At 49.1% G+C, this 57671-nt stretch carries 53 protein-coding genes and 5 pseudogenes (2 of these 58 cut by a window edge); 43 read left to right on the forward strand and 15 right to left on the reverse strand.

From position 1 onward, the window contains the following. A protein-coding gene (locus tag HMPREF3139_RS07260; RefSeq protein ID WP_070461510.1) for a TonB-dependent siderophore receptor crosses the window boundary here: on the forward strand, positions 1-1822 show its 3' portion. 1223 nt of this gene lie to the left of the window's left edge; the window shows 1822 of its 3045 coding nt (coding positions 1224-3045); its start codon lies beyond the left edge, outside the window; the stop codon is at positions 1820-1822. Between the two features lie 249 nt (positions 1823-2071). Further along, a complete protein-coding gene (recG, locus tag HMPREF3139_RS07265) occupies positions 2072-4111 on the forward strand; it encodes an ATP-dependent DNA helicase RecG (protein WP_070461511.1) in 2040 nt (679 codons plus the stop codon). Between the two features lie 68 nt (positions 4112-4179). Here recG and gdhA read toward each other — a convergent pair whose 3' ends face one another. Further along, positions 4180-5514 (reverse strand): NADP-specific glutamate dehydrogenase, encoded by a 1335-nt coding sequence (gdhA, locus tag HMPREF3139_RS07270; protein WP_003745850.1) that lies wholly within the window; start codon positions 5512-5514, stop codon positions 4180-4182. Positions 5515-5928: 414 nt separating this feature from the next. Here gdhA and HMPREF3139_RS07275 point away from each other — a divergent pair, with 414 nt between their 5' ends. Next, positions 5929-6723: a thymidylate synthase gene (locus tag HMPREF3139_RS07275; RefSeq protein ID WP_070461400.1), complete on the forward strand. Its 795-nt coding sequence runs from the start codon at positions 5929-5931 to the stop codon at positions 6721-6723. A 59-nt stretch (positions 6724-6782) separates the two neighbouring features. Here the strand turns inward: HMPREF3139_RS07275 and HMPREF3139_RS07280 are convergent, their stop codons facing one another. Beyond that, complete coding sequence (locus HMPREF3139_RS07280; protein ID WP_070461401.1) at positions 6783-8222, reverse strand: transferrin-binding protein-like solute binding protein; 1440 nt, start codon at positions 8220-8222, stop codon at positions 6783-6785. Positions 8223-8583: 361 nt separating this feature from the next. Between HMPREF3139_RS07280 and smc the strand changes: the two genes are divergently transcribed. After that, complete coding sequence (gene smc / locus HMPREF3139_RS07285; RefSeq protein WP_070461402.1) at positions 8584-12069, forward strand: chromosome segregation protein SMC; 3486 nt, start codon at positions 8584-8586, stop codon at positions 12067-12069. 93 nt (positions 12070-12162) lie between these two features. Here smc and HMPREF3139_RS07290 read toward each other — a convergent pair whose 3' ends face one another. The 3 genes from HMPREF3139_RS07290 to pmbA all read right to left on the reverse strand — a co-directional run bounded on the left by HMPREF3139_RS07290 (position 12163) and on the right by pmbA (position 15414). After that, complete coding sequence (locus HMPREF3139_RS07290; RefSeq protein ID WP_070461403.1) at positions 12163-12672, reverse strand: cold-shock protein; 510 nt, start codon at positions 12670-12672, stop codon at positions 12163-12165. 153 nt (positions 12673-12825) lie between these two features. Next, positions 12826-13995, reverse strand: a complete 1170-nt coding sequence (locus tag HMPREF3139_RS07295; RefSeq protein WP_070461404.1) for a glycosyltransferase — start codon at positions 13993-13995, stop codon at positions 12826-12828. A gap of 87 nt (positions 13996-14082) precedes the next feature. Next, a complete protein-coding gene (pmbA, locus tag HMPREF3139_RS07300) occupies positions 14083-15414 on the reverse strand; it encodes a metalloprotease PmbA (RefSeq protein WP_070461405.1) in 1332 nt (443 codons plus the stop codon). Between the two features lie 124 nt (positions 15415-15538). On the opposite strand from pmbA, the gene yjgA reads away from it, so the two are divergent. The 4 genes and pseudogenes from yjgA to HMPREF3139_RS07320 all read left to right on the forward strand — a co-directional run bounded on the left by yjgA (position 15539) and on the right by HMPREF3139_RS07320 (position 19612). Then, on the forward strand, positions 15539-16072 hold the full coding sequence (gene yjgA / locus HMPREF3139_RS07305; protein ID WP_070461406.1) for a ribosome biogenesis factor YjgA: 534 nt from the start codon (positions 15539-15541) through the stop codon (positions 16070-16072). A 71-nt stretch (positions 16073-16143) separates the two neighbouring features. Beyond that, positions 16144-16855: pseudogene (locus tag HMPREF3139_RS07310) on the forward strand (hypothetical protein). Positions 16856-16957: 102 nt separating this feature from the next. After that, positions 16958-18658, forward strand: coding sequence for a single-stranded-DNA-specific exonuclease RecJ (gene recJ, locus HMPREF3139_RS07315; RefSeq protein ID WP_070461407.1), 1701 nt, complete (start codon positions 16958-16960; stop codon positions 18656-18658). A gap of 18 nt (positions 18659-18676) precedes the next feature. Then, positions 18677-19612, forward strand: a complete 936-nt coding sequence (locus HMPREF3139_RS07320) for a DMT family transporter (protein ID WP_070461408.1) — start codon at positions 18677-18679, stop codon at positions 19610-19612. Positions 19613-19706: 94 nt separating this feature from the next. Here HMPREF3139_RS07320 and HMPREF3139_RS07325 read toward each other — a convergent pair whose 3' ends face one another. Continuing rightward, positions 19707-21188, reverse strand: a complete 1482-nt coding sequence (locus tag HMPREF3139_RS07325) for an aldehyde dehydrogenase family protein (protein ID WP_070461409.1) — start codon at positions 21186-21188, stop codon at positions 19707-19709. Between the two features lie 340 nt (positions 21189-21528). Here HMPREF3139_RS07325 and adhP point away from each other — a divergent pair, with 340 nt between their 5' ends. Then, positions 21529-22572: an alcohol dehydrogenase AdhP gene (adhP, locus tag HMPREF3139_RS07330; protein WP_083290061.1), complete on the forward strand. Its 1044-nt coding sequence runs from the start codon at positions 21529-21531 to the stop codon at positions 22570-22572. 69 nt (positions 22573-22641) lie between these two features. On the opposite strand, the gene HMPREF3139_RS07335 is transcribed toward adhP, so the two are convergent. Beyond that, positions 22642-23565: an RluA family pseudouridine synthase gene (locus HMPREF3139_RS07335; protein WP_070461410.1), complete on the reverse strand. Its 924-nt coding sequence runs from the start codon at positions 23563-23565 to the stop codon at positions 22642-22644. A gap of 211 nt (positions 23566-23776) precedes the next feature. On the opposite strand from HMPREF3139_RS07335, the gene HMPREF3139_RS07340 reads away from it, so the two are divergent. Next, positions 23777-24079, forward strand: coding sequence for a hypothetical protein (locus tag HMPREF3139_RS07340; protein ID WP_070461411.1), 303 nt, complete (start codon positions 23777-23779; stop codon positions 24077-24079). 55 nt (positions 24080-24134) lie between these two features. Here HMPREF3139_RS07340 and HMPREF3139_RS11260 read toward each other — a convergent pair whose 3' ends face one another. Next, positions 24135-24389 (reverse strand): hypothetical protein, encoded by a 255-nt coding sequence (locus HMPREF3139_RS11260; protein ID WP_283127014.1) that lies wholly within the window; start codon positions 24387-24389, stop codon positions 24135-24137. A gap of 195 nt (positions 24390-24584) precedes the next feature. On the opposite strand from HMPREF3139_RS11260, the pseudogene HMPREF3139_RS07350 reads away from it, so the two are divergent. From HMPREF3139_RS07350 to HMPREF3139_RS07480, 28 genes and pseudogenes are all read left to right on the forward strand, one after another. Beyond that, positions 24585-24893: pseudogene (locus HMPREF3139_RS07350) on the forward strand (meta-pathway of phenol degradation family protein); the annotation flags it as partial. Between the two features lie 15 nt (positions 24894-24908). Next, positions 24909-25127, forward strand: a pseudogene (locus HMPREF3139_RS07355) (hypothetical protein); the annotation flags it as partial. Between the two features lie 291 nt (positions 25128-25418). Continuing rightward, positions 25419-25706, forward strand: a complete 288-nt coding sequence (locus tag HMPREF3139_RS07360; protein WP_070461413.1) for a hypothetical protein — start codon at positions 25419-25421, stop codon at positions 25704-25706. A 293-nt stretch (positions 25707-25999) separates the two neighbouring features. Continuing rightward, a complete protein-coding gene (locus HMPREF3139_RS07365) occupies positions 26000-26227 on the forward strand; it encodes a hypothetical protein (RefSeq protein ID WP_070461414.1) in 228 nt (75 codons plus the stop codon). Positions 26228-26340: 113 nt separating this feature from the next. Beyond that, entirely contained in the window at positions 26341-26619 is a 279-nt protein-coding gene (locus HMPREF3139_RS07370; RefSeq protein ID WP_070461415.1) for a hypothetical protein, read from the forward strand. A 580-nt stretch (positions 26620-27199) separates the two neighbouring features. Further along, positions 27200-27468: pseudogene (locus tag HMPREF3139_RS11265) on the forward strand (hypothetical protein). A 138-nt stretch (positions 27469-27606) separates the two neighbouring features. Further along, positions 27607-28263, forward strand: a complete 657-nt coding sequence (locus tag HMPREF3139_RS07375) for a C39 family peptidase (RefSeq protein ID WP_070461513.1) — start codon at positions 27607-27609, stop codon at positions 28261-28263. 117 nt (positions 28264-28380) lie between these two features. Next, on the forward strand, positions 28381-29676 hold the full coding sequence (gene hisS, locus HMPREF3139_RS07380; protein ID WP_070461514.1) for a histidine--tRNA ligase: 1296 nt from the start codon (positions 28381-28383) through the stop codon (positions 29674-29676). Beyond that, positions 29677-30306, forward strand: coding sequence for a YfgM family protein (locus tag HMPREF3139_RS07385; protein WP_070461416.1), 630 nt, complete (start codon positions 29677-29679; stop codon positions 30304-30306). 141 nt (positions 30307-30447) lie between these two features. Next, complete coding sequence (der, locus tag HMPREF3139_RS07390; RefSeq protein ID WP_070461417.1) at positions 30448-31905, forward strand: ribosome biogenesis GTPase Der; 1458 nt, start codon at positions 30448-30450, stop codon at positions 31903-31905. A gap of 297 nt (positions 31906-32202) precedes the next feature. After that, complete coding sequence (gene hfq, locus HMPREF3139_RS07395; RefSeq protein WP_036493792.1) at positions 32203-32499, forward strand: RNA chaperone Hfq; 297 nt, start codon at positions 32203-32205, stop codon at positions 32497-32499. Between the two features lie 78 nt (positions 32500-32577). After that, the gene (locus tag HMPREF3139_RS07400) at positions 32578-33147 is read left to right on the forward strand and encodes a tRNA 5-(aminomethyl)-2-thiouridylate-methyltransferase MnmM (RefSeq protein ID WP_070461418.1); all 570 of its coding nucleotides are present in this window, start codon (positions 32578-32580) and stop codon (positions 33145-33147) included. A 55-nt stretch (positions 33148-33202) separates the two neighbouring features. Continuing rightward, positions 33203-33577, forward strand: a complete 375-nt coding sequence (locus HMPREF3139_RS07405) for a SirB2 family protein (RefSeq protein ID WP_003681989.1) — start codon at positions 33203-33205, stop codon at positions 33575-33577. Between the two features lie 15 nt (positions 33578-33592). Beyond that, on the forward strand, positions 33593-34081 hold the full coding sequence (folK, locus tag HMPREF3139_RS07410; RefSeq protein WP_070461419.1) for a 2-amino-4-hydroxy-6-hydroxymethyldihydropteridine diphosphokinase: 489 nt from the start codon (positions 33593-33595) through the stop codon (positions 34079-34081). Positions 34082-34178: 97 nt separating this feature from the next. Next, positions 34179-34815, forward strand: a pseudogene (locus tag HMPREF3139_RS07415) (deoxynucleoside kinase). Positions 34816-34851: 36 nt separating this feature from the next. Continuing rightward, the gene (locus tag HMPREF3139_RS07420) at positions 34852-35295 is read left to right on the forward strand and encodes a peroxiredoxin (protein ID WP_049335498.1); all 444 of its coding nucleotides are present in this window, start codon (positions 34852-34854) and stop codon (positions 35293-35295) included. Positions 35296-35376: 81 nt separating this feature from the next. Next, entirely contained in the window at positions 35377-36249 is an 873-nt protein-coding gene (gene xerD, locus HMPREF3139_RS07425) for a site-specific tyrosine recombinase XerD (protein ID WP_049335500.1), read from the forward strand. A 227-nt stretch (positions 36250-36476) separates the two neighbouring features. Then, entirely contained in the window at positions 36477-36677 is a 201-nt protein-coding gene (locus HMPREF3139_RS07430) for a (2Fe-2S)-binding protein (RefSeq protein ID WP_003681978.1), read from the forward strand. Positions 36678-36808: 131 nt separating this feature from the next. Beyond that, positions 36809-37042: a glutaredoxin family protein gene (locus tag HMPREF3139_RS07435; RefSeq protein WP_070461515.1), complete on the forward strand. Its 234-nt coding sequence runs from the start codon at positions 36809-36811 to the stop codon at positions 37040-37042. Positions 37043-37111: 69 nt separating this feature from the next. Then, positions 37112-37720 (forward strand): SMC-Scp complex subunit ScpB, encoded by a 609-nt coding sequence (locus HMPREF3139_RS07440; RefSeq protein ID WP_004519443.1) that lies wholly within the window; start codon positions 37112-37114, stop codon positions 37718-37720. 288 nt (positions 37721-38008) lie between these two features. After that, the gene (recN, locus tag HMPREF3139_RS07445) at positions 38009-39670 is read left to right on the forward strand and encodes a DNA repair protein RecN (protein ID WP_070461420.1); all 1662 of its coding nucleotides are present in this window, start codon (positions 38009-38011) and stop codon (positions 39668-39670) included. Between the two features lie 115 nt (positions 39671-39785). Then, complete coding sequence (gshB, locus tag HMPREF3139_RS07450; RefSeq protein ID WP_070461421.1) at positions 39786-40742, forward strand: glutathione synthase; 957 nt, start codon at positions 39786-39788, stop codon at positions 40740-40742. Between the two features lie 69 nt (positions 40743-40811). Beyond that, positions 40812-41195 (forward strand): diacylglycerol kinase, encoded by a 384-nt coding sequence (locus HMPREF3139_RS07455; protein WP_070461422.1) that lies wholly within the window; start codon positions 40812-40814, stop codon positions 41193-41195. 131 nt (positions 41196-41326) lie between these two features. Beyond that, on the forward strand, positions 41327-41806 hold the full coding sequence (locus tag HMPREF3139_RS07460) for a copper chaperone PCu(A)C (protein WP_070461423.1): 480 nt from the start codon (positions 41327-41329) through the stop codon (positions 41804-41806). Positions 41807-41932: 126 nt separating this feature from the next. Next, on the forward strand, positions 41933-43036 hold the full coding sequence (mnmA, locus tag HMPREF3139_RS07465; RefSeq protein WP_070461424.1) for a tRNA 2-thiouridine(34) synthase MnmA: 1104 nt from the start codon (positions 41933-41935) through the stop codon (positions 43034-43036). Between the two features lie 93 nt (positions 43037-43129). After that, complete coding sequence (locus tag HMPREF3139_RS07470) at positions 43130-44785, forward strand: AMP-binding protein (protein WP_070461425.1); 1656 nt, start codon at positions 43130-43132, stop codon at positions 44783-44785. 124 nt (positions 44786-44909) lie between these two features. Next, on the forward strand, positions 44910-46544 hold the full coding sequence (locus HMPREF3139_RS07475; protein WP_049348005.1) for a CTP synthase: 1635 nt from the start codon (positions 44910-44912) through the stop codon (positions 46542-46544). Between the two features lie 392 nt (positions 46545-46936). Next, positions 46937-48052, forward strand: coding sequence for a porin (locus HMPREF3139_RS07480; protein WP_070461426.1), 1116 nt, complete (start codon positions 46937-46939; stop codon positions 48050-48052). 63 nt (positions 48053-48115) lie between these two features. Here the strand turns inward: HMPREF3139_RS07480 and HMPREF3139_RS07485 are convergent, their stop codons facing one another. Beyond that, complete coding sequence (locus tag HMPREF3139_RS07485; RefSeq protein ID WP_070461427.1) at positions 48116-48727, reverse strand: CNP1-like family protein; 612 nt, start codon at positions 48725-48727, stop codon at positions 48116-48118. A 109-nt stretch (positions 48728-48836) separates the two neighbouring features. Here HMPREF3139_RS07485 and HMPREF3139_RS07490 point away from each other — a divergent pair, with 109 nt between their 5' ends. From HMPREF3139_RS07490 to pyrC, 3 genes are all read left to right on the forward strand, one after another. Next, complete coding sequence (locus HMPREF3139_RS07490; RefSeq protein ID WP_003681929.1) at positions 48837-49061, forward strand: sulfurtransferase TusA family protein; 225 nt, start codon at positions 48837-48839, stop codon at positions 49059-49061. A 12-nt stretch (positions 49062-49073) separates the two neighbouring features. Beyond that, positions 49074-49667, forward strand: coding sequence for an NMCC_0638 family (lipo)protein (locus tag HMPREF3139_RS07495; RefSeq protein WP_070461428.1), 594 nt, complete (start codon positions 49074-49076; stop codon positions 49665-49667). Between the two features lie 95 nt (positions 49668-49762). Further along, positions 49763-50797: a dihydroorotase gene (pyrC, locus tag HMPREF3139_RS07500; RefSeq protein WP_070461429.1), complete on the forward strand. Its 1035-nt coding sequence runs from the start codon at positions 49763-49765 to the stop codon at positions 50795-50797. A 133-nt stretch (positions 50798-50930) separates the two neighbouring features. Here the strand turns inward: pyrC and HMPREF3139_RS07505 are convergent, their stop codons facing one another. Both HMPREF3139_RS07505 and cysD read right to left on the reverse strand, forming a co-directional pair. Beyond that, entirely contained in the window at positions 50931-51494 is a 564-nt protein-coding gene (locus HMPREF3139_RS07505; RefSeq protein WP_070461430.1) for an RBBP9/YdeN family alpha/beta hydrolase, read from the reverse strand. Between the two features lie 232 nt (positions 51495-51726). Continuing rightward, on the reverse strand, positions 51727-52641 hold the full coding sequence (cysD, locus tag HMPREF3139_RS07510) for a sulfate adenylyltransferase subunit CysD (RefSeq protein ID WP_070461431.1): 915 nt from the start codon (positions 52639-52641) through the stop codon (positions 51727-51729). A 216-nt stretch (positions 52642-52857) separates the two neighbouring features. On the opposite strand from cysD, the gene HMPREF3139_RS07515 reads away from it, so the two are divergent. Then, positions 52858-53484: a PAQR family membrane homeostasis protein TrhA gene (locus HMPREF3139_RS07515; RefSeq protein WP_070461432.1), complete on the forward strand. Its 627-nt coding sequence runs from the start codon at positions 52858-52860 to the stop codon at positions 53482-53484. A gap of 58 nt (positions 53485-53542) precedes the next feature. Here the strand turns inward: HMPREF3139_RS07515 and HMPREF3139_RS07520 are convergent, their stop codons facing one another. Further along, a complete protein-coding gene (locus tag HMPREF3139_RS07520; protein ID WP_070461433.1) occupies positions 53543-54973 on the reverse strand; it encodes an alanine/glycine:cation symporter family protein in 1431 nt (476 codons plus the stop codon). 366 nt (positions 54974-55339) lie between these two features. Between HMPREF3139_RS07520 and HMPREF3139_RS07525 the strand changes: the two genes are divergently transcribed. Continuing rightward, positions 55340-56068 (forward strand): YebC/PmpR family DNA-binding transcriptional regulator, encoded by a 729-nt coding sequence (locus tag HMPREF3139_RS07525; RefSeq protein ID WP_070461434.1) that lies wholly within the window; start codon positions 55340-55342, stop codon positions 56066-56068. Between the two features lie 60 nt (positions 56069-56128). On the opposite strand, the gene HMPREF3139_RS07530 is transcribed toward HMPREF3139_RS07525, so the two are convergent. From HMPREF3139_RS07530 to hemH, 3 genes are all read right to left on the reverse strand, one after another. Further along, entirely contained in the window at positions 56129-56620 is a 492-nt protein-coding gene (locus HMPREF3139_RS07530) for a disulfide bond formation protein B (protein ID WP_039864291.1), read from the reverse strand. A gap of 205 nt (positions 56621-56825) precedes the next feature. Then, on the reverse strand, positions 56826-57224 hold the full coding sequence (locus HMPREF3139_RS07535) for a c-type cytochrome (protein WP_070461435.1): 399 nt from the start codon (positions 57222-57224) through the stop codon (positions 56826-56828). Positions 57225-57347: 123 nt separating this feature from the next. Beyond that, positions 57348-57671 carry the final stretch of a ferrochelatase gene (gene hemH / locus HMPREF3139_RS07540; RefSeq protein WP_070461436.1) on the reverse strand. It continues 687 nt past the right edge of the window, so only the last 324 of its 1011 coding nucleotides appear in the window; the start codon falls outside the window, past its right edge; its stop codon occupies positions 57348-57350.

The raw sequence follows: 57671 nt of genomic DNA on the forward strand, positions 1-57671 counted from the left end.
TTTCGATTCATCTGCTTTTGAACAATATCGCTCCCAAAGGGCGGCAGCACGTCGGGCAGGTTTCGATCAATGTATGCAGGACATTGGTTTGGATTTCCTATGCAACGACTGGCAGGATCCGGGTGTAGAAGTAGATAAAAAAGAGTTTATTGATAAGGAGCTTGCAAAGCAAGGAATTATTAACAATGCAGAAGGCCTGTTTCCCAACCGTCTATACGACTCAGCATACAATCTTCGCCACACATACAACCGCCGTTACAACTTCATGCCGTTGCACTATACCAAACACGATGTGCAATGGGGCTTTAAGCTGGATCTGACAGGTAATTACCGCCTGCTTGGGCGTGAACATGATTTCTTTGTCGGTTATGCGTATAACAATGAAAAAATTCGTTCTGCTTATACGGAAATATATCAAAACCGTTATTTTGTCCGTCCTCAAGGTTATGCAGGTGCAGGCAGTTGCGGCATTCATCCCGATGGTCCGGAGCGTAATCCTTTAGAAAAAGGTATTGTCGAACCAGATTGGCATATTTATAACGAAAAAGGTAATAACAAGATCTATGTGCCGGAATGCAGTGGCGCGCATGTGACCAAATATACTCCTCGTTTGGATGCAGAGGGTAAGCCTGTCTGGACAGTCAACGACAATGGTGAGCGCGTAATGGTGCAAGATCCTGTTTACGAATTGGATGCAAATGGAAACAAAATACAGGAGCGGGATGAAGAGGGAAATTTGAAATGGGCAAACCAATATCTGAAAACGCCGCTGTGGAAAACTGTTCAGGTTGCAGATGATCATGTTCCGGCGTTATACAATTATTCGAAATACCTTAACACGAATAAAACACATTCTTTGACTGTCAGTACCCGCTTTAATGCAACCAACCGTCTGCATCTCTTGGGCGGTATGCACTATACGCGCTATGAAACCACACAAGCCAAAGAAATGCCTGTACGCTATGGCCAGCCTGCTACGGCATTTCAAACTGAGAGCAGTAACAAAATCGACAAAGAACACTACACCTCAAAAATGCAAAGTCATAGGTTCACGCCATATGCAGGCATTACCTACGACCTGACACCGCAACAAAGCTTGTATGCCAGCTATACTAAGATTTTTAAACAACAGGATAACGTTGATGTAACCAGCAAATCCGTTCTTCCACCACTCATCGGGACTAACTATGAAATAGGTTGGAAAGGGTCGTTCTTGCAAGGCCGTCTGAATGCTTCGCTTGCCTTATTTGTTTTACAGCAGAAAAACCGAACCGTTGTCGATTTCGGATTTGTTCCCGATACTAGTCGTAACGGAGGTTCATTCCAAACCATCGCCAAACCTGTGGGTAAGGTTAAGAGCAGCGGTGCAGAACTTGAATTGGCTGGCGAATTGTCGGAAAACTGGCGTATTTTTGTTGGCTACACATATAACAAAAGTAAGTATAAAAATGCTGCAGAAGTCAATGCGGAGCGGTTGGAGAAAAACACGACTGCCGACCCATATAACTTCAGTAACTTCACGCCGGTACATATGTTCCGCCTCGGTACAAGCTACCGCTTGCCTCAAACTAAGTTGACCTTGGGTGGTGGAATATCCGCGCAAAGTCGCACAAGTAGCCTTTACAATATTCGCCAAGGAGGCTACGGACTTATAGATGGCTTTGTTCAATATGACTTTCACAAACACGGCAGAATCAGCCTGATCGGAACGAACCTGGCTGACAGGACGTATTTTGAAAACAACTACAACCGTACGCGAGGTCAAAACAATTTCTATGGCGAACCGCGGACAGTCAAATTGAAATTGGATTGGCATTTCTAGAGCGAATGGATCATTATTTGGTATGTGAACATTATTGGCCAAATTCCTGATAAAAGTATGGATTGAACATCCTTCTTTTTTGAAAGCTGTTTTCTAACAATGGCTGAAGTTGATTCGATAGCCGGCGTATTTTCAAATATTCATTTGTTTCAAGTATTCAGCTTTGAAGGCCGTCTGAAACATTGCGTTCAGACGGCCTTTTTGTTTTCGGATAAAATACAGCAAACTTTAAATCAGCTGCCTTTTAAGATGACGCCCGAAACCCAAAAACAGCTCAAAATTACCGATGTTTCCGCTAAGAAGCTCGAGAAACTCAACCTCCATACCGCATGGGATTTGGTGTTGCACCTGCCGTTGCGTTATGAGGATGAGACGCACATCATGCCGATTAAGGATGCACCAATCGGCGTGCCGTGTCAGGTTGAGGGCGAAGTCATTCATCAGGAAGTGACATTTAAGCCGCGCAAGCAGCTGATTGTCCAAATCGCCGACGGTTCCGGCAGCGTCCTTTTTCTGCGCTTTATCCACTTTTATGCCAGCAACCAGAAACAGATGGCGGTCGGCAAGCGCATCCGCGCCGTGGGCGAAATCAAGCACGGGTTTCACGGCGACGAGATGATTCATCCTAAAATCCGCGATGCCGAGAGCAGCGGTTTGGCAGAAAGCCTTACGCCGATTTATCCGACCGTAAACGGTTTAAATCAACCCACTTTGCGCCGTATTATTCAGACGGCCTTGGACGTTACGCCGTTGCACGACACCTTGCCTGATGCTTTATTAGGCCGTCTGAAATTGCCGCACCTTGCCGAAAGCCTGCGCCTTTTGCATTCGCCGCCGCCAAGCTTCACCATTCATCAACTTTCAGACGGCACGCTGCCTGCATGGCAACGGCTCAAATTTGACGAACTTTTGGCGCAACAGCTTTCTATGCGCTTGGCACGGCAGAAGCGCGTCAGCGGCTCGGCCACGGCATTGGGTGGCGACGGCACATTGACTCAAGCCCTGCGCCACGCTTTGCCGTTTGCCCTGACTGATGCGCAAGAAAGAGTTGTTTCCGAAATCTGCCACGATATGGCGCAAACCCACCCCATGCACCGCCTGCTGCAAGGCGATGTTGGCAGCGGCAAAACCATTGTGGCCGCCTTGTCTGCTTTGACTGCTATCGAATCCGGTGCGCAGGTGGCTGTAATGGCGCCGACCGAAATCCTTGCCGAACAGCACTTCATCAAGTTCAAACAATGGCTTGAGCCTTTAGGGCTTGAAGTCGTTTGGCTTTCCGGTAGCCAGCGCAAAAAAGCCAAAGACGAAGCCAAAGCCAAACTGGCTGACGGCACTGTCAAAATTGCCATCGGCACGCACGCCCTGTTTTCAGACGACGTCGAGTTTCAAAATCTCGGCTTGGTGATTGTGGACGAACAACACCGCTTCGGCGTCGCCCAACGCCTCGCCCTCAAAAACAAAGGGCGCGACGTCCACCAGCTGATGATGTCTGCCACCCCCATCCCGCGCACGCTTGCTATGAGTTTCTTCGCCGACTTAGACGTGTCCGTTATCGACGAATTGCCGCCCGGGCGTACCCCGATTAAAACCCGTCTCGTCAACAACGTCCGCCGCGCCGAAGTCGAAGGCTTCGTTCTCAACATCTGCCGCAAAGGGCAGCAGGCATACTGGGTCTGTCCGCTGATTGAAGAAAGCGAAACTCTGCAACTGCAAACCGCCACCGAAACCCTCGAGCAGCTTCAGGCAGCCTTGCCCGAACTCAACATCGGCTTGGTACACGGGCGCATGAAGGCCGCCGAAAAAGCTGAAGTCATGGCGGAGTTTGCCGCAGGCCGTCTGAACGTATTGGTCGCCACTACCGTCATCGAAGTCGGCGTAGATGTGCCCAATGCCGCCTTGATGGTCATCGAACACGCCGAGCGCATGGGCTTGGCGCAGCTGCACCAATTACGCGGTCGGGTAGGGCGCGGCGCGGCAGAAAGCGTGTGCGTCCTCCTGTTTGCTGAACCCTTGAGCGAACTCGCCAAAGCGCGGTTGAAAGTCATCTACGAACACACCGACGGCTTTGAAATCGCCCGCCAAGACCTCAACATCCGCGGCCCCGGCGAATTTCTCGGCGCGCGTCAAAGCGGCGTTCCCATGCTGCGTTTTGCCAATCTTGAAGAAGACTTACACCTTTTAGAACAAGCGCGCGAAATTGCCCCTTTGCTGATTGAACAAAACCCTGAAATCGTCGAAGCACATCTGGCAAGATGGCTTTCCAGCAGGGAAGGTTATTTGGGCGTATAAAATTTTCATGAAAAGAAAAAGGCCGTCTGAAATATTTCAGACGGCCTTTGATTTGGCTGGATAGGGGTTTAGAAACCTTGCGCCAACATGGCATCAGCAACTTTGACGAAACCGGCAATGTTCGCACCATTGACATAGTTCACTTTGTCGCCGACTTTGCCGTATTTCAGGCAGGATTCGTGGATGTTGTGCATGATGTCGAACAGGCGTTGGTCGACTTCTTCACGTGTCCAAGACAGGCGGATGGCGTTTTGACTCATTTCCAAACCTGAAGTCGCTACGCCGCCGGCGTTGGAGGCTTTGCCCGGAGCGTAGAGGATGCCGGCTTTGATAAATTGTTCGACCGCGCCCAAAGTTGACGGCATGTTCGCACCTTCGGCAACCACATAGCAACCGTTTGCCAGCAGGATTTTGGCGGCATCTGCATCCAATTCGTTTTGGGTGGCGCAAGGCAGGGCGACTTCGGCCGCGATATTCCACGGTTTTTGGTTTTCAAAGTATTGCAGGCCTTGTTCTTTGGCGTAAGTGGCGACGCGTTCGCGGCGTACTTCTTTCAGCTCGATCAAAGCGGCCAGTTGCGCTTCGGTCATACCGCTGTCAGGGAAGAGGACAAAGCCGTTGGAGTCGGAAACGGTCAATACTTTTGCACCCAGTTGGATGGCTTTTTCGGCAGCGTATTGCGCCACGTTGCCGGAGCCGGAAATCAACACGCGTTTGCCTTCGATGCTGTCGTTGCGGGTTTCCAACATGGCTTGGGCAAAATATACGCAGCCGTAGCCGGTGGCTTCAGGGCGAATCAGGCTGCCGCCCCATTCGAGGCCTTTGCCGGTCAGGACGGAAGCAAATTCGTTGCGGATTTTTTTGTATTGGCCGAACAGATAGCCGATTTCGCGGCCGCCTACGCCGATATCGCCGGCAGGGACGTCGGTGTCGGCGCCGATGTGACGGTAGAGTTCGGTCATAAAGGCTTGGCAGAAGCGCATTACTTCGGCATCGGATTTGCCTTTAGGATCAAAGTCGGAACCGCCTTTGCCGCCGCCCATAGGCAGGGTGGTCAGCGCGTTTTTGAAGACTTGTTCAAAAGCAAGGAATTTCAACACGCCCAAATCGACGGTAGGGTGGAAGCGCAAGCCGCCTTTGTAAGGGCCGATGGCGGAGCTCATTTGAATGCGGTAGCCGCGGTTGACTTGGACTTGGCCTTTGTCGTCCATCCAAGTAACGCGGAACATAATCACGCGCTCCGGTTCAACAATACGCTCAAGCAGGCTTTGTTGGGTGTATTTTGGGTTTTTTGCTAAAAACGGATCCAAACTCATGAACACTTCTTCAACAGCTTGATGGAAGGGTTCTTGGTTGGGGTTGCGTTGTTTGAGATTGGTAAATAGAGTGTTCAGGTCGGTCATTTTTCTACTCCTATTGAGTGAGATATTTCAATATTTATGTTTTGAAATATAGCCGTAAAAATTTTACTTGCCAAGAAAAATTTTACCTAGATTGTTGACATTATTTTTTTACCAATTTGTAAAAATGGAATTATATTTTAAATTTAATTAAAAATATTTAAAAATATTTCATAAAATAGATTTTTATAAAAATAAAATGCTTAGTAATTAAACTAGAAAATATTGAAAATTTTTTTGTAAAAATTTAATTCAGCTCAAAAATTTGTGTAAATTAGCGCTAAATTGTCAACATTGTTAATGAGTGTATTACGCGAATATGGGGAAGGTCGCCCCATTGAAGACAGAGAGGCAGGCCGTCTGAAAATTCGGTACAATACACACGAAATTCCCACAACACATACACTAAGGAAACACATGAAAGCCTATCACGACCTTATGCGCCATGTTCTCGACAATGGCATCGACAAATCCGACCGTACCGGCACCGGCACGCGTTCCGTGTTCGGTTACCAAATGCGTTTTGATTTGAGTGAAGGCTTTCCGCTGTTAACCACCAAAAAACTGCATCTGCGCTCGATTATTCATGAGCTACTTTGGTTTCTCAAAGGCGATACCAACATCAAATACCTGAAAGAGAACAACGTTTCCATTTGGGACGAATGGGCGGACGAAAACGGCGATTTAGGCCCGGTTTACGGCTACCAATGGCGCAGTTGGCCTGCACCCGACGGCCGCCATATCGACCAAATTGCCAACGTGGTGGAACAAATCAAGAAAAATCCCGACTCGCGCCGCCTGATTGTGTCCGCATGGAATCCGGCTTTGGTCGATGAAATGGCCTTGCCGCCTTGCCACGCGCTGTTTCAGTTTTACGTTGCCAACGGCAAACTGTCTTGCCAGCTTTACCAACGCAGCGCCGATATTTTCCTTGGCGTACCGTTCAACATCGCCAGCTACGCATTGTTGACCATGATGATGGCCCAAGTATGCGGACTGGAAGCAGGTGAGTTTATCCATACGTTTGGCGATGCGCATTTGTACAGTAACCATATCGAGCAGGCCAAACTGCAATTAAGCCGCGACTTCCGAAGCCTGCCGACCATGAAAATCAATCCTGAAGTCAAAGATTTGTTTGCCTTCAAATTTGAAGACTTCGAGTTGGAAGGCTATGATCCTCATCCGCACATCAAAGCTGCCGTATCGGTGTAATCCAAGTTAAAAAACAAAAGGCCGTCTGAAACTTCAGACGGCCTTTTGTTTAGGAAGGTTTATTGACGTTTCGCGCCATAGCCACCGATTAAATGTTCGGTTGCATCTTTGTTTTTCAAGCCGTAAGTGCCGCCAATTTCTGCAGCATTGGGGCCGTAGAATTTACCGTTCAGGTTGCCGCTTAACTTGTCATCGGCCGTGCTGACTTTACCGGAGAAGAGGTTGCCGTCTTTCCAGCTTGCCGTGCCTTTGAAATCGTAGTTTTTATCTGCTTCGGATACGCGCTTACCATTTTCCAAAGTATGGAAGTGTGAGTTTGACGTTTCAAAACGGACACCTTTGAGGCCGAAATCAACGATAGCCATGACATTGGAAGTCAACTGACGATTGTTCTTGTCGGTAACCACATAGGCAGTGGAAATACCTTTGTAGGTGGCTGTACCTTTAGCAGGCAGGGTAGTGAAGACAGTTTCATCGCCCAAGCTTTGGTAGCCTTGGTATACATGTCCTTTAGGGTCGGTGTAATGCGCGAAGGTTTGATATGTCCAGCCAGCGGCAGAAGGATCATGTAACACAATTTTGGTGCCATCATCAAAATTGATGACATAGACACCGTCGAATTGTTTATCGAAAACTAAGCCATCTTGGTCTGGACGGAAATAGGCTAGATTATTGCTGGCTTTTTCATTCATTTCTGCTAGTTTAGCCCGAACTTCGAGATTTTTAGCGTATAAAGTATTTAATTCTTCAATCTTTGCTTTGATCTCAGTTACTTTTTTATTGTTAACTGGACCGGCTTCTGGATTTTCTTCTTTTTCAAGTTTTTCTTGTTCAGCTTTTAACTTTTTAGAAATTTCAATAATACTGTCATCCAAAGTTGATTTGCCATATGCGAATTCAGTATTTTTCTCTTTGCCTTTTTGTTCACTGACATCAGTTTGAGTATTGCCTTTCGAATATACTTTGGCAATAACAGAAGCGGAACTTGTCCATGTAGGTTGGGTTGCGTTGCCATCAGTGGTCTTGTTAAATAACACAACGCCGTCCATTTTGACTTCATCATTGCTGTTAAAGTCAATAGAACTGATCAGACCATTTTGGTTGCGGTCTTGATTGTCCGTTTGGAACATTTTGCCTGCGGCATCTCTGCGGATTTGGACGTTAGGGTTGGATTGCTGAGCACCTTTGGAGGAGATGAAATGTGTGTGCAAAGGCTGGCTAACGTTGGCCGGATCGATTGGAGCTTCATCGGTCAGTTCGGCAAGCTTGTCGGCACTGTTGGTAAGCGTAGTAGACGGCGCTTTCGGAGTGTTGACATTGCTGTTATTGTTGGCAGGATTGCCATTATTGCCAGTAGAGTTGCCGGTATTATTGGTAGGAGTCGCGCCGGTGCTTAAAGCAGATGAACCGCCGCCTCCGCCACCACCGCATGCGGACAAGATGGCTGCGCTGATGGCTGTAAAAACGATGGTTTTAAGTTTGGTTTGGATGTTTGACATGAGATTCCCTGTATCGTTATTCGCTTGATGAAAAGGTCGGAGATATCGTTTATCTGATTTTTAAACCTTTAAAGCCCGATAATAACCATAAATCATAAAAAAATAAACAGATTGTTTGCATTTCTGTACAAAAATTAATCAAAGGGCAGGTGGTTGGGCAGGTGTTTTTTTAGTTAATTGTTTTATATGAATTTCTTTTAAATAGTTTAGTGAGTTCAATACTAGTCTGTTTCTTTTTAACAAACTTTTCAGACGGCCTTTTGAAGATAAAAAAGCAGTCGGACTTTATGGATGCTTTTCTCTCAACGGATCAGCGTATTTCCGTTAAAATACGCCTTCTTTTCAGATTCGAAACATTGCCATGCGCCTTACCCACATTAAACTCTCCGGCTTCAAATCTTTTACCGACCCGACCACGATTCATGTTCCGGGGCAGCTTGTTGCGGTTATCGGGCCGAACGGCTGCGGCAAGTCGAATGTGATTGACGCGGTGCGCTGGGTGTTGGGAGAGGCTTCGGCGAAGCAGCTTCGCGGCGAGAGTATGCAGGACGTGATTTTTAACGGTGCGGCAACGCGCCGTCCTGCGCCGAGAGCTTCGGTGGAGCTGGTGTTTGACAACAGCGACCACAGTTTGCAGGGGGCGTGGGGGCAGTATGCAGAGGTGAGCATCAAGCGGCAGCTGACGCGTCAGGGCGAATCGACTTATTTCATCAACAATCAGACCGTGCGCCGCCGCGACATTACCGATTTGTTTCTGGGTACGGGCGTGGGCGCGCGCGGTTATGCCGTTATCGAACAGGGGATGATTTCGCGCATCATCGAAGCGCGGCCGGAGGAGTTGCGCGCCTATATCGAGGAGGCGGCGGGCGTGTCCAAATATAAGGAACGCCGCAAGGAGACGGAAGGTCGTCTGAAAGACACGCGCGAGCATTTGCAGCGTTTGGGCGATTTGCAGAACGAGTTGGCGCGTCAGGTGGAAAAGCTGGAAAAACAAGCGGAAACCGCCGAACGCTACAAATCCCTGACCGCGCAGTTAAACCAACAACAGGATTTGCTTGATTACGCGCAATGGCAGCAATCGCTTGCCGCCGCCGACAAGGCGACCGCGCAGCATCAGTCTTTGCAGGCGCAGCAGGACGAAACCGCCGCGCAGGTTCAGGCGTTAAACGACGAAGTACACGCCTTGCAGACCGCCGAGCAGTCGCAGCAGCAGGCGGTACACGAATTGAGCAACAAACGCGGCGTGTTGCGCGAGCAGATTGCCCGTTTGGAAGAACAAATCCGCCATCAGCAAAACCTGCACCAACGCATCGAACGCGACAAGCAGGCGGCGCAGGCGCAGTTGCAGCGCATCCATCAAGAGCAGCAGCAAATCTGCGTCAAGCTGGAAGAAAACGAGTTATACGTCGAAGAAAAGCAAACCGAATTGGCGGAATGGGCGATGCAGGTTGCTGAACACGAAGAGCGTCTGCCCGAATTGGAAGAAGCCCAAGCCACGCTTAACGCCGCCTTCCAAACCCAGCAGGACGAGGCAAACCGCATCCGCCGCGAACTGGCGTTGAAGCAGCAGCAGCTTGCCCATGCCGAACAAACCGTTGCCAAGCACGAAGAGCGCAAAGGCCGTCTGAAGCAGGAAAACCAAGCCCTGAACCTGCCCGACGAAGCCGAAACCACAGCCGCGCAGGAAGCCGCCGCCTTGTTGCAAAGCCAGCAAGAGCATTACGAAGAGCAAATCATTGCCGCCGAAGAAGCCTTACACGCCGCCCGCGAGGCGTTTCAGACGGCCTCAAACCGCTTCCAAAGCCTGAAGCAGCAACACATCACCTTGCAGGCGCAGCAGCAGGCATTGTCGCAAATCCTGTCGCAACAGCAGGAAGCCGCCGACTTCTGGCAGGCAACCGACCACGCCGCCGCGCCGCAGCTGTGGCAACACATCACCGCGCCCGCCGAGTGGCAGCACGCCTTGTCCGTCATCCTTGCTGAACGCCTGCATGCCCGCGCCGTGCCGCACGGCTTCGTTCCCCCCGCACCTTTGCCGCAGGGGCAGGCGGCATGGCTTTCAGACGACCTCTCCGGCGGCTTCAAAAAATCCCTGCCCGTACAGGCATTGTTGAACCAAATCCAAGCGCAGCCGCCGTTTCAGACGGCATTGCACCACTGGCTCGACGGCGTATTGTGCGCCCCCGATTTGAGCTACGCCCTCGCGCATCAAAGCGATTTGGGCGCCCACCAAATCTGGCTCACGCCCGAAGGCCATCAGGTCGATAAAGTCAGCGTCCTGCTCTATGCCAAACCCGCGCAGGAAAGCCTGATTGCCCAAAAAGCCCGTCTCGACGGCATTGCGTCCGAACTGGAAAACCTCGCCCCCGAACTCTCCGCCGCCGAAGCCTCGTTCAAACAGGCGGAGGCAACCGTGCGCTCGTCCGAAGTGCAACATAAAAACCTGATGCAGCAGCAACAGCAGCATACGCGCCAATACAGCCAAGCGCAGCAACGCGCCGCCGAACTTTTAGCGCGCACCAACCAAGGGCAAATCCGCCGCGAACACATCGAGCGCGAACTGGCGCAGTTGGCGGAAGAGCAGACCGTGTTGCAACATACTTCAGACGGCCTTGCAGACGACATCGTTACCTTGCAAGAGGCCGCCGCTGAACTCGAACACCAGCAGCAAACCACCGCACACAGCCGCCAAGAGCAGCAAGGCCGTCTGAAACAGGCGCAGCTTGCCCTGTTGGAAGCCAACCGACAATACGGGCTGGCGGAAGTCGCCGTTCACAAGCTCAACCAGCAAAAACAAAACTACCAACAGCAAATTGCCCAGCTTGAACAGCAAACATTCGACTGGCAGGAACGCCAGCAAGAGCTTGCCCTCGCCTATGAAACCGAGTTCCAAAACGACGAGCAGCACATCAAGCTTGAAGAATTAAGCGAAGCCGTACAGACCTTGGACGAAGAATATATTGTTGTACAGGAGAAACTCGCGCAGATTCAGGAGCAGGGCAGGGAGCAATACGCTAAAGTGCAAACCCTGCAAACCAAGCTGCCGCAGCTTCAGGCCGCCACCCAAACCGCCCTGTTGCAGCAGCAGGAAGCCCTGATTAACGCCAAACGCTACCATCAAAACCTGACTGAACGCGCCGCCGATTTGGACGCGCTCGAAGCGTTGGCGAAAGAATCACCAAAAGTATTGAACAACAGCATCGGCAGCCTCACCCAGCAAATCGAAGCCCTCGGCGCCGTCAACCTCGCCGCCCTGCAAGAACTCGAAGAAGCGCGCGAACGCGACGGCTACTACCGCAGCCAAAGCGAAGACGTACAGGCCGCTATCGTGCTTTTGGAAGAAGCCATCGCCCAAATCGATGACAAAACCAAAGAGCGTTTCAAAGAAACCTTCGACGCTGTCAACGGCAAAGTCCAAACCTTCTTCCCGACCCTGTTCGGCGGCGGCGAAGCCACCCTCAAGATGATAGGCGACGACCTCCTGACCGCCGGCGTGTCCATCATGGCGCGCCCGCCCGGCAAGAAAAACAGCACCATCCACCTCCTCTCCGGCGGTGAAAAAGCCCTCACCGCCATGAGCCTCGTGTTCGCCCTGTTCAGCCTCAACCCCGCCCCCTTCTGCCTTCTGGACGAAGTCGACGCCCCGCTGGACGACGCCAACACCTCGCGTTTCTGCAATCTGGTCAAAGAAATGTCAGCGCAAACCCAGTTCCTCTACATCTCCCACAACCGCCTGACCATGGAAATGGCAGAGCAGCTCGTCGGCGTAACCATGCAGGAAAAAGGCGTCTCGCGCGTCGTCGCCGTGAACATCAAACAGGCGTTGGAAATGGCGGAGCCGAATTGAGGTAAGAACAAAGGCCGTCTGAAAGAATGAGGAAGAAATCTATAATTTCATCTTCCCATTTTTTCAGACGGCCTTTTTGTATTGGATACAGCGTTATTGTTTTGAAGTATTATCTTTGGAGCGTTGAGGTTGCCCCGAGCGTTGGTTGTTGCCGTTGACGGCATCGCGCCATGCTTTGCGTTCGGCTTCGATTTTGGCGGCTACTTCGTGAACCATGGTTTCTTGTTTTTTGACGACAGGCTCTTCCGGTGTGTTGTCGGAAAAGTGGAGGCCGTACCACAAGACGGCGAAAATGCTGCAGACGAAGATAACGGCAATCAGGCCGACGATAGCTTGTTTGCCGGCGAGGGGTTTTTCAGGGGGAGGGACGAGGACATCGAAGCAGTCGGCGCAATCGAGGGCGAAGCAGACGTTTTCGGCTTCTTTGCGGCCGCGTCGGCCTTCTGTGATGTTGAAGGAGATGTGTTGCCCTTCGGCCGGAAGGCGGGTAAGGGTGGTGAAGGCGGCAAGGGCAAGAAAGATTTCTTGGCCTGTGTCTTCTATGGTAGCGGCTCCGAAGCCGCGCTTGCTGTTCCAGCGAGTAATCGTTCCGTAATAGCGCATAATATATGTGGGATATTATTGTAGGTAACAATTTTTCCTTCGACTGATTTTAAATCAAAAAGTTTAGTTATTGTCTTAAATTTACACTAGATTTGTCTTGTTGGAAGCAGGCAGGCCGTCTGAAGGATTTCAGACGGCCTGTATGGTTTATGCCTATTTATTAAGCACTTTTTGGAAGGTGTCGATCAGGTGTTGCGCAATGGCACGGCTGCCGAATTGTTGCAGGCAATCTTGGCGCAAACGGACGGGATCGTAGTGTGCATGGTTTTCGTAGAGGGTGAGCAAAGCTTTGGTCAGTTCCGGTATGTTTTCAATTGGTACCAACAGGCCATTGTCGGATGTGACGATGGATTGGGGGCCGCCGCAACGTGTGGCGATAACGGGCAAACCTTGCGACAGTGCTTCGATATAGACGACGCCGAAGGTCTCGGTACGGCTGGCGAGGACGAATGCGTTGCTGTGGCGCATGAGATCCAGGGTTTGGTCGGTGGTTAATGCGCCGGTAAAGGTAACGGCGTGGTTGATGCCCAGGTCGCTTGCCAGTTGTTTCAGACGGCCTTCTTCTACGCCGCCGCCGCCGATTTTGAGTTTGAGCTGCGGATAGGTTTTGAGTGCTTCGGCAAAAGCAGGCAGGAGCAGGTCGTGGCCTTTGAGGTGGCGCAGGTGGGAGACGCTGCAGAAGGTGAAGTCTTGATTGTTTTTTTCGGGGAACTCGAAATCCTGTTCAAAATTGCCGCCCAGCATATTGGGCAGGTATTGCCAGTCTGTACCGGCGTAGGTTTTTTCGAGAATGCGGCAGAAATCACGGCTGACGGCGAATCGGGTCGCGCTGTGGCGCACGGCTTCGTGCATGGACGGCCATTGGTTTTTTCGGACAAGGCCGCGTGAAATGGCGCTGCTGTGTTCGGTAATTACATAGGGAATGCCGTATTTTTTGAAGATGGCACAGGCCAAAATGGCGGCATAGTTGACGCAATGGGCGTGAATTACGTCGGGTTTGCCGTTGTCGGCGATATAGGCTTCAAAAGCTTTCATGCCTGCATTGACCCAGCGGATGCGGTCGATGTCGACAACCGGGCAGCGCGGGAAGAAATACATGCTGTCGTAGGCGTAAGTGTTGAGTCCGCCTTGCTGATGGCGGCGCAGGCCGTAGAAGCGCGAGAAGATGGTTTTCGGCTGACTTCTCAAGTAGCGGAACATGGGTACGACCATGCCGATTTTCATGCCTTCACGTTGCAGGGCTTGGGCTTGGAGACGGAAAAAGATTCCGTCCACGTCAGTTTCGGAAGAAGGATACCAAGAGGGGATAACGACAATATGCATGATGTGTTTTTTATGGAAGTAGATAACGGCGAGGCCGTCTGAAAAGAAAAGATATCTTTCAGACGGCCTTTTGTATATTTAGTTCAATCAGTTGCCGGCAACCGTCATTTTAGAAACCAAGATGGAGCCGATTTGATTGGATGAACGGCGTAATGCGTCGTCTGCCACGCCGGTGATGTCGCGGTACATATCCTGCAAACGTCCGGCAATGGTGATTTCCTGAACCGGATAGGCAATGACGCCGTTTTCCACCCAAAAACCGGCCGCGCCGCGCGAGTAGTCGCCGGTAATGCCGTTGACGCCTTGTCCCATCAATTCGGTAACCAGCAAACCTGTTCCCATTTCTTTCAACAGGTCGGCCTGCGTGGCGTGGGTGTGGTTCAGATACAGATTGTGCGCACCGCCGGCGTTGCCCGTTGTCTGCATACCGAGTTTTTTCGCGCTGTAACTGCTGAGGAAATAGCCTTCGACGATACCGTCTTTCACCACAAAACGCGGCTGCGTGGACACGCCCTCGGCATCGAAATAAGTGCTGCGGAACGAGCGCAGGATATGCGGTTCTTCGCGAAGGCTGAGAAATTCGGGAAGCACCTGTTTGCCGATACTGTCAATCAGGAAGCTGCTTTGGCGGTAGAGCGCGCCGCCGCTGAGTGCGCCGATAAGGTGGCCGATTAAGCCGACTGCGACAGTGGTATCAAACAGTACGGGATAGCTGCCGGTCGGAACGCTGCAGCTATTCAGACGGCGTAAAGTCCGTTCGGCTGCAGTTTGGCCGATGAGTTCGGGCGCGTCCATGTCTTCTTGACGGCAGGAAGAATCATACCAATAGTCGCGCTGCATGCCGTGTTCGTCGCTGGCGACCACGCTGCAAGAAATGCTGTGGTGCGTGCTTTGCTGGTGTGCGGCAAAGCCGTGGGTGTTGCCGTAAACATATTGGTAATGGCCGGTATGAACCGATGCGCCTTCGGAATTTTCAATGCGTTTGTCCGTTGACAGAGCGGCCTGTTCGCATTGCTTGGCCAAATCAATGGCGGATTCGGTACTCAAATCCCATTCGTGGTAGCGGTCGAGGTCGCCGATATGGGTTGCCATCAAGGCAGCGTCGGCAAGGCCGGCGCAATCGTCTTCGGCGGTATAGCGTGCAATATCGATGGCGGCTTTGACCGTATCTTGCAGGGCGCGTTCGGAAAAGTCGGCAGTGCTGGCTCGGCCTTTGCGTTGGCCGACATAGACCGTAATGTCTAAAGATTTGTCTTGTTGGAACTCGATTTGTTCGATTTCGCCCAAGCGCACGCTGACGCTTTGACCGAGCGACTCGCTGAAATCGGCTTCGGCCGCGGTGGCGCCGGATTGTTTGGCCAAATCCAGCGTGTGTCCGCACAAGCGCAACAGCTCGTCCGGTGTGTGGTTAAACAGCATAAAAAGGTTTCCTGACAGGGTTTTGCGGCATTTTAACCGTTTCAGACGGCCTCTGCAAAAATCGCACGGAAAGGCCGTCTGAAAACTGATAAAATAGGCAGATTCAGAAAATCAGGGAAACACAATGTTTGAACAAGAAGACGAATGGGTCAGCAAAACCCAAATGAAAAAGCAGATGAACGATTTGCAGGCTTTGGGTATGGAATTGACCAAGCTCTCCAGCGATACGCTGAAAAAAATCGGCTTGGACGAAGAGCTGTTCGAAGCCATTGCCACCTATAAAAAAATCACGTCCAACAGCGCGCTCAAACGCCAAGCCCAATTTATCGGCCGCCTGATGCGCGATACCGACCCTGCGCCCATCGAAGCTTATTTGGCCAAACTGCGCGGCGACAATACGGCACATAATGCCTTTTTGCAACGTGTCGAGCAGGCGCGTACACGACTGTTGGCAGACGATGGCGCGATTACCCAATTTATGGCCGATTTTCCGCAAGCCGACGCCGGCAAATTGCGTACCTTGATCCGCAACACCAAAAAAGAGCAGGAACAAAACAAACCGCCGAAAAACTTCCGCGCGTTGTTCCAAGAAATTAAAGCAGTGATGGAGGCCGGTCAATCCGACGTTTCAGAAGAAGGGAAGGATTGGGAAGAATAAACCTTAAGGCCGTCTGAAAACGGATTGCGGTTTTCAGACGGCCTGTATCGTAATACCGAAGGAGGATGACCATGAAATTTCGCCACTCTGCAATCGCCTTGCTGGTTGGTGTATTGACCCTCAATGGATGTACTACCGATCTTTGGGAAAGAAATAGCCCTTTCCATCAAACCACAACCGAAAAAACCGTCGCTAAAGACAATATTCAAGCATTTTGGCGTGGTTGCCCAAGACAATACGCAACTGGAAACAGGCAGCTTGGTCATGATGGGCAAAAAATATTGGTTTGTCGTTAATCCTAAAGATTCGGCCAAGTTGAAGGCAGTTTTGGGCGCTAAGCTGAGTAAACGCTTTCAAATGGTTCAGCAAAACCCAAAACAGGTGTATGAGGCTTTGCCGGTTGAATTGAAATCTCCTGAAGCGCAAACTTTTCGCTCGAATTTCTGCCTGCGTTACGATACTCAAAAAGCTGCCGAGATTGCCAAGTTAAAACAGTTGGCGTTCAAGCCGGTTGAACTCGATGGTAAAACTGTCTACACACGGTGTATTTCTACCGAAGGTCATTATTATGCGACGCCGAAAAATGTTGCCGAAGACCGCCGTTTTGACACTGCCGTCCCGGTCAGAATTTATTATACGGAAACCAAAAAAAGCACCGACGTTTGGAAGTTGACGGGGAATATCCTGAAAACGCCATTTACATTGGCTTTGGACGCAGTCGGCGCAGTGATAGCAGGCTCATATGTCGTAGTCAGTGAAATTATCGATGCTTCACGCAAATAATATCCAAGGCCGTCTGAAAACGGATTGCAGGTTTCAGACGGCCTCCTCCTTAAAATAAATGTTTCAAAAAATTAATTTTTTCTCTATTTAATCCCACACACTATGTCCGTCAAAATTCAAACACGTTCCATTAATCCGACTGTTTTCAACGACTTGCTCACTGCCGGTACCGATCCTTTGATTGCGCGGCTGTGTGCTGCGCGTGATGTGCAAAGTCCGGCCGAGTTGGACGACAAGCTTGCTGCGCTTTTGCCGTATCAATCGCTGACAAACTGTGAAGCCGCCGCCGGACGTTTGGCGGATGCGATTGAGCGTCAGGAAAAAATCCTGATTGTCGCCGACTATGATGCCGACGGCGCAACGGCGTGTTCCGTCGGTATGAGCGGTTTGGCGGCGATGGGGGCGAAAGTGGATTTTCTCGTGCCCAACCGCTTTGAACACGGCTACGGCTTAACGCCCGAACTCGCCGAACTCGCTGCCGAGCAAGGTGTGGATTTGTTGGTGACGGTGGATAACGGTATCGCCAGCATTGCAGGCGTGGCGCGTGCGCAGGAGTTGGGTTTGGATGTGATTGTGACCGACCACCATCTGCCTGCCGAGACCGTGCCCGACTGCATCATCGTCAATCCAAACCAAAAAGGCTGCGGTTTCCAAAGTAAAAGCTTGGCGGGCGTGGGAGTAATTTTTTATGTATTGATGGCTTTGCGTGCCGAGCTGCGCCGCCGCAATTATTTTTCAGACGGCCTGAAAGAGCCGAATCTGGGCGACCTTTTGGATTTGGTCGCACTCGGTACCGTCGCCGACGTCGTCACTCTAGACCACAACAACCGTATCCTCGTGTCTCAAGGGTTGAAACGGATGCGTTTGGGCAAAATGCGCCCCGGCATCCGCGCCTTGTTTGACGTGGCGCGACGAGATTGGCGCAAGGCTCAGCCGTTTGATATGGGCTTTGCGTTGGGACCGCGCATCAACGCGGCCGGACGGCTGGACGATATGTCGGTCGGCATTGCCTGTCTGTTGGCGCGAGATGACACCGAGGCGCAGGAACTGGCGGCTCAGTTAAACAACCTCAATATCGAGCGCCGCGAAATCGAGCAGTCTATGCTGCAAGACGCGCTGAATGCTTTTCCTGAAACCCTGCCTTCAGGTCAGACGACGTTGGTGGCGTATCGCGACGACTTCCATCAAGGCGTGGTCGGCATTGTTGCCAGCCGCCTCAAAGACCGTTTTTATCGTCCGACCATCGTATTTGCGCCTGCCGACAACGGCGAAGTGCGCGGTTCGGGACGCTCCATTCCCAATTTGCACCTGCGCGATGCTTTGGACTTGGTATCCAAACGCCATCCCGATTTGATTTTGAAATTCGGCGGACACGCAATGGCGGCGGGTTTGAGCATACTCGAACACAATATTCCTGCGTTTCAGACGGCCTTTGAAGAAGCCGTACGCGAGATGGTGTGCGAAGACGATTTGTCGCAAACCTTCATCACCGACGGCAGCCTGCCCGCACGCGACATTACGCTGGAACAGGCGCAAAACCTTGCCCGACACGTTTGGGGGCAGGGCTTCGCGCCGCCGAGTTTTACCGATGAATTTCACGTTGTCCGCCAGCAGCCTCTGGGCGCGGAGGGCAAACATAAAAAAGTCTGGCTGCAAAAAGACGGCTACGAATTTGAAGCCATGTTCTGGCGTTGCAGCGAAGACATTCCCGAATACATCCGTACAGTGTACCGTCCCGTTGCCAACGAATGGCGGAATAATCTCGAATTGCAGCTTTATATCGACTACTGGGAAGCCGCGTAAATAAAGGCCGTCTGAAAAATGAAGAAACAAAAAACTTGGCTCGGCTTTTCATTGGCGCTGCTTGCCACCATGACTTGGGGCTCGCTGCCGGTAGCGGCGCAACAGGCCTTAAAAGCCGTCGATGCGCCCACGCTGGTGTGGATACGCTTTTTAGTGGCGTCGCTGGTGTTGTTTGCGTTGTTGGGACTGACCGGCAAGCTGCCGAGGCCGTCTGAATTTTCCAAGCAAACCTTATTTTTATTGGTGCTGGGTATTGTCGGCATTTCCGCCAACTTTGTGCTCGTTGCCATGGGTTTGCACTATATTTCGCCGACAACCACGCAGGTGTTGTGGCAACTCTCGCCCTTTACCATGATTTTGGTCGGCGTTGGCGTGTTTAAAGAAGCCTTTACGCATTGGCAAAAAATCGGCTTGATGCTTTTGCTGACGGGTTTGGTCATGTTTTTCAACGATAAATTCGGCGAACTTTTCAGCTTGGGCAGCTACGCGGTCGGCGTGATGATGGCGGCTTCGGGCAGCATGATTTGGGTGTGCTACGGCGTGGCGCAAAAACTTCTGTCCAAACATTTCAATTCGCAACAAATCCTGCTCATGATTTATTTTTGCAGCAGCTTTGTTTTTCTGCCGTTTGCCGAACCGTCGCAAATCGCCCATATCGGCAATCCGTTTTTATGGGGCTGCTTTATCTATTGCTGCCTGAACACGCTGATCGGCTACGGTTCATTCGGTGAAGCGCTCAACCATTGGGACGCTTCAAAAGTCAGTATCGTTACCACGCTGATACCTGTATTTACCATGATATTTTCCACCATCGGCCATCATCTCGCCCCCGATTATTTTGCCGCTTCGGATATGAATCTCGTCAGCTATGTGGGTGCCATGGTGGTTGTGGCCGGAGCCTTGCTGGCGGTGGCCGGAGAGAAAGTAATGGGGCTTTTTTTGAGAAAGATATGAAGCTTTATTGAGAAACAGAATAAAACAAGGCCGTCTGAAACAGGTTTCAGACGGCCTTTATATTTTCTAAATCAGATTAATGTGGAACGGCGGATTAATAGAAGCCTTCGCGTTCTTCACGGGTGCTGATGTAGATGTTTTTCACTTGGGTGTAGGCGGCGAGCATCATTTTGTGGGTTTCGCGGCCGATACCTGAAGTTTTGTAGCCGCCAAACGGTGCACCGGCAGGCAGGCGGTTGTAGCAGTTTACCCAAACGCGGCCGGTTTCCAATGCATTGGAAACGCGCAGGCAGCGGTTGATGTCGGTACTCCAAACTGCGCCGCCCAAGCCGTATTCGCTGTTGTTGGCCATTTTGATGACTTCTTCTTCGGTTTTGAATTTAATCACGGTGGCAACAGGGCCGAAGATTTCTTCTTGGGCAACACGGGCTTCGTTGCTGCTGGCCTCAATCAAAGTAGGCTCGACAAATTCGCCTTTGCCCAATTCGCCTTCGATTTTTTTACCGCCGGTAATGATGCGGCAACCTTCTTGTTCGCCGATTTTGACGTATTTCAAAATGGTCTCGAGTTGACCGGCATTGACTTGCGAACCCATTTGGGTGTCGTCTTCCCAAGGCAGGCCGACTTTGATTTTTTTGAACTCTTCCGCCAAGGCATTGACGAATTTATCGTAAATACCTTCCTGAACGAAGATACGAGAACCGGCGCAGCAAACTTGGCCTTGGTTGAACAAAATACCTTTTTGCGCGCCTTCGAGGGCTTTGTCGAAAGGCATATCGTCGAAGAAGATGTTGGCGGATTTGCCGCCCAACTCCAAAGTGGACGGAATCAGTAATTCGGCAGCGGCGATGCCGACGCGACGGCCGACTTCGGTTGAGCCGGTAAAGGCCAGTTTGTTGAAGCCTTTGTGGTGCAGCATGTATTCGCCGGATTTGGAACCGCGGCCGGTAATCACGTTCAACACGCCTTTAGGCAGCAGGTGGTTGATTTTTTGAGCGAGGGACAACAGGCTCAATGAAGTGCTGGAAGAAGGGTGGATGACGATGGTACAACCTGCGGCCAATGCCGGAGCGATTTTCCATGCGGCCATCAAGAATGGAAAGTTCCAAGGAATGATTTGGCCGACAACGCCGATCGGTTCGCGCAAAACGATGGACAGGTCTTCGGCGTCAAGCTGGGTCGCAGTGCCTTCTTCGCCGCGGATCACGCTGGCGAAATAGCGGAAATGGTCGGAAGCCAATGGTACGTCGGCGGCGCGAGTTTCGCGGATCGGTTTGCCGTTGTCCAAGGTTTCTTGCAGGGCGAACAATTCGGCGTTTTCGTCAATTACATCGGCGATTTTGTTCAAAATGGCCGCGCGTTCGGTAGTCGTGGTTTTACGCCATGTTTTGAACGCTTCTTGTGCAGCGGCTACGGCAGCATCGACATCAGCATCGGTTGCGTCTGTGAACTTGGCCAACTCATCGCCATTAGCAGGGTTGTAAGAGGATAAAAGTTTGCCTTCGCTACCTTTCGTCCATTCGCCGTTGATTAAAAGACCATATTCTTTATCAAACACATTTAAATCTTTTGCCATAATGCTGTCTCCTTAATGAGTGGGAAGGCGTGTTTCTGCGCCATAAAAACAGCTTATGCTTTTTTCTTTTTAAGTTCAAGTACTAAAAATGAGAATGTTCTCAAAATTTACGTTTGCAATGTTGTTTCATGTAGCAGGCCGTCTGAAAAATAAAGGATTTGATTGAAATGAAATTGCATTTGTTAATGTATTTAAAGATTTATACGGCTTAAATAGATCCTGTTATGATATAACATTATAACTATTTGTTTTTAAAAAGATTATGGGTTGACGGCTTCGGATATGGGGAGTATTCTCATTCATAGCTAAACAGTTTTTCAACACCCTAGGAGACTCTCTCATGAAAATGCATGCTGTGGTAGTAAATAAAGATGTAGCAGGTGATGTAGAAGTTGTTGAACGCGAACTGCGTCCGCTGGAATATGGCGAGGCGTTGGTGGAAGTCGAGTGTTGCGGCGTGTGCCACACCGACTTGCACGTTGCGGCAGGCGATTACGGCGACAAACCGGGTCGCGTGTTGGGACACGAAGGCATCGGTTTGGTTAAAGAAGTTGCCGACGGTGTGAAAAATCTGAAAGTCGGCGACCGTGTCAGCATCGCATGGCTGTTCCAAAGCTGCGGTTCTTGCGAATATTGCAATACCGGCCGCGAAACCTTGTGCCGCTCTGTATTGAACGCAGGCTATACTGCCGACGGCGGCATGGCGACCCACTGTATCGTCGATGCGGACTACGCCGTTAAAGTACCCGACGGTCTTGACCCTGCGCAAGCTTCGAGCATTACTTGTGCCGGTGTGACCACTTATAAAGCGATTAAAGTTTCCGGCGTTCGTCCGGGTCAATGGATTGCGATTTACGGCGCAGGTGGTTTGGGTAACTTGGCAGTTCAATACGCGAAAAAAGTATTCGGCGCACACGTTGTCGCCATCGACATCAACGATGAAAAACTGGCATTCGCTAAAGAAAGCGGCGCTGATTTAGTCATCAACGCCGCCAAAGAAGACGCTGCCAAAGTGATCCAAGAAAAAACCGGCGGCGCACACGCAGCCGTTGTTACCGCCGTATCCGCCGCCGCGTTCAACTCTGCTGTGGACTGCGTCCGTGCAGGCGGCCGCGTCGTTGCCATTGGTCTGCCGCCCGAATCTATGGACCTGTCCATCCCGCGTCTGGTCTTGGACGGCATCGAAGTGGTCGGCTCTCTGGTCGGTACCCGCAAAGATTTGGAAGAAGCATTCCAATTCGGCGCAGAAGGCTTGGTTGTACCTAAAGTCGAGTTGCGTGCTTTGGATGAAGCGCCTGCCATCTTCCAAGAAATGCGCGAAGGTAAAATTACCGGCCGTATGGTGATTGATATGAACAAAGAGTGCAGCTGCATTCATCACTAATCAAATGATTTCGTGACAAAAAGGCCGTCTGAACAATTTCAGACGGCCTTTTTAATTGGATTGGATAATTTAAAGCGTAAAGCCGCTTTCAAATACGCGGATTTCTCCGCTGACAGGATCGGTGAACTCTATTCTTTTGGCCAGAAGTTTTAAAGGTTTGTCGTAGTCTTCCTCGCCGGCCGCCAAGGGGGTAGGGTAAAGCGCATCGTTCATCAGCGGCATGTTCAAACTCATCATATGCACGCGGAGCTGGTGTTTCTTTCCGGTATGCGGCGTGAGGCGGTAGAGGCTGAATGCGCCGCGGTTTTCGATAAGTTCGATGGTCGTGTGAGCATTGGGTTCGCCTTCCGTTTCCCGCGTGAGAAAGAATTTTTCGCCGCGTTCCATTCGGGATGAAATATCCAGCGGATAGTCCAAATCCGTCCGCGTCGGCGCCACCGCTTCATAGGTTTTTTGGACGGTTTTTTCTTGGAACATGGTCTGATAATCGCGACGCGTAGCAGGATTGAGCGAAAGCAGCATAACGCCTGCCGTATCTTTGTCCAAGCGATGAATCGGCGTAATGTCTTCAACATTCAAATGCTGTAATTCCGGCCGCAGACGCAGGCGTGTAAGCAGGGTTTCCCGCAAAAACCTGCCGCTAGGGATGACAGGCAGAAAATGCGGTTTGTCCACTACAATCAAATGCTCATCAATATGCAAAATCTTTTCTTCAAACGGAATACGCGGCTCGCTCTCACGGCTGGTTTCACGGTAATAAAACATCGTCTTGCCGGGTTCGAACAAGGTATTCTCATCAAACGGCACGCCATCCGCGCCCACCACAAAACCGCTGTTCAGCCGCCGCCGCCAGTTTTCTTCGCCGACAAAGGGAAAATGAGCGCATAGAAAATGCAGCAGCGGCAAGCCGTAAAACTGCTTTTCATGCGGCAAAACCAAATAGCTGGGTTTGACACCGTCTAAAAGGGGTAGGGGGTTGGTACGTTTTTTCATGCAGCGGATTGTACTCGGTTTTTAGGATTTTTTCAGACGGCCTTGTTTATATGGAAAATAAACTTCTAATAATAGATATGTATTGATGCAAGTTTTGTGTTTAAATAGCCTCTATAAATGGAATCAGATAAACTGGTTTTGTTTGAACTTGCTTTTATGGCATGAATTAAAGAAATGATAAAGAAGCAATTTTTGAGAAAAGGAGAATATCATGCAGAAAGAAATCAGCATAATCATTATGTTATCCGCGTTTTCCGTATCCGCTATGGCGGGAGGGGAAGTTCGGCTTGGTAAGAATAAGGCATACGATAATGAGTATGAACTTGTGGTAGAGCATGAAGTCAATGAAGAAGTTTCACAATTAAATCAAGACGAGTATGCAGCACATCCAATACGCAACGATAGCGGCGTCATGCAGTCAGGAAAAGCTGCTTCAGTCAGACAAGCTGTTTCTCAATACGGAAAACCTAATTTGCCGCCTGTACGCTTAAATCCGCACCCTTCACGACCTTGATTTCAAAATCAAAGGGCTGCTCCATTTGTTTGGGTAGCCCTTTTATTTTGTCGGCTCACTCACATTTTTGTTTGCGCAAAACGAGTTTGTAATCGGTTTTGATACTGGTTTGATCGCCAATCATCTTAAAATCATCTATCAAACAACGGTTTTCCGTACATTTCAACATGAAATCTGCACCGACCCTATGGCCGTCAAATTGTTTAAATGTTGCCCGGACGGTATGGGGAGAAGTGAGCTTGACTTGCAAGGTTTTATGGAAGTTATCAGGATGATCCTGGCCAAAGCCCAAGTAGTAATGTATCGGCATGTCACATCCCATCTCCATATCGGGTTGCTTACGGATATTTGTGTCGAATTTATTGAATTGTCGGATGATTTTTTGTAGTTCAGGCGTAGTAACACGATTGTAAGTCCACTTTAGACAGATAAACCTTTTTGACTAAATCTATTTTCGTTTGATTGTTTGTGGCGTTATTTGCAGCCATCGCTTGAGAGAAAAAGGGAGGGCAGCTTTTTCATATCGGGCAACTATTGGCTGCTCAACTTCAACATCTCATTTGCCGCCAACTACAGGATCAGCCTCACGGGCGACATCCAATGGCTGGGCAGGAAGCCCGACCGACTGGACGGCGAACGGGAATGCTCCGGAAATACATCCATCTACGCCCATCTCGGTGCAGGTTTCGGTTTCACCAAAACCACGGCTTTAAACGCATCCGCACGTTTCAACGTTTCAGGGCAAACCAGTTCCGAACTGAAATTGGGCGTACAGCATACATTTTCAGCAGTTTTTGATTTTCCAACGTTGTAATCCAAAGGAGTTGTTATGAGAAAACAAATTACCGCAGCCATGATGATTCTAACGATGATTGCCGCTCCGGCGATGGCAAACAGCATGGAAAATCAGGTATTTGAAAACCAAGTGTTCCACACGCAGGCAGATGCGCCGATGTAGTTGGCGGAACTATCGCCGCAGGAAATGAAAGACACTGAGGGGGCTGTTGCTCCTTGGGTAGCCGGTGGTATCGTAGGAGGCATATGGGGAGGTGCCGGCTATATGCATGGGGCGTCTATCAAGGTCATTACAAATGGGACAATGCCAAATTTGCAGATAACGTAGCAACAGGTGCTGTCATTGACGCATCATTTGGTACTGCGGGGGCAATTGCCAGTGGAGGAGTCAAATTTATTCCCAGCCTGACAAATGCAGGAGCAAACATATGGAGAGTAAATAGCACACTTGCCAACAATGGTGCAAATCGCGTATGGCGTAGATAAATCATAACAAGCAGGTAATGAATTAAAGACATTACCTGTTTTTACAGAAATTTTTAAAATGGATGATTTGATTGCAGCTTTTTTAGGCTATTTATCAGGTAAATATAGCGAAGGGAAAATAAGCAGATTAAAAATATCTCTAACGGCAGGAAGTATTTTCTTTGCAGTATTCTTTATTCATGACCTGATAATTTTTATTATTGATGGAAATAAGGAAAATCTTTGGAATTTTATTACTAAGATAATGAAAGATTTATTTTTATTTTCCTGTTCTGTTATCTTATTATGCTATTTTTTGTTATTTATTGCCGAAAAAGTTGGGGAAATAATAAATAAAATTAAATAAGATATTTGAATAATAAGCTAATCGATATGGCTATTAAAACAATTTAATCATTTAATTTTAATAATTTTTTAATATTTATCTTGGATTTGAAATACTGCAATCAGGAGGCTAAAACTTCCATTATAATGGTAAGTATATATTTCATTATTTTAATTTCATCAAAAAACGAAATTCAAGATTATACATGCCGCCAATAGTTTTCTTGATTGTTTTGTGTATTTATCTGATATATCAACATCTCTCTATTTTATTTCGAATTTTATTGTTGAGACTTGCATTGAAAATCATACAAGATGATGAAAAATAAATATATTTTAATAAAAACAGCAATCAGTATAACTGCCATATTTATATTTTATCTTCTAATTCAAGAAAGCAGCGGAAAAACTGAAAAACCATCATATTTCTTGATGGCCATGTTTCTAAACTCGCTTTGGTTTGATAAAGAAAATAAAACAGTTATGGCTGCCGTTACGGCAATTATTGCCGCCTACTTTATATTTGTCGCACTATCCGATTAATAAGCAAACAAAAAAGGCTGCTTGGAAATTTCAGGCAGCCTTTTAGGAGGATTTTGATGGAACATTATCTCCTCCCCAAGAATTTGTTATGAAAAAAACAAATCACCGCAGCCATGATGATTCTGACGATGATTGCTCCCGCAATGGCAAACAGCTTCGACAATCAGACATTTGAAAGCCAAGTGTTCCACACGCAGGCAGATACGCCTATGCAGTTGGCGGAGCTTTCTCAGAAGGAGATGAAGGAGGCTGAAGGGGCCATGGCGCCGTTGGTGGCACTTGGGTATTTAACTAGGATAGGTACTTTTGTTGCTGCAAGATATGCTACCCCAGTAGTTCGAGGGCTCATATTTTTTATGGACGCCAATTGGCTAAGACTCCAAAATAATTAGAATTTGTTGCGGGCTTGGGCAATAATTGCCCAATCATATTGTGTATTTTATGAGGGGTGGTGATGATAATTGAAGTTGAAATTGATAGTACTAATAACGAGCAGATTTCTTTTTTAAAAAAATAGCCGTTGGTCAAGCTCTGAAATTATAAGAAAATTTCCAAATAATAAATTATTTTTTTCAAAAAATACGCTGCATTATAATAATGCGGACAAATTACTGTGCAGGACAGTCATTTTTCCGGAAGGGACGATTCTTTCCTACGAAGAAAATTCCAAAAAATTTAATTTACAGGTAAAAAATGCACAAAAAAATAATATTAAGTTGCAAGGTGTATATACACCTTCCACCGAACTGGTTCATGTAGTTCATAATCTTTGCCTGTTAGGAAATGTAGTTCTCCGTATCATAGGAGATAATACTGATTTGAATAATATAGAAAAAATAGAACTTAATTTTGAGAAGTTTGATAAGTATTTTTTTTATATCGGAAGATATGGAAATAATGTTTATAAATAAATAAACCAATTTCCAACCAAGCCTGCTATCGGTTTGGTTGGAAGTAAGAGGAGGTAAGGTAGTGTTTCCTGTTATTTTCTTTTCGACATTGGGCTGTATTTTAGTATGGATAAAAGATATGCCTAAAATAAAATCAAAAAAAATTTTGGGAATATCCTTATATATTATAGGAATAATAAATGTAATAATCGGCTATGTATTAATTAAAAATATATTAGTTTCTGTTTCGGATGAAATTGGAATAAAATATCTTGCAATATATTTATCAAATATTTTTTTTGGACAATCCTGATGATGGTATTCGTAAAAAGACTGTCTAAGAAGCGGTAAGGGCAGTAGGTCATGGTGCAACATGGTTTGCCCCTAATACCTGTTATATCCCTTACTATTTATACTATTAAGAATAATTATGTAAGAGGTCGTCTGAAAGCTTTTTCAGACGACCTCTTACATATATCTTTAGAAGGTATGATGATATTAAAACGTATTTGTCTGTCAGTGCCGATTGCCGTTTCTTTATCCGGTCTTCTGAATGCTGCACCTATGTTTAACGATAATCCTGTTGTTTACGGAAAAATCAAAGTGCAAAGTTGGAAAGAGAGGCGCGATTTCAATATTGTAAAACAGGATTTGGATTTTTCCTGCGGGGCGGCTTCGGTGGCGACGCTTTTGAACAATTTTTACGGGCAAAAGCTGACGGAGGAAGAAGTGTTGAAAAAACTGGATAAGGAGCAAATGCGCGCGTCGTTTGAGGATATGCAGCGCATCATGCCCGATTTGGGTTTTGAGGCGAAAGGCTATGCCCTGTCTTTCGAGCAGCTCGCGAAGTTGAAAATCCCCGTCATCGTGTATTTGAAATACCGCAAGGACGATCATTTTTCGGTATTGCGCGGTATAGACGGCAATACGGTTTTGCTTGCCGACCCGTCGCTGGGTCATGTTTCCATGAGCAGGGCGCAGTTTTTGGATGCTTGGAAAACTCGTGAGGGAAATTTGGCAGGTAAGATTTTGGCTGTTGTACCGAAAAAAGCGGAGACGATTTCAAATAAATTGTTTTTTACACATCATCCCAAGCGGCAGACGGAATTTGCAGTCAAACAAATCAGGCTACGGCGTGTAGAGTGAGTCAAAGGCCGTCTGAAAACTTTTTCAGACGGCCTTTTGATTTGTTCCCAACCTCACAAACCCTTAAAAATCAGCTATAATGCCCAACTATTTGATTTTCGCTTATCCCATATTGAAATGGCACAAAAAATTCAATCTGTAAAAGGTATGAACGACCTTTTACCTGTCGAACAAAAAGATTTCAAACTGACGGCTGCGTTTTGGCAGGCGTTTGAAGATACGGTCGGCCGTTGGACACGCGCTTACGGCTATCAGCAAATCCGTACGCCGATTGTCGAGCAAACCGGTTTGTTTGTCCGCTCCATCGGCGAGGAAACCGATGTGGTCGGCAAGGAAATGTACACCTTCTCCGATTCAAACGATTCTTTGAGTTTGAGCTTGCGTCCTGAAGGTACGGCTTCTTGTTTGCGTGCGGTGGTCGAACACAACCTTCTCTACAACAGCCCGCAAAAGCTGTGGTATATGGGGCCGATGTTCCGTCGCGAGCGTCCGCAAAAAGGCCGTTATCGTCAGTTCCATCAAGTCGGTATCGAGGCTTTGGGTTTTGAAGGGCCGGATATTGATGCGGAAATCATCGCGATGTCTGCCGACTTATGGGAAAAATTGGGTATTCGCGAATACCTGACTTTGGAAATCAACAGCTTGGGCAACCGTGAGGAACGTGCGGCACACCGTGCTGCATTGGTTGAATATTTGACCCGCTATGAAGCGCAACTGGACGAAGACAGCAAACGCCGTCTGAAAACCAATCCTTTACGCGTTTTGGATACGAAAAACCCTGATTTGCAGGAAATCTGCAACGCGGCGCCGCGTCTGGTAGATTACTTGGGCGAGGCTTCGCAAAACCACTATGCACGCTTCAAGGCGATGTTGGATGGTTTGGGTATTCAATATATTGAAAATCCGCGCTTGGTCCGCGGTTTGGATTATTATAATCAGACGGTTTTTGAGTGGACGACCGACAAACTCGGCGCGCAGGCGACTGTGTGCGGTGGTGGCCGTTACGACGGTTTGATTGAAGAGCTTGGCGGTAAACCTGCGCCGTCTATCGGCTTTGCGATGGGTATTGAGCGCCTGCTGCTTTTGGTGAGCGAATACGGCTCTCTGGAAGTGAACGCCGCGCCTGATGTCTATGCAATGCACCAAGGCGAAGGTGCGGACTTGCAGGTGATGAAATACGCGCAAGCCTTGCGCGCTCAAGGTTTCAATGTAATGCAGCATTCCGGCTATCAAAGCCTGAAGGCGCAAATGAAAAAAGCAGACAACAGTGGCGCACGCTTTGCCCTGATTGTAGCTCAGGATGAGCTGGTAAACGGTACGGTTACCCTGAAAGATATGCAGGGCAAACGCGAACAACAAACCGTTGCCGCCGCTGATTTGACAGACACTTTACAACAATGGAAGAACGCATAAATGGCAGCCCATTTGGAAGAACAACAAGAGTTAGACAACTTTAAATATTTTTGGAAAAAAACCGGCCGTTGGATCTTTGCCTTGCTGATTGTGGCGGCTTTGGGGTATTTGGGTTACACCATTTACCAAGGCCAAAAAGCTTCAAAAGATCAGGAAGCCGCCGCCGTATTGGCGCAAATGGTGGAAAAGGCGCAGCAAAAAACCGACCAAAAAGCCATCAACGCCGATTTGGCCGAATTGCAAAAAAACTATCCTGATTCCATTTCGACAGCCCAAGCTACTTTGATGGTAGCAGCAACCGAGTTTGATGCCGGCCGTTATGATGTGGCGGAAGGTCATTTGAATTGGGTGCTGAAAAACCAAAATGCACCGCTGGTTCAAGCTTTGGCAGCCCAGCGTTTGGGCGTTGTCCTGTTGCAGCAAAAAAAATACGATGCCGCCATCAATGCCCTGAATACTCAGGTTGAGGCTGATTTCGAGCCTTTGATGCTGGAAACTAAAGGCGATGTTTACGTTGCCCAAAATAAAACCAAAGAAGCCGTACAAAGTTACGAAGCTGCTTTGAGCAAAATGCCGCAAACCGCAGTAGGCCGCGAATTGCTACAAATGAAAATCGACAGCTTGAAATAAGTTTGTTTGAAATCAAGGCCGTCTGAAGTTGCAATGACTTTTCAGACGGCCTACACTTATCCTTATCAACCGTGTTTTTAAAACACCTGCTTGTGTTCCGCTCCCGTTTTTAGGCGGCACTTGACACAGAAAGACTCAATCATGAAACCAACCATCGCGCTTGTCGGCCGCCCCAATGTCGGCAAATCTACTTTATTCAACCGTTTGACGCGCACCAAAGACGCGCTCGTGCATGACCTGCCCGGCCTGACGCGTGACCGACATTACGGTCATGGCAAAGTCGGCAGCAAACCTTATTTGGTCATCGATACCGGCGGCTTTGAGCCGGTTGTGGACAGTGGCATTTTGCACGAAATGGCAAAACAAACCTTGCAGGCTGTCGATGAAGCCGATGCAGTGGTGTTTTTGGTGGACGGCCGCACCGGTTTGACGCCGCAAGACAAAATCATTGCCGACCGTTTGCGCCAAAGCCCGCGTCCTGTTTATTTGGCCGTGAATAAAGGCGAGGGCGGCAATAGGGCCGTACTTGCCTCCGAGTTCTACGAACTTGCTTTGGGCGACCCTTATGTTATTTCAGGTGCGCATGGCGATGGTGTGTATTATCTGATTGAAGATATTTTGGAAACCTTCCCCGAGCCTGAAAAGGAAGAGGAAGAAGCGAAACATCCTGTTTTTGCTGTAATCGGCCGTCCAAATGTCGGTAAATCGACCTTGGTAAACGCTATTCTCGGCGAAGAGCGCGTGATTGCCTTCGATATGGCAGGCACAACACGCGACAGTATCCATATCGATTTTGAACGTGAAGGCAAACCGTTTACCATCATCGATACCGCAGGTGTGCGCCGTCGCGGCAAAGTGGATGAAGCGGTGGAAAAATTCTCCGTTATCAAAGCCATGCAGGCGGTTGAAGCGGCAAATGTTGCTGTTTTGGTATTGGACGCGCAACAAGATATCGCCGACCAAGATGCGACGATTGCAGGTTTCGCTTTGGAAGCAGGCCGTGCCTTGGTGGTGGCGGTCAATAAATGGGACGGCATCAGCGAAGAGCGCCGCGAGCAAGTGAAACGCGATATCAACCGCAAACTGTATTTCCTTGATTTTGCTAAGTTCCACTTTATTTCTGCGTTGAAAGAGCGCGGTATAGACGGTTTGTTTGAAAGTATTCAGGCTGCCTACAATGCGGCGATGATTAAGATGCCGACGCCGAAAATCACGCGCGTATTGCAAAGCGCGATCGAGCGTCAACAGCCGCCGCGTGCTGGCTTGGTGCGTCCGAAAATGCGCTATGCCCACCAAGGCGGCATGAATCCGCCGGTAATTGTGGTACACGGCAATTCGCTGCACGCCATTTCCGACAGCTACACACGCTATTTGACCCAAACGTTCCGCAAAGCCTTCAATCTGCAAGGTACGCCGCTCAGAATTCAATACAATGTTTCGGAAAACCCGTATGAAAATGCGGAAGACAAACCGAAGAAAAAACCGCTGCGCCGTGTCAGCTTGAGCAACCGTATTGAGAAACGCGAAGGCCGCAAGGAAGAGAAAAACCGCTTCAAGAAGAAAACCAAAGTCAGCGTGAAAAAACAATTCAGCAAATAAACACAAAGGCCGTCTGAACAATTTCAGACGGCCTTTTTATAATGAAAAACAGATTGTTAGAGCTTCATGGCATATTTTTGATAGGGTTTGTCGAATTTAAAAAAACATCAAATTTGAATTGGGGATTGTTGTGAATATGGAAATGAAACAGTCGGTTTGACGTGAAGTTCCCTTATTGCTGGATTCCTAAACGGTGTGATAGAAAAAAATAGTTGGTAATTTATCCTATTCGGGGCTACAATCCCATCAAACGCCGATTTTGGCGTCTTTACAATCATAATAATGGAGCTCAAGAATATGACAGCTAAAGGACAAATGTTACAAGATCCTTTTTTGAATGCGTTGCGTAAAGAGCACGTTCCGGTTTCAATCTACTTGGTAAACGGCATCAAGCTGCAAGGCCAAGTGGAATCATTCGACCAGTACGTTGTTCTGCTGCGTAATACTTCCGTCACTCAAATGGTTTACAAACACGCTATCTCAACAATCGTTCCTGCACGCGCAGTCAGCCTGCAACACGAAAACAAACAACCCCAAGCCGCTGCCGCAGCTGCTCCGGTTCAAGTTGAGACAGTGCAACAACCTGCCGAATAAATGATGTAACGCATTCCTGTTTTTCAATACCTTACCGCTTTTGCGGTAGGGTATTTTTATTTTCAGACGACCTTTATCATGCTGCTTGAGAACATTCTTCCCTTTGCCCACTCCTTGTTACGACAAGCCTTAAAAGCAGGCGGCCGCGCTTTGGATGCGACGGCCGGAAACGGGCATGATACTTTGCTGTTGGCGCAGTCGGTTGGAGAGACGGGTAGGGTGTGGGCGTTTGATGTGCAATCCAAAGCACTGGAGCAGACTCAAGGCCGTCTGAAAGAAAATGGCGTAGATGGTTGGGTAGCCCTGATACATGACGGTCATGAAAACGTTTTATCTTATATCGACGAGTCTTTAGATGCCGCAGTATTTAATTTCGGTTGGCTGCCGGGGGGCGATAAAAGCTGTACGACTGAGGCGACAAGCAGCATCCGTGCGCTGACGGATACTTTGGGTTTGCTGAAAGAGGGCGGGCTGGCCGTAGCGGTATTGTATCCGGGACATGAAGCCGGCCGAATAGAGGCTGAAGCGATTGTGCAATGGGCGGAAACTTTGCCGCAGGAAGCATTTGCCGTGTTACGCTATGGCTTTGTCAACCGCCGCAATGCGCCTCCCTATCTGCTGGCGATTGAAAAGTTGCGTCAGAAATAGATGTTTGCGGTAAAATAGCTGCTTTGTTTTTCAACCCTCAACATAAGAAACTGCCATGCAATATCTGTTTGTAAAATACAGCCATCAGATTTTCGTTGCCATTACCATCCTGTTGTTCAACATCCGTTTTTTCCTGCTCTGGCGTCATCCTGAGAAGCCGTTGGCTGGCATTTGGAAAGCCATGCCACATTTGAACGACACCATGTTGCTGTTTACCGGCTTGTGGCTGATGAAGATTACCCATTTTTCGCCGTTCAATGCGCCGTGGCTCGGCATGAAAATCCTGCTGTTGCTGGTTTATATTGTGTTGGGCATGATTATGATGCGTTCGCGTCCGCGTTCGCCAAAATTCTATATCGTCTATGTTTTAGCCATGTCGTGTGTTGCCACGATTGTTTTCCTTGCCAAAACCAAAACGCTGCCGTTTTAAAAGAGGCCGTCTGAAATGTATCCGCATTTTGCCGTTATCGCTTTGGGTAGCAATCTCGCCAATCCTGCCGAACAGGTTCGCGCCGCTTTGGCTGAATTGGCCGCGCATCCACATATTCGGCTCGAAAAGGCTTCTTCCCTGTATCTGACTGCGCCGGTTGGCTATGATGATCAGCCCGATTTTGTGAACGCCGTTTGTGCGGTGAGAACTTCATTGGACGGCGTAGCGTTGTTGGCAGAGTTAAACCGCATCGAGGCCGAATTTGGGCGCGAACGTACCTTCCGTAATGCGCCGCGCACTTTGGATTTGGATATTATTGATTTTGACGGTATCCGCAGCGATGACCCGCATCTGACCTTGCCGCATCCGCGCGCGCATGAGCGCAGTTTCGTTATGTTGCCTTTGGCCGAAATCCTTCCGGATTTCGAGTTGGGCGAGTATGGCCGTGCGGCTGATTTGGCTCAGGCTTTGGGCGGGCAGGGTATTCTCCTGTTGAAAGAATAAGGGCCGTCTGAAAAACGGACTAAAACAAGAAAGGGCGTGTTGGACACGCCTTTTTTGCTATAAAATATTGTTGGGAAACACATTACAAAGAGTTACTATGAATCCTCGTTATATTGTTGTCGAAGGCGCCATCGGTAGCGGCAAGACCGCTTTGAGCCGCCGCTTGGCAGAGCATTTCAGCGCGTTGCTGTTGTCGGAGAATCCGGATCATAATCCGTTTCTTATGAAGTTTTACAGTAATGTTTCCAATAATGGTTTGGCTGCCGAGCTTTTCTTCCTGACGCGCCGCGCTGAAAGCGTGAATATTATTGAAGACCAATGTGCGCAAGGCGGAATGGTTGTGGCTGACTTTTTATTGGAAAAAGACCGTATTTTTACGCCTATCGTTTTGAATAATGACGAGCAGCAGCTTTTTGCCGATATGAAGCAACGTATTTTGCCGCAATACGCGGAACCCGATGTGGTGATTTATCTGCAAACCGCCGTCGAAAACAACCGCAAACGCCTGCAAAAACGTCACGAAGGCATTATCAGCTTGTTTCCCTGAAGGCTATTTGGGACGGGTGCATGACGAATACAGTCATTTCTTCCATTTGTATCAAAGCGCGCCTTTGCTGACCGTCAATGCTGATGAGTTGGATTTGGCCGGCAATGACGACCACTTCCAGCTTTTGTTGCGCGCATTGGAAGATTTTCAAGGTACGCGCAGTTATTTGAATTTAAGCGAAAAATAAACGAAGGCTAGGTTTAGGCCGTCTGAAAGGAATAATATGTCAAAATATCAATTCACACTCCCATCTTCTTCCGGCAGCGATTTTAACTCCGCCGAACATTTGCCGTTGGTTGTCTATTTTTATCCTAAAGACAGTACTCCCGGCTGTACCACCGAAGGCTTGGATTTCAATGCCCGATTGGAGCAATTCAAAGCATTGGGCTATACCGTTGTCGGCATTTCGCGCGACGGTGTCAAATCGCATCAGAATTTCTGCACTAAACAAGGCTTCCAGTTTGAATTGTTGAGCGACAAAGAAGAAACCGTCTGCAAGCTGTTTGACGTGATCAAGCTGAAAAAGCTTTACGGCAAAGAATCCCTCGGCATCGAGCGCAGCACCTTTGTGCTGGACGAAAACGGCGAAATCGCTCATGAATGGCGCAAAGTCAAAGTGGCCGGACACGCGCAGGAAGTGTTGGATACAATTTCTCAAGTCTCTTGATAGGGCTTTGAAAACCTAAGGCCGTCTGAACGGATGTAAAGTCATGCCGTTCAGACGGCCTTTCAATACAGTTTGATGAATATGGACGATTTAATAGACAAGCTGCTTGAATCCCTTTGGCTGCAAGACAGGCTCAGCCACAATACGCTGCAAAGTTACCGCCGTGATTTGGTCAAAGTCGCCGCGCGGTTGGCCGAGGGCGGGCAGGATTGGTTGAGTGCCGATGAGTTTGCCCTGTCTGATGCCGTGTATGCGGAAGGGGAAAAAAACACGTCCCAAGCGCGGGCATTGTCGGCTTGCAAGCGTATGTACGGCTGGTTGGAAGAAACAGGCCAAAGAGCAGACAATCCCACCCGTTTTCTCAAGGCGCCGAAATCGGAACGCAAACTGCCCACGCTGATTACCGAAGCTCAAATCGACGCGCTGCTGGCTGCACCGGATGTGGAAACGCCGCATGGACTGCGCGACAAAGCCTTGCTTGAAGTCATGTATGCAACAGGTTTGCGCGTGACCGAAGCCGTCAAATTGACGCTCAGCGATATCGATTTACATCGCGGCAGTATCCGTACCATAGGCAAGGGCAACAAATTGCGTCTGGTTCCGCTGGGTCAGGAAGCGGCATATTGGGTGGAACGCTATTGCAACGAATCGCGCCCGTTGTTGCTGAAAAACAAAATCTGCGACGAAGTGTTTGTCAGCCAGAAACGCAGCGGCATCAGCCGTCAACTTGCATGGATGATAGTCAAAGAATATGCCGAAGCGGCCGGTATTGCTTCGCTCAGTCCGCACGGTTTGCGCCATGCTTTTGCCACGCATTTGGTTAATCACGGCGTCGATTTGCGTTCGGTCCAGATGATGTTGGGACATTCCGATATCAACACCACACAGATTTATACCCATGTTGCTAATATTCGTTTGAAAAACATGGTCGATGAACACCATTCCCGTTCATGAATAGAGGCGGCATTTCGAAGATGCCGCCTTTTGTTATCGTGGCCGTCTGAACGGTTATAAAGTTTACTATTTATAAAATAACAATCAAAATACAAATTTACATAGAAAAATTTCAAAACAAAAGGACAATGCCAATATTGCAATGCAAACCGTTTTTATTTATATTTACGTTCAAGAATAAATCCTACTCTCAATTACAGAGGGTAACAAAATTATTGGAGCACATCATGTTTGTCTGCATCTGCAACGCCATTACTGACCACGACATCAAAGAGACCATCGCCGCCGGTGCAACCACCATGAGCGATTTGCAGGCTCAATTGGGCGTGGCGACTTGTTGCGGTTGCTGCGGCGAATTGGCTGCATCGTTTTTGACTGCAAGCAGCGCCCAAAATACCGTGACTGCAGGTATTAACGTTCAGTCTTAATTTCAGAATACACACAAAGGCCGTCTGAAGGCGTTGTTTCGCGCCTGTTCAGACGGCCTTTGTCATGCCTGTATAGTTTAGCGGCATTTTGCTATACAATGGCCGCTTTTGTCCCTCCGAGAGTAACCGCCATGAAACTGACCTTGATGTTTCGGGAATATTGCAGCCTGTGCCACAAAATGCGCGAACAATTAAAGCCTTATCAGGAGCAGTTTGGATTTGAGCTAGATATTGTCGATGTTGATGCTGATCCGGTTTTAGAAGAAAAGTACAATGAGCTGGTGCCAGTTTTGCTGGATGGCGATACTGAAATTTGCCATTGGTTTTTGGACGAAGAAAAACTGAAAGCGCATTTGAGCGCATAACAAACCGTTGACCATATTATCTTTCAGACGGCCTTCGGTTGTTCATGCCGTCTGAACATTGATTTTATTATGACTGAAAAACTTTCTCCCGATGCGCTGATTGAAGCGGCGCTGTTGACGCAAGTCGAACCCTTAAACGAAAAAGCCATGCGAGAATTGTGCGTGCCGCCATTGTCGCAAGACAAGTTGATTGATGTGTTGGCGCAACTGAAGGCCCGTTGGCAGGGCAGGGCTTTGCAACTGGTGCATACCCATGAGGGCTGGCGTTTCCAAATCGCCCAAGCTGCCTTTGAACGACTGGGCAGCCTGCAAGAGCAGCGCGCGCCGCGTTATTCCCGCGCCGTGATGGAAACGCTGGCGATTATTGCCTATCAGCAGCCGGTAACGCGTGGCGATATCGAAGGCATACGCGGCGTAGCGGTGTCGCAAAATGTCATGCAAACCTTGCAGGATAGGGGCTGGATTGAAGTCATCGGCCACCGTGATTCTGTCGGCCGTCCGGCTTTGTGGGCGACAACAGCAACATTCCTAAGCGATTTGCGTTTGGAAAGTTTGGAAGAATTGCCGCCGCTGACTGAATTGGGCGAGCTGGTGTTGCCTGATTTGATGGAAACGCCGCCGACAGGCGATGAGGAAGCTGAAGAAGCAGTAGAATCAGGAAGCAGACTGATTAACTGATTTGAATGTAAAGGCCGTCTGAAACAATCGTGTTTCAGACGGCCTTTATGTTAGTTATTCTAGCGTTTTATAGCATTAAATGAACGCTTTATATCATTGAATAAGCCAGCCAGGGTAACAATATGGCGTGGTGCGTTTAGCAGTTTCTTAAAAAATAATTTGTTTAAAATAAATATCTTAGATAAACCATAAGAAAAATCTGATTTAAACTATAAAAAATCTTAGTTATAATCAGCTTATCTAAAGCTATTCCGCATAGTTGCGGGTAATTTACTAAGGAATACTGCAATGCTGTTGGCACTTTCTTTGCGTGATTTTGTCATTGTTGAAAACCTGAATCTTGATTTTCAAAACGGCTTTACCGTATTGACGGGCGAGACCGGCGCAGGCAAATCGATTACTCTGGATGCGATTGGCCTGTTGTTGGGCGATAAAGCCGATTACAGTCAAGTGCGAAGCGGCGCCAAAGAAGCGCAGTTGTCGGCTTTGTTCGATATCAGCGGTTTGCCTGAACTGAAAGCGCAGCTGCAGGAGCAAGGCCTTTTGGAAGAAGATGCCGAAGAGCTCAGCATCCGCCGTATTATCGATGCCAAGGGTAAAAGTCGCAGTTATATCAATAATCAGGTAGCAACATTGGCGCAGCTGAAAGCTATTGGCGAGCAGTTAATCGATATTCACGGCCAAAATGCCCATCATTCGTTGAATCAAGAGTCTGCGCAACGCGAGTTGTTAGACGCATTTGCTGGCAGCAAAGAGCAGGCAGAAACGGTCAAACAGCTTTATCAAAATTGGGTCAATGCGAAAAAAGCCCTGCAAGAAGCGCAAGAGCAGGCAGAAACCATGGCCATCGAACGCGAGCGTTTGGAATGGCAGTTTAATGAATTGAACCAATTGGAGCTCAAACCCAACGAATGGGAAACCTTAAGCCAAAGCCACGACAGCCTGGCGCATTCGGCCGAGTTGCTGCAAACCGCCGAGCAGGTGAGCGACAGTATAGACGGAGACAACGGCATCCAACGTCAAATCTACCAATGCCAAAAACTGCTGGGCAATCTGCAAAACATTGAGCCGCGCTTTGCCGAAAGTCTGAATATGCTGGCAAGTATTGAAGCTGAGTTGGGTGAAATCAGTGCCAATATGCGTGATGTGGCCGGTCGCAGCGACATCGATCCTAATGAATTAGCCGCACAAGAAAGCCGTATGGGCGAATTGATGAGCATGGCGCGCAAATACCGCATTGAGCCGGAAGAGTTGCCGCAAAAGTTGGCAGAAATTGACGAGCGCCTGCAAAACCTGCACGCGGCTGCCGATTTGGAAGCCTTGGAAAATACAGTCGCACGCAATCTTGCCGAATACCACGAAGCCGCGCATATTCTCTCCGCCATGCGTCATCAGGCGGCTGGTCGTTTGGGCGAAGAGACCACCGAGCATATGCAACATTTGGCCATGAAGGGCGCACGTTTTGACATCGTCTTGTTGCCGTCTTCGCCGACCGCACATGGTCTGGAGCAGGTACAATTCCAAGTGGCGGCGAATAAAGGCAATCCGTCCCGACCTTTGAATAAAGTGGCTTCCGGCGGCGAATTGGCGCGTATCAGCTTGGCTTTGCAAGTGGTTGCCAGCCAATACACGCAAGTGCCGACATTGATTTTCGACGAAGTGGATACCGGTATTGGTGGCGGCGTCGCCGAAATGGTCGGTAAAGCTTTGCGTGCCTTAGGTAAAAAACATCAAGTCTTGGCGGTAACCCATCTTCCTCAAGTCGCCTCTTGCGGTGAAAACCATTGGCAGGTCCGCAAGCATAGCGAAGGGGAGCAAACCGTCAGCGAAATCAGCGTGTTGAACCATCATCAGCGCATTGAGGAAATCGCGCGTATGCTGGGTGGCGAAATTATTACTGATACTACACGCAGCCATGCCGCCGAACTCTTGCATTTGGCAGCCGCCTAAAAGCCTCAAGGCCGTCTGAAAATAGGATTCAGACGGCCTTTTCTATATTTTGCCACCTTTTCAGGCAGGCAGAATACAAGGTATGATTATATCGTCTATTTACAAGGAAATTTTGATGAAAGTCCTGTTTATCGCCGATCCAATGGCAAGTTTTAAAACCTATAAAGACACTACTTACGCCATGATGCGTGAAATGGCAAAGCGCGGTTGGCAGCTTTTTCATACCTTGAGCGGAGAATTGTCCGTCCGTGAAGGCTTGGTGGTGGCTCAGGCGGCGGCATTTGAGTTTGTCGGCGCGAAGAACGATGACGATCATGAATGGTTTAAAGCAGAGGCAAAAGTTCAGACGGCCTTGAAAGATTTCGATGCGGTCATTATGCGCACTGATCCGCCGTTTGATATGCAATATCTGTACGCAACCCAGTTTTTGACGTTGGCACAGCAGCAGGGTGCAAAAGTATTTAACAGCGGACAAGCAATGCGCGATTTCAATGAGAAATTGGCGATTTTGAACTTCAGCCAGTTTACCGCGCCCACTTTGGTTACCACACGTTCCGCCGATGTCCGTGCCTTTTTGAAAGAACACGGCGACATCATCATCAAACCGTTGGACGGCATGGGCGGTATGGGCATTTTCCGCCTGACCGAATCCGACCCCAATATCGGCAGTATCCTTGAAACCCTGATGCAGCTTGATTCACGCACCATCATGGCACAACGCTATATTCCTGAAATCGTACATGGCGACAAGCGCATTTTGATTATCGGCGGGGAAGTTGTTCCGTATGCTTTGGCGCGTATTCCGCAAAACGGTGAAACGCGCGGCAACTTGGCTGCCGGCGGTCGCGGCGTGGCACAGGAATTGAGCGAGCGCGACCGTGAAATTGCAGAAACCCTTGCGCCTGAATTGAAACGCCGCGGCATCTTGCTTGCCGGTTTGGATGTCATCGGCAGCAACCTGACCGAAGTCAATGTAACCAGCCCGACCGGCTTCCAAGAGATCATGAAGCAAAAAGATTTCGACGTTGCTGCCATGTTCGCAGATGCCGTGGCATCTTGGGTAAAACAATAAATCCAAAGGCCGTCTGAAAATTGACCCGACCGTTTTCTTTTCAGACGGCATTCTAATGTTGAGTATATGATGAAACCATCTTCCTATGCTTCTGAGAAAAAAGGCAAAAGCGGCATCAAGCGCATTATCAACGCGTTTGGTTATTCCAAAGACGGACTGGCTGCCGCGTATCGTTATGAAAGCGCATTTCGCCAAGTTTTTTGGTTGAACCTGATTTTAATTGTCTTGGCGTTGTTTCTTGATTTCGGCTCGGTCACCAAAATGGTGCTTGTTGTCGCATCGTTTATTTCATTGATTACCGAATTGTTTAATACCGCCGTCGAGGCAGCCGTTGACCATACCTCTACTGAAAAACACGAGCTGGCCAAGCGTGCCAAAGATGCCGGTTCGGCCACGCAACTGATGGCTTTGTTCATGTTATTTATTGTTTGGATTATTGCATTAACTGCTTAAAAATGTGGTAATATGGTAATTCGTTAGGATTAGATAGTATTAATTAATCTATATCAAAGTTTTCAGACGGCCTTTGGTTGTAAGATGAAGACTGTATATCCCAGCCATTTGGCAAACACAAGGAGCAAAACATGAAAAAATTAATGGCAACCCTGATTCTGGCAGGCTTGGCAACTTCCGTATCTGCAGCCGGTATCCATATTGAAGACGGTTGGGCACGTGCCACTGTCGAAGGTATGAAAATGGGTGGCGCATTCATGAAAATCCAAAACGATGAAGCCAAACAAGACTTCTTGGTAGGCGGCAGCAGCCCTGTTGCAGAACGCGTTGAAGTACACACCCATATTAACGACAACGGCGTTATGCGTATGCGCGAAGTTAAAGGCGGCGTGCCTTTGGCTGCAAAAGGCGTAACCGAGCTGAAACCAGGCAGCTACCACGTTATGTTCATGGGTCTGAAAAAACCGCTGAAAGAAGGCGAAAAAGTACCTGTAACCCTGAAATTCAAAAACGCGAAATCTCAAACTGTCGAGCTGGAAGTGAAAACTGCACCACAATCCGGCATGGATCACGGTCACGGCCATGGTCACGGTGGCGCGCATCAGCACTAATTGCTTGAATTTGCATATAAAGGCCGTCTGAAAGTCATTGGGCTTTCAGACGGCCTTTTCTGTCGTTAAATCAAAATGTGCTAAAATCAAGCTTTAAAAAATATATTTGAAACCCACATTCCCCTCATGAATACTACCAACACACCAACAAACATCATCGTCGGCCTTTCCGGCGGCGTCGATTCATCCGTTACCGCAGCCCTGCTCAAACAGCAAGGCCATCAAATCAGTGGCGTGTTCATGCAGAACTGGGAAGATGACGACAACGACGAATATTGCAGCATCAAACAAGATTCCTTTGATGCTATTGCCGTTGCCGATATCATCGGAATCGATATCGACATCGTCAATTTTGCTGCGCAATATAAAGACAACGTATTTGCCTATTTCCTCAAAGAATACAGCGCGGGCCGCACGCCAAATCCGGATGTCTTGTGCAATGCTGAAATTAAATTCAAATGCTTTTTGGACTATGCCATAGAGCAGGGTGCCGATACCATTGCCACCGGGCACTATGCCCGCAAAGAAGTTCGCAACGGAGTGCATTACCTGCTCAAAGGCTTGGATCAAAACAAAGACCAAAGCTATTTCCTGTACCGCCTCAAACCTTTCCAACTCGAGCGCGCAATTTTCCCATTGGGCGAGTTGGAAAAACCTGAAGTCCGCCGTCTTGCCGAAGAATTCAAATTACCGACCGCAACCAAAAAAGACAGTACCGGTATTTGCTTTATCGGCGAACGCCCGTTCCGCGAATTTCTGCAAAAATACCTGCCGACCAATAATGGCAAAATGGTTACCCCTGGAGGCAAAGTAGTCGGCGAACACGTCGGCCTGATGTTTTACACGCTGGGCCAACGCAAAGGCTTGGGTATCGGCGGCGCAGGCGAGCCATGGTTTGTTGCGGCCAAGGATTTGACCAAAAACGAACTGATTGTCGTCCAAGGTCATGACCATCCTTTGCTTTATACACAAAGCCTGATTATGAACGATTTGAGTTTCACATTGCCGGAACGTCCGAAAGAAGGCCGCTATACCTGCAAAACGCGCTACCGCATGGCTGACGCGCCTTGTACGTTGCGTTACTTGGATGATAAAACCATCGAGCTTGTTTTTGACGAGCCGCAATGGGCGGTAACTCCCGGACAGTCAGCGGTACTGTACGACGGCGATGTGTGCTTGGGCGGCGGTATCATCATGTCCACCGACAAGCCTGTCATTATTACTGCTTAATAAAAGGGCCGTCTGAAAACGAAGCGGCAGATTGAATAAAGCCTTTCAGACGGCCTCGATTTCAAAAAACGACTAAATAAAAGACTGATCAACATGGAAAAACTCTGGCTCAAAAGCTACGAACAAGGCGTCAACCCCGAAATCGATATCTCTCAATACAGCTCCATCAGCGACGTATTCCGTCAAAGTGTCGAGAAATTCTCGGATAAACCTGCTTTTCAAAACATGGGCAAAACGCTGACTTATGCCGAAGTGGGCAAGTTGGCGACCGATTTTGCGTCTTACCTGCAAAACGTATTGAAACTGCCGCGCGGTGAGCGTGTGGCAATTATGATGCCGAACGTTTTGCAATATCCGATTGCGCTTTTCGGTATTTTGCAGGCAGGTTTGGTGGCAGTGAATACGAATCCGCTTTATACGCCGCGCGAGTTGGAACATCAGTTGAAAGACAGCGGCGCGACAACGATTGTCGTGTTGGAGAACTTTGCCAATACGCTGGAATTGGTGTTGCCGCGTACACAAATCAAACATGTGATTGTCGCGTCGGTCGGCGAGATGTTCGGCATGATTAAGGGCGCGTTGATGAACTTCGTCATCCGCAAAGTGAAAAAAATGGTGCCGGAATACCGCATTCCCAATACCATCACTTTTCAGACGGCCTTGAAGCAAGGTGCGGCCAATACGTTCAAGCCAGTCGAGTTGACGCGCGACGATACTGCCTTGCTGCAATATACAGGCGGTACAACCGGTTTGGCGAAAGGCGCCGTCCTTAGTCACGGCAATATCTGCGCCAATATGCTTCAGGCGAAAGAATGGATTAAATTCCAACTGAGCGAAGGCGAAGAAACCGTCATCGCCGCGCTGCCGCTTTACCACATCTTTGCCTTGACGGTAAACCTGATGATTTTCGCCAATACCGGTTCTAAAATCATCCTGATTACCAACCCTCGCGATATGAAAGGATTTATCGGTGAATTGAAAAAAGAGCCGATCAGCGTATTCATCGGTGTGAATACCCTGTTTAATGCGATGGTCAACCGTCCGGATTTTGCCGAAGTTGATTTTTCCCGTTTGAAGCTGACTTTGGGCGGCGGTATGGCAACACAAAAAGCCGTGGCGGAAAAATGGAAAAAAATTACTGGTACGCCGATTGTGGAGGCTTACGGCTTGACCGAAGCCAGCCCGGGCGTATGTTGTAATCCTTTGAATATCGAAGCTTACAGCGGTGGTATCGGCTTGCCTGTTTCTTCAACCGAGGTCGAATTGCGTGATGCAGACGGCAAAGAAGTGCCTATCGGACAACCGGGCGAATTGTGGGTACGCGGCCCGCAAGTGATGAAAGGCTATTGGAACCGTCCGGAAGAAACCGCCAAAGCAATCGATGCGCGCGGCTTTTTGGAGACCGGCGACATTGCTGTTATGGATGAAAAAGGTTGGTTGAAGCTGGTGGACCGCAAAAAAGATTTGATTGTGGTATCTGGTTTCAATGTGTATCCGAACGAAATTGAAGAAGTGGTGGCTAGCAATGACAAGGTTTTGGAAGTCGCCTGTATCGGCGTGAAAAATGAGAAAACCGGCGAAGCGATTAAGGTCTTCGTCGTACGCAAAGATCCGTCTTTGACCAAGGAAGAGTTGATCGATTTCTGCCGTAAAGAGCTGACGGCGTATAAAGTGCCGAAAGACATCGAATTCCGCGACGAGTTGCCAAAATCCAACGTTGGCAAAATCCTGCGCCGCGAACTGCGCTGATATATAGAATCAGTATGATAAGGCCGTCTGAAAACGCTGTTTTCAGACGGCCTGAAGCTTTTGCCGTTTGCCAGAATATGCTGCTTCAAGTTAAAATCACACATTCCAACATGGGTATCACATCATGACTAAATTTATTTTCGTAACCGGCGGCGTTGTATCTTCTTTGGGTAAAGGTATCGCCGCCGCTTCTATTGCTACTATTCTCGAGTCGCGTGGCTTGAACGTGACCATGCTTAAGCTCGACCCGTATATCAACGTTGACCCGGGTACCATGAGCCCGTTTCAACACGGCGAAGTATTCGTGACCGATGACGGCGCGGAAACCGACCTCGACCTCGGTCATTACGAGCGTTTCATCAACGCCACCATGACCCGCCGCAACAGCTTCAGTACCGGCCAAGTCTATGAAAACGTGATTGCTAAAGAGCGTCGCGGCGACTATTTGGGCGGTACCGTACAAGTGATTCCGCACATTACCGATGAAATCAAACGCCGTATCCATGAAGGCGCGGCTGGTTATGATGTGGCGATTGTTGAAATCGGCGGTACAGTCGGCGATATCGAATCGTTGCCTTTCTTGGAAGCCATCCGCCAAATGCGCAGCCAGCTTGGCCGCAATAATACATTGTTTGCCCACCTGAGCTATGTTCCTTACATTGCCGCCGCCGGTGAAATTAAAACCAAACCGACCCAGCATACCGTTAAAGAAATGTTGAGCATCGGTTTGCAACCGGACATCCTGATCTGCCGTATGGACAGAGAAATGCCTGCGGACGAGCGTCGTAAGATTGCATTGTTCTGTAACGTTGAAGAACGCGCCATCGTGGGCAGCTACGATGTGGACAGCATTTACGAATGCCCTGAAATGCTGCACAACCAAGGCATCGACAGCATTATTACCGAGCAGTTGCAGCTGAATGTCAAACAAGCCGATTTGACCGAATGGAAGAAAATCGTTCACGCGATTCAAAATCCGAAACACACCGTCAAAATTGCGATGGTCGGCAAATACGTTGATTTGACCGAGTCCTACAAATCATTGATCGAAGCCCTGAAACACGCCGGTATTCACACTGAAACCGACGTACAAATTACCTTTGTCGACAGCGAAAGCATCGAGAAGAGCAATGGCGACGTTTCCATGCTCAAAGACATGGACGCGATTTTGGTGCCGGGCGGCTTCGGTTCACGCGGCGTGGAAGGCAAAATTGCCGCCGTACGCTATGCGCGTGAAAACAACGTACCATACTTGGGCATCTGCCTGGGCATGCAAATTGCCCTGATTGAGTACGCCCGCGATGTTGCAGGCTTGAAAGGTGCGAACTCTACCGAGTTTGATTTGAAATGCGCCGCGCCTGTCGTTGCCCTGATTGACGAATGGCAAACTGCCGACGGCAGCGTAGAAACCCGTGACGAATCTGCCGATTTGGGCGGTACCATGCGTTTGGGCGCGCAAGAAGTTGACCTCAAACCGGGCAGCCTTGCCGCAAAAATCTACGGCAGCGAACATATCCGCGAACGTCATCGCCACCGCTACGAGGTCAACAACAACTATGTTCCTCAGTTGGAAAAAGCCGGTTTGGTCATTGGCGGCGTATCTGCAGGCCGCGAGCGTTTGGTTGAAACCATCGAATTGCCAAATCATCCTTGGTTCTTCGCGTGTCAGTTCCATCCGGAATTTACTTCCAATCCGCGCAAAGGCCATCCTTTGTTCAGCGCGTTTGTGAAAGCCGCGTTGGGTAACAAAAAAGCCTGATTGATGTGATTGAAAAAGCACCCGTTTCCGGGTGCTTTTTTGTTTTCAGACGGCCTTAGAAGTTATTTGTCTTCATTGACTTCGCGGTCGTTTAAAGGTTGTACGGGACGGTTGTTTTCGCCGCCGATAATGTCGCGCATAGCTTTAAACTGCGCCGCATTTGCCTAAACCGGAGTTTTTAAGACAACCCAAGTCACGTTTTCGCTGCAAATAGGAAAGGCCGTCTGAAATTTCTTTCAGACGGCCTGTTTTATTTAAAAATGTTGTAAAAAGTCTAAACTCTAATGAATAAAAGTGTCTATCAAGATGAAAGTAGTTGTTTGTAGCGTTGGAAAACATTAATATTGCCAAACGTGTTTTCACGAGATTTTAACTTTGTTTTGGAGAGAATAATGAAAAAATCGATTATCGCTTTGGTTATTGCCGGTTTGCCGCTGGCTGCCTCTGCAGACGTCATTCTGTATGGTCAAATCAAAAGCAGCGTGACCGTCGGTCAAGTAAAAATCAAAGGTGATGCAGGTTCTGAAACCAGCTCTACCGCAACCAGCATCAATGACAATACCTCCCGTATCGGTTTCAAAGGCAGCGAAAACCTCGGCGGCGATTTGAAAGCTATCTGGCAAGTTGAACAAAAAACGGCCATTACCGGTGGTTCTCAAGGTTTTGCCAATCGCGATTCCTTCATTGGTTTGCAAGGTAAATTCGGTAAAGTCCGTGCCGGTAAACTCAGCAATATGCTGAACGAAATGGACACCATCGATCCATGGATGTACAAAACCAATGCCGCAGGCTTGGGCATCTTTACCCGTACCGGCAACCGTAACGCCGCTGTACGCTACGACAGCCCGGATTTCGGCGGATTCAAATTCAACGTGTCTTACGCACCGCGCGACAACCGCAATCCTTCAGACAAATACACGCACACCAAACCGGCCAAAGACCAATACACCGGCGGCGTGAGTTTCTCTAAAAACGGCTTTACCGCCAATGCGGCTTACGGCCACTACAACGGCGCGTACACCGACAAATCAGGCAAAGTCAAAGCGGCGCAAATCGCCAAAGTCGAAACTTATTACGATAAAGACAATCTCTTTGTCGGCGGCGGCGTACACTATGCCAAAGGCCATGAGACAGGCAACGAATATTTAGGCTATTTCACCGATGGTTTTAATGAGTACAAGGGTAGTGACATTACTGTCGATTCAGGCAAATCTGAAGCCGTGAAAGTAGTTGATGCAGCGGTAACAGTCGGCTACAAATTGGGCAATGTCACCCCACGCATTACTTACGCGCACGGCTGGCCTGCCAAGGGCGTGAACAGTGGAGAAAAATTGGTGGATAAATTCGACCAAGTCGTTGTCGGCGGCCAATACACCTTCAGCAAACGCACCGGCGTAGTTGCCCAACTGGCGTATCTGAAAGTCGGCAACAAAACCCGTCTGACTGCAGCCAACAAAGGCGGCGTTGAACAAAAAGCCGCTTCTGTGGGCCTGTATCACAAATTCTAAGCTGTCTCTAAAGACAAGGCCGTCTGAAAAATTTCAGACGGCCTTTTTGTTGATTAAAGCGGTTTATTTGTCGTGGTTGGTCAGCGTTGTGCCGTGACGACCGCCGCGTTCTTTCAAACGTTGTACCAAGCCTTCAACCGTTGTCGGCATACCGTCGATACAGAATGCCTGATACAGGGCGGTGTGCAGGGCGTCGTTGCGGCTGAACGCATTGCCGATCAGCTTCCAATCGCCTTTGCGCGGCTCGATCCAGCGGTGGTTTACTGTGTCGCCGTATGCGAATACTTTGTAAGACGAACGCTTGTCGTTGCTGTAAGTAAAGGACGTGCGGGCGCAATAGAGGCCTTCGACGGAGAGGTTGTCGTAGCCTTTGTCGGAGCGCACATTCAAGACGTAGCGGATGCTGTTGTCAGGCGCAGGCATGATTTGCAGGCTGCTGAGCAGGATTTTGGGCTGCTTGCCGTAGGTTTCGTTAACGTAGAGGTTGAACCAATCGCCCGATTGGGTATCGGGCAGGGGTGGCAACTCGGCTTTGTGTTCTTTAAATTCGCGTGCGGCAACTTCTTCAGGGCTTTCCTGATAACGCGTGTTGGTCAGCGTATCCTTTTGGCTGAAACCCAAAGCAAATGCTTGAGTCGCGGCAAGGCTGAGAGCGAGAAGGGCAAAACGGCGCATAGACAGCTCCAAAGTGAAAAACGGCTTTATTTTATGGGCTTGCAGGGTGGGGTGCAAGTAAGTGCGGTATAATTGACGTTAATTCTGATTAATATGACGAGTTTTCATCATGAATACACAAACTCTGGATGTCATCGGTTTGAAATGCCCGTTGCCGATTTTGCGTGCAAAAAAAGCTTTGGCGCAAATGCAGGAGGGCGAAGTGCTGACCGTATTGGCCACCGATGGCGGCGCGCCCGGCGATTTTGAAGCGTTTTGCCGTCAGACCGGACATGTTTTGTTGGAATCGAGCGAGGCCGACGGCGTGTTCAAGCTGGTGTTGAAACACAAATAAAGGCCGTCTGAAATGTCTAAAGCCGTCGCGTTGTCTGCCGTCGTATTGGCTGTTTGCCTGAGTGCATGCGGCAATGAAAGTGTTTCGCCGCAGAACGCTGCCGATTATGCCCAAAATGTAACCGACTTGTTCCGCCAAAGCTGTGTGGCTGCAGACGGCGATGCCGCCATTGTCGGCGAGTTCGCCAATGCCAACAAACTGGTTTTATTGTCGAAAAAAGATATGGCCGATTTGCCTGCCGGAATGATGGATTTGGAGGCATTGAGCATTTGGAAGAAAACGGTAAACGGCGCAGATTATTATTTGAGCCTGACCGAAGACAGTTGCAGCGTGCGTACGGCCAAAGCCAATGACCATCTGATTTTCAAACAATTTTTGGCTTTGGCAGAAAATCCGCCGCAAGGTTTGAACGCTGAATTGCGTGCCGATAATTTGTCGGAAGCCCCGTTGCCCATGCGTCAGATTTCCTACGCATGGCGCGCGTCCGGCAGTCCGAAAGAAACCTTGCTGACCGTCAAAACAACGTCGTTCGAGCATTTTCCGGTACAGGCTGTTTTTTATTTGACCCATCATTCTTACGACAATAAGGCCGCCGTTTTGCCTTAGACCGGTTGACGATTGAAACATCAAATTAATAGAAACCATTCCGCCGAATAAAGGCCGTCTGAACATTATCAAACCAAACCACTCGAAAGTAAGTTATGCAAACCCTGACCATCATCCGCCCCGACGATATGCACTTACACCTGCGCGACGGCGACGCGCTCAAAGCCGTTGCCCCGTACACCGCCCGACAAATGGGCCGCGCGGTTATTATGCCCAACCTCAAACCGCCCGTCGTCAGCGTTGCCGATGCCCAAGCCTACAAAGTGCGCATTATGGCCGCCCTGCCGGAAGGCAGCACCTTCCAGCCGTTGATGACGCTTTATTTGACCGACAACGCCACTCCCGAACTCGTGCGTGAGGCTAAGGCTGCCGGTATTGTGGCTTTCAAACTCTATCCGGCAGGCGCGACCACCAATTCTGATTCCGGCGTAACCGACCTGTTCAAACTGATTCCCGTGTTGGAAGAAATGGCGAAACAGGGCATTTTGTTCTTGGTTCACGGCGAAGTCACTGATCCTGAAATCGATATTTTCGACCGTGAGGCCGCCTTTATCGAGCGCGTGATGAAGCCGGTTTTGGCACAAGTGCCGAATCTTAAAGTAGTGTTTGAACACATCACCACTGCCGAAGCCGCCCGACTGGTATTGGAAGCAGGCGATAATGTGGCCGCGTCCGTGACGCCGCAACACTTGCTGCTCAACCGCAACGACCTTTTGGTCGGCGGCGTGCGTCCTCATCATTTCTGCCTGCCTGTACTCAAACGTGAAACCCACCGTCAGGCTTTGGTTGCTGCCGTTACCGGTGATAAGGCACACAAATTCTTCCTCGGCACGGATTCTGCGCCACATGCTAAAACTGCCAAAGAAAATGCTTGCGGTTGCGCCGGTATGTTCAGCGCGATAACCGCCATCGAGCTTTATGCCGAAGTGTTTGAGAAAGCAGGCGCGTTGGACAAACTGGAAGCCTTTGCTTCTAAAAACGGCCCGCGTTTCTACGGTCTGCCTGAAAATTCCGATACCATCACATTGGTCAAACAAACGCAAACCGTTCCTGCCAGCGTGCCTTACGGCGATGGCGAACTTGTACCGATGAGGGCCGGCGGTGAGATTGAATGGACGGTGCAATATTAAATTTGCCGTCAATGAGGCATAAAAAGAAACAACCTGCTTGAAAGGGCAGGTTGTTTTTTATTGTTGTTCAGACGGTCTGTTATGGGGAGGGGAGGCATACAAGGCCGTCTGAAAACCAAATTATATTGCGTGTTTATTCGGTCAACATGGGTTTCAGCGCTTCCCAAGCCTGTGGCAGTTGGGTAAAGCCGTCCGAAGCCATCAAATGGCCGCCTTCGGGAATATGGATAACAGGGCTTTTGAGTTTGGCCGCCATGTCCAAAGTCAGTTCGGGCGGAACATGAGTGTCGTTGTCGGAAACCAAGCAGTGTTTGGGCATGTCGATTTTGCGCAGGATGTCGAAGTCGGGGGATGCTGCTTTAATGTAGGCATCAAGCGCAGGCAGGGGTGGCAGTGTATCGGCAAAACCGGCGGCAAGCAGCAGGCCGCCGATTTTTTGCGGCTGTTGGCGGCTGAGGAAGTGAAGGAGGGTAATGCAGCCGAGACTGTGGCCGACTAGGAAGGTATGGGCATCGGGCTTACCAATGTGCTGGTCTAGGGTAAACTGCCACGCGCTCGTGCTTGGTTTGTCGGGATTGGGCATGGCGAGGGAGATTGCTTGTGCGCCGGTGCTTTTGATTTGGGCGCAAAGCCAGTCAAACCAGTTGCCGTGCGGATTGCCTTCAAAGCCATGTACGATATAAACGCGTCGGTTCATGTTTCTCCTCCTTCAGACGGCCTGAGACTTTTGTCTAAATCTCTGCCTGCAAGTGTTTATTATACCATGTTTGTTTATGTTTTATTGTTTGTCGCTTTGTCAGGATTTTTGATTAAGCTTTTGTTGTTAAATGATATTTGCAAGAATAATAAAGCAAACAACACGGCAGGGGCGGATGGCTTTGCCGTGTTGTTCGGGTTTGAAATATATAGGGGCCGTCTGAAAAAACGGTTTAGAAATAGCCTTGTTTTTTGCGCTCTTCCATTGCCGCTTCCGATACGCGGTCGTCCATGCGTGTGGCACTGCGTTCGGAAATGGTCGCGGCGGCGGTTTCGGCAATGATGTCCTCGGGTGTGGCGGCGGTGCTGGTAACCGGGCAGGTGCAGGAAATATCGCCGACGGTACGGAAACGGACATCGCGGATTTGGGCAACTTCACCTTCACGTTTTGGGGTCAACGGGGTAACGGGAACGAGCAGGCCGTTGCGTTCGACAACTTCGCGCTTGTGGGTGTAATAAATCGGCGGCAGGGCGAGTTTTTCGCGTGCGATGTATTGCCAGATATCCAATTCCGTCCAGTTGGAAATCGGGAACACGCGCATGTTTTCGCCTTGGAACAGGCGCGTATTGTAGAGCGACCATAATTCAGGACGTTGGTTTTTAGGATCCCATTGGCCGAACTCGTCGCGGAAAGAGAAGATGCGTTCTTTGGCGCGCGCTTTTTCTTCATCGCGGCGCGCGCCGCCCATCAGTGCATCAAAGCCTTGTTCTTCAATGGTTTCAACCAGTGTAACGGCTTGGGCGGCGTTGCGCGAATCAGTTTCGCGGCGTAAGACGACGCTGCCTTTGCGGATGGACTCTTCTACGCTGCCGACCACAAGTTGTACGCCGGTGCGTGCGACCGTGTCGTCGCGGAACCGGATGACTTCGGGGTAGTTGTGGCCGGTATCGACGTGCAGGAGTTTGAACGGCAGCTTCAGCGGACGGCCTTCGATTTGGAAGGCTTTGACGGCAAGCGCCAGCAAGACGACGGAGTCTTTGCCGCCGGAAAACAGCAGGGCCGGGTTTTGGGCGTTGGCAATCACTTCGCGGATGATGTAGATAGACTCGGCTTCGAGCCAGTCGAGGTGGTGGTTTTGGATGGACATTTTTTCTCTACTTTGCAATCTTGGCGATAGCCGATACTTTAGTGAGGCCGTCTGAAAAAGGGAAAGAATGGTTTGTTTGTTGCAAAGATGTTTTTGTTATATTGCCCGAGTGTGTTTTCAGACGGCCTTTGCGCTTTAACTTATTTTTAACCCGATTTCTCTGACGAAGCGCCTGTCTTCGCGTACACTTTGGTTTTTTAGAAATGAGAATGGTTTATGTATCACGGCGAGAGATTTAATGCGTACAGCCATTTGGCCGGTTTCTTATTGGCAGTGGCGGCCTTGGTGCTGATGCTGGTGAAAGCGGTGGAATCGGCGGACGGCTATCGGATTGTCGGTGCACTGACTTACGGAATCTGCCTGCTGCTTCTGTATTTGGGTTCAACCTTATACCACAGTATTCCGCAGCCGAAAGCCAAGGCGATTTTGCAAAAGGTCGATCATTGCCTGATTTATCTTTTGATTGCAGGCAGTTATACGCCGTTTACGCTGATTACCCTGCAGGGCGGCTGGGGCTGGTCGCTTTTCGGCGTGTCGTGGGGGCTGGCTTTGCTGGGCATTGTTCAGGAGCTGACGATCGGGCGTAAAAGCGAGAAACGGCTGCTGTCGATGGTGATTTATGTGTTGATGGGCTGGTTGATTGTGGTGGCAGTGTGGCCACTGATACAGTCGCTTTCGGCAGGCGGATTATTTTGGCTGGTGTTGGGCGGCGTATTGTATAGCGCGGGGATTTATTGGTTTATCAACGATACGAAAATCCGCCACGGCCACGGTATCTGGCACTTGTTTGTCTTGGCAGGCAGTTTGACGCAATTTATCAGCATTTATTTTTATGTGTTGTAGTTTCAGACGGCCTGAAATAAAAAACCTCTCAGTTTGGCTGAGAGGTTTTTGTTTGTCGTTAATCTGGGTTTTTGTCGTGGAATTCGTGGAATTCGTAGTTGTAGGTCAACTCTTTGCCGGCTTTGGTTTGCGCCAGATAATCGTCGTAAACCGCACGGATTTCCTTACGCAGCAGGAAGAGGGCGATTAAGTTCGGCAAGACCATAAAGCCGTTGAACATATCGGACATACTCCAAACCAAATCCACTTTGCCCAATGTACCCAATACGATGGCCACCAAAACCAGTGCGCGGTAGATGCCCAAGTGTTTGCCGCGGAACAGGAAGCGGATATTGGATTCGCCGAAGTAGTACCAGCCGATGATGGTGGTAAAGGCGAAGAAGGTCAGACAGACGGCGAGCAGTTGCGAACCGAAACCTGGAAAGGCTTTGTTAAAAGCCAGTTGGGTAACTGCCGCGCCGGTTTCGCCGGACAAGTTAGCGTCGGTCAGCAGGATAATCAGCGCAGTTGCCGTGCAGACCATCAGCGTATCGATAAAAATACCGATAAACGCGGCCATACCTTGTTGCACAGGGTGTTTGACGTTGGCGGTCGCATGAGCGTGCGGAGTCGAACCCATACCGGCCTCATTGGAAAACAGGCCGCGTGCCACGCCGAAGCGGACAGCTTCGCGCATACCGATACCGGCCGCACCGCCCAATACTGCTTCAGGATTGAAGGCAGCAACAAAGATACTGTGGAACATCGGGATGATGTGGTCGGAGAATTTGAACAAAATAATTACGGCACACAAGATGTAAATCACCGCCATAAACGGCACGACAAATTGCGCGATACCGGCAATGCGGTTGATGCCGCCGATGATGATCAGGCCGGCGAATACTGCCAAAGCAATGCCGACAGCCATCGGAGGAATATCGAAAGCCAAATTCATGGCCGAGGCGATAGAGTTGGATTGTGTCGCGTTACCGATGAAGCCCAGCGCGATAATCAAGGCAATGGAGAAAAAACCGGACAGGAAACGCGCCGCACCACGACCGATTTTCGGCGTCAGCCCGTGCGTAATGTAAAACGCAGGGCCGCCGATGTATTTGCCGTGGCTGACCACGCGGTATTTTTGCGCCAAAACGGCTTCTGCAAAAATGGTAGACATGCCCAAAATGGCAGACAACCACATCCAAAAAATGGCACCCGGGCCGCCGGCAGTAATCGCAGTGGCGACACCGGCAACGTTACCGGTACCGATTTGCGCGGAAATCGCCACGGCAAGCGCTTGAAATTGAGACAGGGATTTGCCTTCGTGGTCTTTGTCTTTTTTGCTGAACAAGCCGCCGAAAACGGCTTTAAAACCCGCCCCCAATTTGGTAACTTGCGGCGCGCCCAAGTACAGGGTAAAAAACAGGCCGATACCGATTAAGGCGTAAATCAGCAGGTAGTCCCAAAGAACCTGATTGACTGCACCCACCAGAGCAGACAATATTTCTTCCATAATAAAACCTTTAATAAAAACAATAAAAATAAAATGATACGGGTAACTACTCCCACTCATTTTTCATGGTTGGCAACATCGGCGAGCAGGCCGTTTTGCCATTCGATACCGGTTAAGTTGTTAACAATTTTGACCGGTTTTGTCATCATACCGTAAACCTTCGTGAATTAAAACGAAAAACTGACAAGGGTTTGCCGCAAATGTGCTTCTTTATTTTAAAAAAGGTTTCTTTGTTTTCAGACGGCCTGTTTTTGCAAATGTTTGGGCCGTCTGAATATTTTGGCTAAAGCTAACTTATGATAAAATGCACGCCTTACAAATGAAGCAAATTCCGCCTCAGAGCGTGAAAAAACGAAAGGAATCAACATGGCAGGCCATAGTAAGTGGGCAAATATCCAACACAAAAAAGCCCGACAAGATGCCAAACGCGGCAAAATCTTCACCCGTCTGATTAAAGAAATTACCGTTGCTGCCCGTATGGGCGGCGGCGACCCCGGCGCAAACCCGCGCCTGCGCTTGGCTTTGGAAAAAGCCGCTGAAAACAATATGCCTAAAGACAACGTGCAACGTGCCATCGATAAAGGTACGGGCAATCTGGAAGGCGTGGAATATATCGAGTTGCGTTACGAAGGCTACGGCATCGGCGGCGCGGCTTTGATGGTAGACTGCCTGACCGACAACAAAACCCGTACCGTTGCCGATGTGCGCCATGCATTCACTAAAAACGGCGGCAACTTGGGTACCGACGGTTGCGTAGCGTTCAACTTCGTTCATCAAGGCTATTTGGTGTTCGAACCGGGCGTTGACGAAGATGCGCTGATGGAAGCGGCTTTGGAAGCCGGTGCGGAAGACGTCATCACCAACGATGACGGTTCCATCGAAGTGGTTATCGCACCGAACGACTGGGCAGGTGTAAAAGCAGCATTGGAAGCTGCAGGCTACAAATCTGTTGACGGCGACGTTACCATGCGTGCCCAAAACGAAACCGAGTTGAGCGGCGAAGATGCGGTTAAAATGCAAAAACTGATTGACGCATTGGAAGATTTGGACGACGTACAAGACGTTTACACTTCTGCCGTGTTGAATCTGGATTAAATAGTTTAAAGAACAAAAGGCCGTCTGAAATTTCAGACGGCCTTTTTATATCGAAACCAATCAGATTTTTCTGGTTTTCAACCAAGCCCAAAGCAGCAGCAATACCACGAAGCTGAAATACAAAATACTCCACACCGGCAGGGCGACGCCGAATAGATAGTCCGGCTCGGCGCAGTTGCCAAAGCCGCGAACGATGGGTTCAAACCAATCGAACAAAGGCCAGTCGCGCAAGCGGAAGGTCCAAGGTGCGCCGCAAGAAGGGGCGGTGCCGGGCGGCAGGCTTTGCAGCCAAATTTGATAGGCGGCGACACCTGCGCCATAAACGGCCGGAGCGGCAATCAACAATGCCGAGAGCGAGCGGGCAAATTTGGAAGATTGAGAACTAAATGCCGTAACAATGGCCAACAGCCCGACAGCCAATACGCACAAGCGTTGCAGGATGCACAATACGCACGGGTTCATGCCCAAAACGTATTGGGAAATAAAGGAGCCGCAGGCAGCAAATATGGAGAGGACGACTAAAAATAAAACAGTCTTGCGGAAAAAGTTCATAACATAAAACCTTTCAGACGGCCTGGACGCAAAACAGCCGCTAAATAACGTTTACTTTAACACAAAACGCATATGCTTTTTTTGATTTGACGGTTTTTTGCGTATGTTTGTTGATGTTGCATAACCATAAATATGGAAACAAAAATGTGTTCCATATCGAAAAGGCCGTCTGAAATATTCAGACGGCCTTTATGGGAGAGACGTTTTATTTTTTCCCGTGAGATTTTTTGACATCTGCTTCAGTAATCGTACCGCCGCCATTATTGAAGGCGTTCATGATGTAAGTGGCAACGGCGGCAACATCGGCATCGTTGATGGCGGTAGAAGGCATGAAGCCGTTGTAGGATTTGCCGTTTACTTTAATCGGGCCGTTGATGCCTTTGGTCATGCTTTGCAACAGGACTTGCGGTTTTTTGTTGATATAGTCGGACTGGAATAAAGGCGGGAACATGGCACCCCGGCCTTCGCCTTTTTTGCCGTGGCAGGCGGCGCAGTTGGTTTCGTAAATCTTTTGTCCTTTGCTCATCAACGCGGCATCGGCGGCAAAAGCGGTTGGGATGCTGAGTGAGGTCAGAAGGAGCAGGATAGGGCGGAGTGCAGTCATGATGTGTTCCTTTTTGAGTAGTGTTGTTTTTGATGGCTACACGCTTGGTTTGCGTTTTAATAGCTTGATGATAACGCTAAAGGCCGTCTGAAAGTGAATTTTTCAGACGGCCTTTGGTTTAGGTCAAATCCAGCCTTGCAGATTAGCCCGACTTAATTGTGCAAGTGCGGCAATCCAGTCGGCGGAATCGTTGAGGCAGGGGATGTAACGGTATTCTTTGCCGCCTGCGGCGTGGAATTGTTCGCGTCCCATAATGGCGATTTCTTCCATGGTTTCGAGGCAGTCGGCCAGGAAGCCGGGGCAGAAGACGTCGAGTTTGGTCGTGCCTTGTTTCGGCAGCTGATCAAACAGGGCTTGCGTGCTGGGCTTGACCCATTGGGATTTACCAAACTGGCTTTGGAAAGAAACGATGTATTCTTGTTCGGACAAGCCCAATGCCTGCGCCAA

Origin of the sequence: Neisseria sp. HMSC15G01, assembly GCF_001808255.1 — a bacterium.
In the GTDB taxonomy this organism is placed as follows: domain Bacteria; phylum Pseudomonadota; class Gammaproteobacteria; order Burkholderiales; family Neisseriaceae; genus Neisseria; species Neisseria subflava_A.

Excerpts from the sequence above, each read along its gene's own strand:
- HMPREF3139_RS07475 (WP_049348005.1), top strand. The coding sequence starts at position 44,910 with ATGACTAAATTTATTTTCGTAACCGGCGGCGTTGTATCTTCTTTGGGT.
- mnmA (WP_070461424.1), top strand. The coding sequence starts at position 41,933 with ATGAATACTACCAACACACCAACAAACATCATCGTCGGCCTTTCCGGC.
- HMPREF3139_RS07495 (WP_070461428.1), top strand. The coding sequence starts at position 49,074 with ATGTCTAAAGCCGTCGCGTTGTCTGCCGTCGTATTGGCTGTTTGCCTG.
- der (WP_070461417.1), top strand. The coding sequence starts at position 30,448 with ATGAAACCAACCATCGCGCTTGTCGGCCGCCCCAATGTCGGCAAATCT.
- HMPREF3139_RS07520 (WP_070461433.1), bottom strand. The coding sequence starts at position 54,973 with ATGGAAGAAATATTGTCTGCTCTGGTGGGTGCAGTCAATCAGGTTCTT.
- HMPREF3139_RS07325 (WP_070461409.1), bottom strand. The coding sequence starts at position 21,188 with ATGGCAAAAGATTTAAATGTGTTTGATAAAGAATATGGTCTTTTAATC.
- HMPREF3139_RS07385 (WP_070461416.1), top strand. The coding sequence starts at position 29,677 with ATGGCAGCCCATTTGGAAGAACAACAAGAGTTAGACAACTTTAAATAT.
- HMPREF3139_RS07420 (WP_049335498.1), top strand. The coding sequence starts at position 34,852 with ATGTCAAAATATCAATTCACACTCCCATCTTCTTCCGGCAGCGATTTT.
- cysD (WP_070461431.1), bottom strand. The coding sequence starts at position 52,641 with ATGTCCATCCAAAACCACCACCTCGACTGGCTCGAAGCCGAGTCTATC.
- HMPREF3139_RS07470 (WP_070461425.1), top strand. The coding sequence starts at position 43,130 with ATGGAAAAACTCTGGCTCAAAAGCTACGAACAAGGCGTCAACCCCGAA.
- recN (WP_070461420.1), top strand. The coding sequence starts at position 38,009 with ATGCTGTTGGCACTTTCTTTGCGTGATTTTGTCATTGTTGAAAACCTG.
- HMPREF3139_RS07485 (WP_070461427.1), bottom strand. The coding sequence starts at position 48,727 with ATGCGCCGTTTTGCCCTTCTCGCTCTCAGCCTTGCCGCGACTCAAGCA.
- folK (WP_070461419.1), top strand. The coding sequence starts at position 33,593 with ATGTATCCGCATTTTGCCGTTATCGCTTTGGGTAGCAATCTCGCCAAT.
- HMPREF3139_RS07480 (WP_070461426.1), top strand. The coding sequence starts at position 46,937 with ATGAAAAAATCGATTATCGCTTTGGTTATTGCCGGTTTGCCGCTGGCT.
- HMPREF3139_RS07430 (WP_003681978.1), top strand. The coding sequence starts at position 36,477 with ATGTTTGTCTGCATCTGCAACGCCATTACTGACCACGACATCAAAGAG.
- HMPREF3139_RS07505 (WP_070461430.1), bottom strand. The coding sequence starts at position 51,494 with ATGAACCGACGCGTTTATATCGTACATGGCTTTGAAGGCAATCCGCAC.
- pmbA (WP_070461405.1), bottom strand. The coding sequence starts at position 15,414 with ATGCTGTTTAACCACACACCGGACGAGCTGTTGCGCTTGTGCGGACAC.
- adhP (WP_083290061.1), top strand. The coding sequence starts at position 21,529 with ATGAAAATGCATGCTGTGGTAGTAAATAAAGATGTAGCAGGTGATGTA.
- gshB (WP_070461421.1), top strand. The coding sequence starts at position 39,786 with ATGAAAGTCCTGTTTATCGCCGATCCAATGGCAAGTTTTAAAACCTAT.
- HMPREF3139_RS07370 (WP_070461415.1), top strand. The coding sequence starts at position 26,341 with ATGATGATTCTGACGATGATTGCTCCCGCAATGGCAAACAGCTTCGAC.
- HMPREF3139_RS07405 (WP_003681989.1), top strand. The coding sequence starts at position 33,203 with ATGCAATATCTGTTTGTAAAATACAGCCATCAGATTTTCGTTGCCATT.
- yjgA (WP_070461406.1), top strand. The coding sequence starts at position 15,539 with ATGTTTGAACAAGAAGACGAATGGGTCAGCAAAACCCAAATGAAAAAG.
- HMPREF3139_RS07460 (WP_070461423.1), top strand. The coding sequence starts at position 41,327 with ATGAAAAAATTAATGGCAACCCTGATTCTGGCAGGCTTGGCAACTTCC.
- HMPREF3139_RS07320 (WP_070461408.1), top strand. The coding sequence starts at position 18,677 with ATGAAGAAACAAAAAACTTGGCTCGGCTTTTCATTGGCGCTGCTTGCC.
- HMPREF3139_RS07515 (WP_070461432.1), top strand. The coding sequence starts at position 52,858 with ATGTATCACGGCGAGAGATTTAATGCGTACAGCCATTTGGCCGGTTTC.
- gdhA (WP_003745850.1), bottom strand. The coding sequence starts at position 5,514 with ATGACCGACCTGAACACTCTATTTACCAATCTCAAACAACGCAACCCC.
- recJ (WP_070461407.1), top strand. The coding sequence starts at position 16,958 with ATGTCCGTCAAAATTCAAACACGTTCCATTAATCCGACTGTTTTCAAC.
- HMPREF3139_RS11260 (WP_283127014.1), bottom strand. The coding sequence starts at position 24,389 with ATGCCGATACATTACTACTTGGGCTTTGGCCAGGATCATCCTGATAAC.
- HMPREF3139_RS07335 (WP_070461410.1), bottom strand. The coding sequence starts at position 23,565 with ATGAAAAAACGTACCAACCCCCTACCCCTTTTAGACGGTGTCAAACCC.
- HMPREF3139_RS07535 (WP_070461435.1), bottom strand. The coding sequence starts at position 57,224 with ATGACTGCACTCCGCCCTATCCTGCTCCTTCTGACCTCACTCAGCATC.
- HMPREF3139_RS07340 (WP_070461411.1), top strand. The coding sequence starts at position 23,777 with ATGCAGAAAGAAATCAGCATAATCATTATGTTATCCGCGTTTTCCGTA.
- HMPREF3139_RS07365 (WP_070461414.1), top strand. The coding sequence starts at position 26,000 with ATGATGAAAAATAAATATATTTTAATAAAAACAGCAATCAGTATAACT.
- HMPREF3139_RS07525 (WP_070461434.1), top strand. The coding sequence starts at position 55,340 with ATGGCAGGCCATAGTAAGTGGGCAAATATCCAACACAAAAAAGCCCGA.
- HMPREF3139_RS07440 (WP_004519443.1), top strand. The coding sequence starts at position 37,112 with ATGACTGAAAAACTTTCTCCCGATGCGCTGATTGAAGCGGCGCTGTTG.
- pyrC (WP_070461429.1), top strand. The coding sequence starts at position 49,763 with ATGCAAACCCTGACCATCATCCGCCCCGACGATATGCACTTACACCTG.
- HMPREF3139_RS07280 (WP_070461401.1), bottom strand. The coding sequence starts at position 8,222 with ATGTCAAACATCCAAACCAAACTTAAAACCATCGTTTTTACAGCCATC.
- HMPREF3139_RS07400 (WP_070461418.1), top strand. The coding sequence starts at position 32,578 with ATGCTGCTTGAGAACATTCTTCCCTTTGCCCACTCCTTGTTACGACAA.
- xerD (WP_049335500.1), top strand. The coding sequence starts at position 35,377 with ATGGACGATTTAATAGACAAGCTGCTTGAATCCCTTTGGCTGCAAGAC.
- HMPREF3139_RS07490 (WP_003681929.1), top strand. The coding sequence starts at position 48,837 with ATGAATACACAAACTCTGGATGTCATCGGTTTGAAATGCCCGTTGCCG.
- HMPREF3139_RS07275 (WP_070461400.1), top strand. The coding sequence starts at position 5,929 with ATGAAAGCCTATCACGACCTTATGCGCCATGTTCTCGACAATGGCATC.
- hfq (WP_036493792.1), top strand. The coding sequence starts at position 32,203 with ATGACAGCTAAAGGACAAATGTTACAAGATCCTTTTTTGAATGCGTTG.
- HMPREF3139_RS07530 (WP_039864291.1), bottom strand. The coding sequence starts at position 56,620 with ATGAACTTTTTCCGCAAGACTGTTTTATTTTTAGTCGTCCTCTCCATA.
- HMPREF3139_RS07455 (WP_070461422.1), top strand. The coding sequence starts at position 40,812 with ATGAAACCATCTTCCTATGCTTCTGAGAAAAAAGGCAAAAGCGGCATC.
- HMPREF3139_RS07435 (WP_070461515.1), top strand. The coding sequence starts at position 36,809 with ATGAAACTGACCTTGATGTTTCGGGAATATTGCAGCCTGTGCCACAAA.
- HMPREF3139_RS07290 (WP_070461403.1), bottom strand. The coding sequence starts at position 12,672 with ATGCGCTATTACGGAACGATTACTCGCTGGAACAGCAAGCGCGGCTTC.
- recG (WP_070461511.1), top strand. The coding sequence starts at position 2,072 with ATGACGCCCGAAACCCAAAAACAGCTCAAAATTACCGATGTTTCCGCT.
- smc (WP_070461402.1), top strand. The coding sequence starts at position 8,584 with ATGCGCCTTACCCACATTAAACTCTCCGGCTTCAAATCTTTTACCGAC.
- HMPREF3139_RS07375 (WP_070461513.1), top strand. The coding sequence starts at position 27,607 with ATGATGATATTAAAACGTATTTGTCTGTCAGTGCCGATTGCCGTTTCT.
- HMPREF3139_RS07360 (WP_070461413.1), top strand. The coding sequence starts at position 25,419 with ATGGATGATTTGATTGCAGCTTTTTTAGGCTATTTATCAGGTAAATAT.
- HMPREF3139_RS07295 (WP_070461404.1), bottom strand. The coding sequence starts at position 13,995 with ATGCATATTGTCGTTATCCCCTCTTGGTATCCTTCTTCCGAAACTGAC.
- hisS (WP_070461514.1), top strand. The coding sequence starts at position 28,381 with ATGGCACAAAAAATTCAATCTGTAAAAGGTATGAACGACCTTTTACCT.